The sequence below is a fragment of the Synechococcus sp. OH30 genome (assembly GCF_047462175.1).
Lineage (GTDB): Bacteria > Cyanobacteriota > Cyanobacteriia > Thermostichales > Thermostichaceae > Thermostichus.
In genome coordinates, this window is record NZ_JANSIP010000004.1 from 233,023 (window position 1) to 278,810 (window position 45,788).

50 protein-coding genes and 1 tRNA gene (1 of these 51 running past the window's edge) are annotated in these 45,788 nt (G+C 59.7%); 22 read left to right on the plus strand and 29 right to left on the minus strand.

The genetic code is table 11. From position 1 onward, the window contains the following. The 5 genes from NW830_RS06775 to NW830_RS06795 form a co-directional block, all read right to left on the minus strand. Positions 1-752: the start of a chloride channel protein gene (locus tag NW830_RS06775; RefSeq protein WP_414362160.1), read on the minus strand. 1,081 nt of this gene lie to the left of the window's left edge; the window shows 752 of its 1,833 coding nt (coding positions 1-752); its start codon is at positions 750-752; its stop codon lies off the left edge, out of view. Positions 753-759: 7 nt separating this feature from the next. After that, positions 760-1,542, minus strand: coding sequence for a type I methionyl aminopeptidase (gene map / locus NW830_RS06780; protein WP_414362292.1), 783 nt, complete (start codon positions 1,540-1,542; stop codon positions 760-762). A 160-nt stretch (positions 1,543-1,702) separates the two neighbouring features. Further along, the gene (locus NW830_RS06785) at positions 1,703-2,266 is read right to left on the minus strand and encodes a DUF2062 domain-containing protein (RefSeq protein ID WP_414362158.1); all 564 of its coding nucleotides are present in this window, start codon (positions 2,264-2,266) and stop codon (positions 1,703-1,705) included. Positions 2,267-2,378: 112 nt separating this feature from the next. Then, the gene (locus tag NW830_RS06790) at positions 2,379-2,516 is read right to left on the minus strand and encodes a hypothetical protein (RefSeq protein ID WP_414362157.1); all 138 of its coding nucleotides are present in this window, start codon (positions 2,514-2,516) and stop codon (positions 2,379-2,381) included. A gap of 6 nt (positions 2,517-2,522) precedes the next feature. Then, entirely contained in the window at positions 2,523-3,008 is a 486-nt protein-coding gene (locus NW830_RS06795; RefSeq protein ID WP_414362155.1) for a DUF4168 domain-containing protein, read from the minus strand. Between the two features lie 431 nt (positions 3,009-3,439). On the opposite strand from NW830_RS06795, the gene NW830_RS06800 reads away from it, so the two are divergent. From NW830_RS06800 to NW830_RS06810, 3 genes are all read left to right on the plus strand, one after another. Next, complete coding sequence (locus NW830_RS06800) at positions 3,440-3,781, plus strand: DUF3155 domain-containing protein (RefSeq protein ID WP_414362153.1); 342 nt, start codon at positions 3,440-3,442, stop codon at positions 3,779-3,781. Between the two features lie 331 nt (positions 3,782-4,112). Continuing rightward, entirely contained in the window at positions 4,113-5,240 is a 1,128-nt protein-coding gene (locus NW830_RS06805; RefSeq protein WP_414362151.1) for a sugar phosphate nucleotidyltransferase, read from the plus strand. Beyond that, positions 5,212-5,964 (plus strand): GvpL/GvpF family gas vesicle protein, encoded by a 753-nt coding sequence (locus NW830_RS06810; RefSeq protein WP_414362149.1) that lies wholly within the window; start codon positions 5,212-5,214, stop codon positions 5,962-5,964. Before NW830_RS06805 ends, NW830_RS06810 begins: the two co-directional genes overlap by 29 nt. Positions 5,965-6,049: 85 nt before the next feature. Here NW830_RS06810 and NW830_RS06815 read toward each other — a convergent pair whose 3' ends face one another. After that, on the minus strand, positions 6,050-6,802 hold the full coding sequence (locus tag NW830_RS06815; RefSeq protein WP_414362147.1) for a DUF561 domain-containing protein: 753 nt from the start codon (positions 6,800-6,802) through the stop codon (positions 6,050-6,052). Positions 6,803-7,151: 349 nt separating this feature from the next. On the opposite strand from NW830_RS06815, the gene speB reads away from it, so the two are divergent. From speB to proC, 4 genes are all read left to right on the plus strand, one after another. After that, a complete protein-coding gene (speB, locus tag NW830_RS06820) occupies positions 7,152-8,153 on the plus strand; it encodes an agmatinase (protein ID WP_414362145.1) in 1,002 nt (333 codons plus the stop codon). A gap of 159 nt (positions 8,154-8,312) precedes the next feature. Beyond that, positions 8,313-9,035, plus strand: coding sequence for a YggS family pyridoxal phosphate-dependent enzyme (locus NW830_RS06825; RefSeq protein WP_414362143.1), 723 nt, complete (start codon positions 8,313-8,315; stop codon positions 9,033-9,035). A 296-nt stretch (positions 9,036-9,331) separates the two neighbouring features. Beyond that, a complete protein-coding gene (locus tag NW830_RS06830) occupies positions 9,332-9,910 on the plus strand; it encodes a cell division protein SepF (protein WP_414362141.1) in 579 nt (192 codons plus the stop codon). A gap of 5 nt (positions 9,911-9,915) precedes the next feature. Beyond that, positions 9,916-10,719 carry a pyrroline-5-carboxylate reductase gene (proC, locus tag NW830_RS06835; protein WP_414362140.1) on the plus strand — a complete coding sequence of 268 codons (804 nt, stop codon included), beginning with the start codon at positions 9,916-9,918 and terminating at the stop codon, positions 10,717-10,719. Here the strand turns inward: proC and NW830_RS06840 are convergent. From NW830_RS06840 to NW830_RS06855, 4 genes are all read right to left on the minus strand, one after another. After that, entirely contained in the window at positions 10,705-11,922 is a 1,218-nt protein-coding gene (locus NW830_RS06840; RefSeq protein WP_414362139.1) for an NAD(P)/FAD-dependent oxidoreductase, read from the minus strand. The two genes, proC and NW830_RS06840, sit on opposite strands and share 15 nt — an antisense overlap. Before the next feature lie 47 nt (positions 11,923-11,969). Beyond that, positions 11,970-13,241, minus strand: a complete 1,272-nt coding sequence (locus NW830_RS06845) for an MDR family MFS transporter (RefSeq protein ID WP_414362138.1) — start codon at positions 13,239-13,241, stop codon at positions 11,970-11,972. Between the two features lie 65 nt (positions 13,242-13,306). Next, entirely contained in the window at positions 13,307-13,456 is a 150-nt protein-coding gene (locus NW830_RS06850; RefSeq protein WP_414362136.1) for a hypothetical protein, read from the minus strand. Positions 13,457-13,685: 229 nt separating this feature from the next. Next, positions 13,686-13,979 (minus strand): hypothetical protein, encoded by a 294-nt coding sequence (locus NW830_RS06855; protein ID WP_414362134.1) that lies wholly within the window; start codon positions 13,977-13,979, stop codon positions 13,686-13,688. A gap of 219 nt (positions 13,980-14,198) precedes the next feature. Here NW830_RS06855 and NW830_RS06860 point away from each other — a divergent pair, with 219 nt between their 5' ends. The 4 genes from NW830_RS06860 (at position 14,199) to NW830_RS06875 (ending at position 17,873) form a co-directional block, all read left to right on the plus strand. Further along, on the plus strand, positions 14,199-14,441 hold the full coding sequence (locus tag NW830_RS06860; RefSeq protein ID WP_414362132.1) for a Ycf34 family protein: 243 nt from the start codon (positions 14,199-14,201) through the stop codon (positions 14,439-14,441). 125 nt (positions 14,442-14,566) lie between these two features. Then, a complete protein-coding gene (gene hemF, locus NW830_RS06865; protein ID WP_414362290.1) occupies positions 14,567-15,580 on the plus strand; it encodes an oxygen-dependent coproporphyrinogen oxidase in 1,014 nt (337 codons plus the stop codon). Between the two features lie 35 nt (positions 15,581-15,615). Next, entirely contained in the window at positions 15,616-16,281 is a 666-nt protein-coding gene (locus NW830_RS06870) for an alpha/beta hydrolase (protein WP_414362130.1), read from the plus strand. 122 nt (positions 16,282-16,403) lie between these two features. After that, positions 16,404-17,873, plus strand: coding sequence for a hypothetical protein (locus tag NW830_RS06875; protein WP_414362128.1), 1,470 nt, complete (start codon positions 16,404-16,406; stop codon positions 17,871-17,873). On the opposite strand, the gene NW830_RS06880 is transcribed toward NW830_RS06875, so the two are convergent. The 4 genes from NW830_RS06880 to NW830_RS06895 form a co-directional block, all read right to left on the minus strand. Further along, entirely contained in the window at positions 17,870-18,766 is an 897-nt protein-coding gene (locus NW830_RS06880; protein WP_414362127.1) for a putative CRISPR-associated protein, read from the minus strand. The genes NW830_RS06875 and NW830_RS06880 overlap by 4 nt on opposite strands. Positions 18,767-18,890: 124 nt before the next feature. Then, positions 18,891-20,507: a glycosyltransferase family 39 protein gene (locus NW830_RS06885; protein WP_414362126.1), complete on the minus strand. Its 1,617-nt coding sequence runs from the start codon at positions 20,505-20,507 to the stop codon at positions 18,891-18,893. A 473-nt stretch (positions 20,508-20,980) separates the two neighbouring features. Continuing rightward, entirely contained in the window at positions 20,981-21,493 is a 513-nt protein-coding gene (locus NW830_RS06890; RefSeq protein WP_414362124.1) for a hypothetical protein, read from the minus strand. A gap of 245 nt (positions 21,494-21,738) precedes the next feature. Beyond that, positions 21,739-22,155: a hypothetical protein gene (locus NW830_RS06895; protein WP_414362123.1), complete on the minus strand. Its 417-nt coding sequence runs from the start codon at positions 22,153-22,155 to the stop codon at positions 21,739-21,741. A gap of 111 nt (positions 22,156-22,266) precedes the next feature. On the opposite strand from NW830_RS06895, the gene NW830_RS06900 reads away from it, so the two are divergent. Further along, positions 22,267-22,914, plus strand: a complete 648-nt coding sequence (locus NW830_RS06900) for an exopolysaccharide biosynthesis protein (protein WP_414362121.1) — start codon at positions 22,267-22,269, stop codon at positions 22,912-22,914. A 46-nt stretch (positions 22,915-22,960) separates the two neighbouring features. Here the strand turns inward: NW830_RS06900 and NW830_RS06905 are convergent, their stop codons facing one another. Together NW830_RS06905 and NW830_RS06910 are read right to left on the minus strand one after the other, a co-directional pair. Next, entirely contained in the window at positions 22,961-23,875 is a 915-nt protein-coding gene (locus NW830_RS06905; protein WP_414362120.1) for a S1 RNA-binding domain-containing protein, read from the minus strand. Between the two features lie 104 nt (positions 23,876-23,979). Further along, positions 23,980-24,420 carry an RrF2 family transcriptional regulator gene (locus NW830_RS06910; protein WP_414362288.1) on the minus strand — a complete coding sequence of 147 codons (441 nt, stop codon included), beginning with the start codon at positions 24,418-24,420 and terminating at the stop codon, positions 23,980-23,982. 132 nt (positions 24,421-24,552) lie between these two features. Between NW830_RS06910 and NW830_RS06915 the strand changes: the two genes are divergently transcribed. The 3 genes from NW830_RS06915 (at position 24,553) to ppc (ending at position 28,991) form a co-directional block, all read left to right on the plus strand. After that, positions 24,553-25,548, plus strand: coding sequence for an AAA family ATPase (locus NW830_RS06915; RefSeq protein WP_414362118.1), 996 nt, complete (start codon positions 24,553-24,555; stop codon positions 25,546-25,548). 136 nt (positions 25,549-25,684) lie between these two features. After that, complete coding sequence (locus NW830_RS06920; RefSeq protein WP_414362116.1) at positions 25,685-25,942, plus strand: DUF3146 family protein; 258 nt, start codon at positions 25,685-25,687, stop codon at positions 25,940-25,942. A gap of 112 nt (positions 25,943-26,054) precedes the next feature. Next, complete coding sequence (ppc, locus tag NW830_RS06925) at positions 26,055-28,991, plus strand: phosphoenolpyruvate carboxylase (RefSeq protein WP_414362114.1); 2,937 nt, start codon at positions 26,055-26,057, stop codon at positions 28,989-28,991. A 40-nt stretch (positions 28,992-29,031) separates the two neighbouring features. Here the strand turns inward: ppc and NW830_RS06930 are convergent, their stop codons facing one another. Then, complete coding sequence (locus NW830_RS06930) at positions 29,032-29,802, minus strand: Ycf66 family protein (protein ID WP_414362112.1); 771 nt, start codon at positions 29,800-29,802, stop codon at positions 29,032-29,034. Positions 29,803-29,975: 173 nt separating this feature from the next. Here NW830_RS06930 and NW830_RS06935 point away from each other — a divergent pair, with 173 nt between their 5' ends. Next, positions 29,976-30,395: a hypothetical protein gene (locus tag NW830_RS06935; protein WP_414362110.1), complete on the plus strand. Its 420-nt coding sequence runs from the start codon at positions 29,976-29,978 to the stop codon at positions 30,393-30,395. Here NW830_RS06935 and aroH read toward each other — a convergent pair. From aroH to NW830_RS06965, 6 genes are all read right to left on the minus strand, one after another. Beyond that, a complete protein-coding gene (aroH, locus tag NW830_RS06940) occupies positions 30,369-30,743 on the minus strand; it encodes a chorismate mutase (protein WP_414362287.1) in 375 nt (124 codons plus the stop codon). The genes NW830_RS06935 and aroH overlap by 27 nt on opposite strands. A gap of 71 nt (positions 30,744-30,814) precedes the next feature. Next, positions 30,815-31,483, minus strand: coding sequence for a V4R domain-containing protein (locus tag NW830_RS06945; RefSeq protein ID WP_414362109.1), 669 nt, complete (start codon positions 31,481-31,483; stop codon positions 30,815-30,817). Positions 31,484-31,498: 15 nt separating this feature from the next. Next, positions 31,499-31,981: a hypothetical protein gene (locus NW830_RS06950; protein WP_414362107.1), complete on the minus strand. Its 483-nt coding sequence runs from the start codon at positions 31,979-31,981 to the stop codon at positions 31,499-31,501. A gap of 45 nt (positions 31,982-32,026) precedes the next feature. After that, the gene (locus tag NW830_RS06955) at positions 32,027-32,278 is read right to left on the minus strand and encodes a hypothetical protein (RefSeq protein ID WP_414362105.1); all 252 of its coding nucleotides are present in this window, start codon (positions 32,276-32,278) and stop codon (positions 32,027-32,029) included. After that, positions 32,275-32,958 (minus strand): V4R domain-containing protein, encoded by a 684-nt coding sequence (locus NW830_RS06960; protein WP_414362103.1) that lies wholly within the window; start codon positions 32,956-32,958, stop codon positions 32,275-32,277. The genes NW830_RS06955 and NW830_RS06960 overlap by 4 nt, the downstream gene beginning before the upstream one ends. 158 nt (positions 32,959-33,116) lie before the next feature. Beyond that, the gene (locus NW830_RS06965; RefSeq protein WP_414404624.1) at positions 33,117-33,335 is read right to left on the minus strand and encodes an Hfq-related RNA-binding protein; all 219 of its coding nucleotides are present in this window, start codon (positions 33,333-33,335) and stop codon (positions 33,117-33,119) included. A gap of 373 nt (positions 33,336-33,708) precedes the next feature. Between NW830_RS06965 and gvpA the strand changes: the two genes are divergently transcribed. From gvpA to NW830_RS06990, 5 genes are all read left to right on the plus strand, one after another. Further along, positions 33,709-33,936 (plus strand): gas vesicle structural protein GvpA, encoded by a 228-nt coding sequence (gene gvpA, locus NW830_RS06970; RefSeq protein WP_414362100.1) that lies wholly within the window; start codon positions 33,709-33,711, stop codon positions 33,934-33,936. A gap of 194 nt (positions 33,937-34,130) precedes the next feature. Continuing rightward, complete coding sequence (gvpC, locus tag NW830_RS06975) at positions 34,131-35,150, plus strand: gas vesicle protein GvpC (RefSeq protein ID WP_414404625.1); 1,020 nt, start codon at positions 34,131-34,133, stop codon at positions 35,148-35,150. 88 nt (positions 35,151-35,238) lie between these two features. Beyond that, entirely contained in the window at positions 35,239-36,123 is an 885-nt protein-coding gene (gene gvpN, locus NW830_RS06980) for a gas vesicle protein GvpN (protein ID WP_414362096.1), read from the plus strand. Positions 36,124-36,173: 50 nt separating this feature from the next. Continuing rightward, the gene (locus tag NW830_RS06985) at positions 36,174-36,494 is read left to right on the plus strand and encodes a gas vesicle protein (protein WP_414362094.1); all 321 of its coding nucleotides are present in this window, start codon (positions 36,174-36,176) and stop codon (positions 36,492-36,494) included. Between the two features lie 45 nt (positions 36,495-36,539). After that, complete coding sequence (locus NW830_RS06990; protein ID WP_414362093.1) at positions 36,540-36,965, plus strand: LptA/OstA family protein; 426 nt, start codon at positions 36,540-36,542, stop codon at positions 36,963-36,965. Between the two features lie 6 nt (positions 36,966-36,971). Here NW830_RS06990 and NW830_RS06995 read toward each other — a convergent pair. From NW830_RS06995 to mutL, 6 genes are all read right to left on the minus strand, one after another. After that, positions 36,972-37,045 (minus strand) — tRNA-Arg (locus NW830_RS06995). 17 nt (positions 37,046-37,062) lie between these two features. Then, positions 37,063-37,704 (minus strand): ribonuclease HII, encoded by a 642-nt coding sequence (locus NW830_RS07000; protein WP_414362091.1) that lies wholly within the window; start codon positions 37,702-37,704, stop codon positions 37,063-37,065. Between the two features lie 19 nt (positions 37,705-37,723). Next, positions 37,724-39,697 carry an Rne/Rng family ribonuclease gene (locus NW830_RS07005; protein ID WP_414362089.1) on the minus strand — a complete coding sequence of 658 codons (1,974 nt, stop codon included), beginning with the start codon at positions 39,695-39,697 and terminating at the stop codon, positions 37,724-37,726. A gap of 523 nt (positions 39,698-40,220) precedes the next feature. Next, a complete protein-coding gene (locus tag NW830_RS07010; protein ID WP_414362087.1) occupies positions 40,221-42,860 on the minus strand; it encodes a TIGR03960 family B12-binding radical SAM protein in 2,640 nt (879 codons plus the stop codon). Between the two features lie 118 nt (positions 42,861-42,978). Next, a complete protein-coding gene (locus tag NW830_RS07015) occupies positions 42,979-43,827 on the minus strand; it encodes a vitamin K epoxide reductase family protein (protein WP_414362085.1) in 849 nt (282 codons plus the stop codon). Between the two features lie 31 nt (positions 43,828-43,858). Next, the gene (mutL, locus tag NW830_RS07020; protein ID WP_414362084.1) at positions 43,859-45,589 is read right to left on the minus strand and encodes a DNA mismatch repair endonuclease MutL; all 1,731 of its coding nucleotides are present in this window, start codon (positions 45,587-45,589) and stop codon (positions 43,859-43,861) included. Between the two features lie 13 nt (positions 45,590-45,602). On the opposite strand from mutL, the gene NW830_RS07025 reads away from it, so the two are divergent. Beyond that, positions 45,603-45,788, plus strand: a 186-nt coding sequence (locus NW830_RS07025) for a hypothetical protein (RefSeq protein ID WP_414362082.1), incomplete at its 3' end; no start/stop codon positions are given.

The window sequence follows — 45,788 nt, forward strand, 5'->3', positions numbered from 1 at the left end:
AAGTAGAGAGGCACCTCCAGGAGACTGTGGATCTCGTAGTCCGGCAGGACAAAAGCTGGCTGCGTAATGGTGGGCAAGAGAAAAGCCGGCTGCGCCCCCAACCCCACCTGGGCAATTAAGGCCGACACCACCGCCGCCAACACCACCACACTGACAGCAGAGGTAGTGAACGTGCGGGCCAAAGCCAGCTCCAGTGCCAAAAACACCCCGGCAATTGGCGCATTAAACCCCGCCGCCAGACCCGCCGCCGCCCCTGCCGCCATCAACAGTTGCACCCGCTCCCGCGAGAGGCGCAGGTTTTGCCCCAGCAAGCCTCCCAGCAGGGCGCCGCTTTCTACACTGGGGGCCTCTGGCCCCAGGGAGGCTCCCGCCCCCAAGGAGATGGCAGCGTACACTAGCTTGAGAGGGATCCAGCTGGGCTGAGGAAGGAACGGTCGGCTGAGGCTGACCAAGCTGGGGAGGCTAGAGTTGGGAAGGGGCAGAGCTACCCTCAGCACACCAATCAATAAACCTCCCAGTAGCGGTGCTAAAGCTGGCACCCAGGATCCCAGCTGCTCTAGGCCATGGTGTTGGGCCGTCTTGGCAAGGTGGTCAACTAGAAGATCTTGGAACAGATAGCGACACCAGCCAATTAAGTAACGAAACCCCACCACCCCTAGGCCCGTGCCCAGGCCCACTGCTGCTGCCAATAGCAGCACCAGATTCTCAGAGGAGAGGCGTAGGCGGGGATCCGCAACGCTCACACTCTTCATAGAAAGCTTAAGAGGAAGGCAACGTCAGGATCTCCACGCCGGTTTCCGTGACAGCAACAGTATGCTCAAACTGGGCGGAGAGCTTGCCATCTGCCGTTACAGCTGTCCACCCGTCTGCTAGCACCTTCACCTCCCAAGTGCCTTCGTTGATCATTGGCTCGATGGTAAACACCATGCCGGGACGAAGCTTTTCCCCCTTCCCTCGCTCGCCGTAGTGGGGAATCTGGGGAGCAGTGTGGAACTGCCGTCCTATCCCATGACCGACAAAGTCCCGCACCACACTGTAGCCCTGGGACTCAGCGTACTCTTGAATGGCAGCCCCAATATCCCCCACGCGGCCCCCTGGCCTTACGGCAGCAATGCCCCGCCGCAGGCATTCCTCGGCCACCTCCACTAGGCGCCGTGCTCGCTCGGAGGGCTTGCCAACAAAGAAGGTCTTGGAGGCATCGCCGTGGTAGCCATCCAAAACTGGAGTGACGTCGATATTAATAATGTCCCCTTCGCGCAGGATCTGCTTAGGGCTGGGAATGCCGTGACAAACGACGTGGTTGACACTGGTGCAGATGGATTTGGGGAAGCCGTGGTAGCCCAATGGGGCACTCCTGGCCCCGTGGGCCCGCGTCCAGCGCTCTGCTTCGTCGTTAAGCTCTTGCGTGGTAACTCCTGGCTGCACCATCGGCTCTAGGTGCTTAAGCAAATCCGCTGCCAGGCGACAGGCCCGCCGCATTTTCTCCAGCTCCCGTGGCGAAAGCAACACAATTGGCTGCGAAGCTTGGGCAAGCTGGCTCATGCCCGTCTGGAGGGCGGATCCCAACTGTTTCCCCCAGCGCCGAGAGTGGCGGCCCAGGTTGGTTAGTAGCGATCGCATCTCTTCCATCGTCAAACCCTTCCCTTCTCTGACAATCCCTAGGCTTGGGTAGGCAGGGATCCCCTAGCGGCCTTCTGCCCCCTCACAGACTCTGCCCCAAGCGGCTCATTCTCCGCCGCTGGCGAATCTGGCGCACTAGCCATAGGCCGAGAAAATAGCTGGCCAAGGCCCCCCAAAACCCAACAAATGCACAGCCAACAAAAAGCGTGCCCGCCACCTCCAAGCCCAACTGCATCCAGTTTTGGGCGGCCACGAGTTCCGCCGTGGCCAAGGCCGTCCTGGATCCCAGCAGCCATTCCCCGACCCGGTAGTTAAAAGCATAGACGGGCACGTAGGTGAGGGGGTTGCTCACCCAGGTTCCTGCCGCCGCCACCAGCTTGTTGCCCCGCAGGGGCACTGCTAGCAGCAGGGCAGCTAAGGTTTGAAAACCAAAGATGGGAAAACAACCGGCAAAAACTCCTGCCGCTAGACCCCGGGCAATTTCCTCAGGGGAAGATTGCAGGCGCACCAGGCGCAAATACCAATACCGCAGCCAACGCCCCCAGCCCAAATCTCGGCGGGCAGGAGGAGACTCCCGATAGGGCCCAGCGGATCTTGGCAAAGTTGTCAACTGAGAAGGCAGCCTCAGCCAAGAAAGAGGACTCATGGGCAGCACCTGAGAAAAGGCGTTAAGCCTTGTAAATCCAGTGTATCTTTCCCCCTTCCAAAGACAAAGGGCTCTTGGCCAGTTGAGGCGAAGGAGCTTCTTCGAGGGTCTGCTAGCTGAGCTTGTCCACCAAAGCCAGCAGGAAGTTGAGGCTCAAGTAGGAAACCAGCAGCAGCAAAAAGAAGAACAGGGCAATGTTCAACCCAGCCCGCAGGGATTCACCTTGGATTTTTTTAGGCGGAGGAAGCATGTCAGCTTAGGGTGTAGGGGTTGGGTTAGCTGGCTGAGGGGAAGCAGAGGATCCTTTTTCCTGGATGAGTTCTTGCAGGCGCAGCCGCACTCGCTGATTTAAGGTGGGATCCTCGTTGGCCAAAGTCATCAGCTCACGGTATTTAGCCACCGTTAGCCCTTGCTTCTCGACAATGCGGCTGGCCTCGGCTTCAGTACGCTGCATAATCTTCTCATACTCAGCCTCGTCTTGGGTTTCTCGCAACTGGGCGCTAGCTTTGCGAATTAGAGGATCCAGTTCCAACAAAATGCGCACCAGCTGCTCCACCTGGGCATCAGTGACCTGATCTGCAGTTAGAGAAGGAGAAGCCTGCGGGCTGGGGGTTGTCCCTCTAGCCGGGGTAGCCGCGGCAGTAGGACTGGGGAGCGGGGTGGAGCCTTTGGAGCCCTGGGCCCAAACCGGCAAGGCAACCAGGCCGAGTCCCAGACCCACTAGAAACGCCAATTTCCTCATGGCCAAAATTCCCTGTCGTCGACTGAAGAGAGACCGCAACCCTACTGGCACAGTCCTACCTGGAGACAGGGTAGCAAGAGGCCTGGCCTCTGTCCAAGGGTTTAGCCCAATCCAGGAGAGCAGGCCTAGTATCTTGTAGAAATAGAGAATTGGTTGTAGAATTTCGGCAGAGTTGGCCAAGGATTATTCCTTTTGGCAGGGCTAAGTTTGCCATATTGGTAGCCAACTGCTTACCTTCTGAAGTGGAGAGTGTCTATAGCAGAGCTTGGATACCTGCTCTGCTAAGGGCATTTCTTTATCAATTGAGGATAAGTGCTAGCTTTTTGTTTCTGTTAACGATGATAACGAGAGCCGCAGGATCTATTGATTTTCTTAAGCAAACCTGATATATTCTTTGCGACTGTTTCGTAATCTTTCCTAGGAGGTTTACATTGGTCAGGAAAAGAAAGCGTAAGAGCCGTCGCCGCTTGGAAGGGCGCAAGATTTTAGATCTTATTCCTCAATATAAGCTAGACAGCGGTGAAGAGAAGTCTGTTACTGCTGCTAGAAGATACATTCAGGAAAACTCTATTCAGCCGCCGGCACTCATACTGGTTCGACGCAATGAGCATACTGTCGACCGCTTCTTTTGGGCAGAGAAAGGGCTATTTGGTGCTCAATACGTTGAAGAAAACCACTTTCTTTTTCCGAGCTTACGGTCTCTCCTAGCCAAGGTTGCAGCCGAGAAACCAGAGAAGAAGCCTTCCAAAGCTCTGGCCACTGCCCCTCAGTAGCTTCTGCTCTCCCTTTTTCAGCTTCGGAAGCTGAGCTCCCCCTGTTGGGGGATTTGTTCTGTAGGGGAGAAAGCACAAGTTCCTTCCCGCTCCAGCTCTCCTCAAACAGCACTGCAGGGCAGCCAAGTCTTTTCCCGATTGGGCTAGCCGCAGAGTGTTACCCGAAGGAGAGGGGAGGATCTGGGCGGCTTCGGTGGGGCTGCCGGGCAGGTCTAAGCTGGAGCGTCGTCTCCTTGTGAGAATAGGAGCTAGAGGGCTAGTCTCCCCCTCATTTAGTAAAGTCAATCCTAGTAGGGTGAAAAACACAGAAGCCTAGAGGAGAGACAAAGGCATGAAGGCCATGATCCTGGCGGCCGGCAAGGGGACACGGGTACGGCCCATCACCTACATGATGCCGAAGCCAATGATCCCCATTTTGCACAAGCCTGTTATGGAGTTTTTGGTGGAGCTGCTGCGGGAACATGGCTTTGACCAGATCATGATCAACACCAGCCACCTTGCTCACCAGATTGAGGACTACTTCCGCGATGGCCAGCAGTGGGGAGTACACATTGGCTTTTCCTTCGAGGGCCATTTTGAGAACGGCCAGCCGGTGGCCGAGCCTCTAGGATCTGCTGGCGGTATGCGCAAGATCCAGGATTTCTCTGGCTTTTTCGATAGCACCTTCGTGGTGCTCTGCGGCGACGCTCTGGTTGACCTCAACCTAACCGAGGTGGTCAATTTCCACAAGTCTAAGGGGGCGCTGGCCACAGTAGTGCTGCGGGAGGTGGATCCCAGCCAGGTCTCTAGCTATGGGGTGGTGGTAACTGATGAAACAGGTCGGGTTACTGCTTTCCAAGAAAAGCCAAGGCAGGAAGAGGCGCTTAGCAACACCATCAACGCGGGCATCTACGTCTTTGAGCCAGAGGTGTTTGACTATATTCCCCCCGGCCGCCCCTACGACATCGGCAGCGATCTCTTCCCTACTTTGGTAAAAGTCGGCGCTCCCTTCTACGGCATCAAAGCTGACTTCCAGTGGGTGGACATTGGCCGTACCCACGATTACTGGCTGGCTGTGCAAAAGGTGCTGCGCGGGGAGATCAAGGGTGTTAAGGTACCCGGGATCCAAATTCGGCCCGGTGTCTGGACAGGGATCAACATTCGCGCCAACTGGGATCGCATCCACATTGAGCCGCCGGTATACATCGGGGCCAGTACCTACCTGGCAGACGGGGTGAAGCTCATCGGCCCCACGGCCATTGGCTACGGCTGTGTGTTAAACGAGGGGTGTACGCTGGAGGGCAGCCTTATCTTCAACTACACCCAGATTGCGGCAGGGGTGACGTTGCGCCACCAGATGGTGATGGGTCGCTACTGCATTTCCTCTGATGGCAAGGCCATCGACACGGAAGAATCCAACCTCACCTGGCTCATTGGAGATGCCCGCAGCTATGCCAACGGTAAGTCCCAACCCTACTAGTGCCCTCTACCTCTACGGGATTGTCGCTGCCCCCGGCCCGCGCCACCTAAAGGTGGTGGGATTGGACAAGCAGCCGGTGCGGGTTCACGTGCTGGGATCTCTAGCCTTCCTCTATTCCCAAGCCTGCCAGGAGCGCTACCTGGCTAGCCGGGCCAACTTGCTGGCCCACGAGGCCGTTTTGGAAAGCGTTATCAAGGAAGGTCACCGCGCCCTGCTGCCGCTGCAGTTTGGCCTGGTGGTGAGTAGTTGGGATCAGGTAGAACAGGATCTGGTTAAACCGCGCCTGAGCGATCTGTTGGCCCTGCTGCAGCGCCTGGAGGGCAAACGGGAAGTAGGGGTGAAGGTTTTCTGGGATCCCGAGCGGGAGCTGCAGTTGGAGCTAGAAGAAAACCCGGCCCTGAAAGCCCGCCGTGATGAGCTGGCTGGCACTCCGCTGGGACTGGAGGCCGTTGTGGAAATTGGGCGGGCTTTGGAGCAACTTTTGGAGCAGCGACGCCGGCGCATTGCCCAGACTTTTACAGCTGCCCTTGCTCCCCTGGCTAGCGACTGCGTTGAAGGAGAGCTGCTGACCGAGAACATGGCCTACAACAGCGCCTTTCTCATCAACTGGGAAGATGAGCCCGCCTTTGCCCAAAAAGTGGAAGAGCTGGATCACGCCTTTCAGGGGCGCCTGCGCATTCGCTACAACAACCTCACGGCCCCCTACAATTTTGTGAAGCTTTGATCCCCTGGCTAACTACCTAGCGGGTAGGCTTCCCCGTTGGAGAAATGGCGCCTAGCGCCCCTTGCCACCTTAGCCCGCAAGCCAGTTAGACCAGAGCAGGTAGGTGGGATCCGACCAAGGCTTCTCGTAGGGCCTGCACCTGGGCCACCATGGCCACCTCGTCCTGGAGGCGACTGACGGCCTTGCCCACCCCCACCGCCGAGGCACCGGCAGCAATGGCCAGGCGCACCGTTACCGTTGAGAGGCCGGAGGCGCAGATGACCGGCACCGAGACCACCCGGCTAATCTCGTAAGCAGCAGCCAGCGTGGGAGCAGCCTTCTCGATCAGGCCCAGCGAGCCGCCGTGGCGCGGTTCGGCACTGCTGCTGCCCTCGGTTTGGATAAAATCAGCCCCCAGCTCCTCCAGTTTCTCCGCCAGTTCCGCCTGCTGATCTAAGGGCAGCGTGTGGGGGACAGTAACCGATAGAAGGGTGCGTGGCAGGAGCGCGCGAGCTTGACGGGTGAGCTCCAAAACCTCTTCTGCAGAGAAGACGCGGCCTGAAGGGTAAAAGCTGTCGTAGTTGCCGATTTCGGCCATGTCAGCTCCTGCCTGCACTGCAGCAGCCAATTGCTGCGGATTCACTGCTGACACGCAGATGGGCAGCTCAACTTGGGCCCGCACCGCCTGCACCAACTCAGGACTGGCAGCAATATCTACCCAGGTAGCCCCCCCCTCTTGGGCGGCACGAGTAATTTTCAGCACGGACTCGCGGTCAAAGTTTTGTAGGCCGCTGATGATCTTGAGGGCACGGCGCTGGGCAAGAGCGTCAAAAAGAGCAGCTTGAGAAGCAGGGGTCATAGGAGCCTCAGGTCAGCTTGTCCAAAAAGACGGAACGGGGAAGAGAAAGTCAAGGGGCCTGGCTAAGGCAGTACCGTTGGTACTCCAGCCGACTAAGGTTGGGGGAGCCTTACGCAGTCCACAACCGGACCCGTAAAGACATTGTCAAGCTGTCCCTCCACAGTTTCTTGAGGCAAAGCCCCAAGGAAATTAGGCTGGAACCTCTTTGCCGTTTGGTGCAGCCCTCGCGTAAGACCTGCGCAGATGCTTGCCGCCCGTCGGGTTTTTCACCGGAATTAGGCAGCTCGTGGCATCCAAGAAGCTGGCTTGCGAGCCGCACCTATAATTATCTAGCAGGCTGCAGCGTTGGTTGGCAACTAAAGTTGCTTACGGGCTTTTCCGCGCCGCCCTGGAGTACGCCCTTTCAACACCCTTTACAATAGGGATCCCTGCCTGCTCTTTTGCTATGTATCGCTCTCCCCTGCCTTTTTTGGGCCTGCCTGAGTCGGATCCCGAGGTGGCCCAGGCTATTCTCTTGCCCGTCCCTTACGAGGCTACCACCTCCTACGGCAAAGGTACGGCCAAAGGCCCCCAAGCCCTGCTAGAGGCTTCGGCCTATGTGGAGATCTACGACGAGGTGAGGGACTGCCAGCCGGCCCTCCGCCCCAACTGCTGCGAAGCCATCTCCCGCTACTGGACGGCGCCGCCGGTGGAGTTCGAGGGGCTAGACAGCCACGAGCTGGCCATGGCCAAAATTCAGCGCTGCGCCGCCCAGTGGGTCAGGCCAGGGCGGTTTTTGCTCTCTATTGGCGGCGAGCACTCCATCACTGGCCCCTTGATTGCCGCCCACTTGGTGCATTACCCAGAGCTGCACGTGCTGCAGATTGATGCCCACTGTGACCTCAGAGATAGCTATGAGGGATCCCGCTACTCCCACGCCTCGGCCATGGCGCGGGTAGTTGAGCAAGTGGGCAGCCGCCTTACCCAGGTGGGGATCCGCTCCCTCTGTGCCGAAGACCGCCAGGCCATTCGCAAGCACCGCCTGCACACCTTCTTTGCCCACAGCCTGCACGGCAGGCCAGCCCAGGAGTGGATCCCCGAGGTAATCGCCACGTTGGGCCCCCAAGTGTACCTAACGGTGGATGTGGACGGCCTAGATCCCGCAGTCGTGCCGGCCACGGGCACCCCTGAGCCTGGGGGGCTGGGCTGGTGGGAAACAGTGGAGCTCATCCGGGCTCTGGGGCAGCAGCGGCAGATTGTTGGCGCCGATGTGGTGGAGCTGGCAGTTACCGGCGAGCAGGAAACCGATCGCCGCAGCGCTTTTACCGTTGCCAAGCTGGCCTATCAAATCTTGGCTGCGGCCTTGGGTTAAGCTCTAGAAGAGCCTCTGTTACGCCTCTTTCCGCTACCGGAGGGCTGCCTCCTGGCCCCTAGGCTCTAGACCTCCACTCCAGAAGCGTCTAGACCTAGACAAGATGAGGACTGGCCTCTCGGTCGAGATCTTCTGCTAGCTTCCTAGGTGGCTCCAGCCATGGCTCTGCCTTCTTCCAGCGTGCTTGAACCGGCACTGCCCCCTGTTGACGAAGAGCTTATCCACCGCCGCATTCAGGCCATCCGTGCCCAGATCCCCAGCCATGTGGAGATCATGGCGGTGAGCAAGGGCTACAGCGTCAACCACATCCGCGCCGCCTATCGAGCTGGCATCCGCCACTTCGGCGAAAGTCGAGTGCAAGAGGCAGCTGGCAAACAGGCGCAGCTGCAGGACTTGACCGACATTGTCTGGCACCTGATTGGACACCTCCAGACCAATAAAGTAAAGCCGGCCCTCAAGCAATTTGCCTGGATTGACAGCGTCGATAGCCTGCGCCTGGCCAAGCTGATAGACCAGAAAGCGGGGGAGCTTCAGCTTACCCCCAAGCTCTGCCTGCAAGTAAAATTGGCCCCTGATCCCAACAAATTCGGCTGGCTTATCCCCGACCTGCTCCAGAGCCTGCCTCAACTCAACCAACTGCTGCAAGTGGAAATTGTGGGCCTGATGACGATCCTACCCCTGGGCCTTAGCGCAGAAGCTGCCTTGGAGCTGTTTCGCAAGCTGGCTGAGCTGGCTGAGTCCATTCGGCAAAGCGGCTACGAGCGCCTGCAATTACATACTCTCTCAATGGGTATGTCCGACGACTACCTGCTAGCAGTGGCAGCAGGCTCTAACTTCATTCGGCTGGGGCGCGCTTTGTTTGCCGGTGCTGAGCGGCGATAGATATATTGTGAAGCCCTGGGGTTGTGATTAAATTTGTGTGAACCCCACAGGGCACTTTGGAGGGAGAAAGCTGGGTTGCTTGGGGTAGTCCCTCAGGTTGGCAGCTTCCTGCGCCAACGCCCTCTTAACTTGGGTCTCTGCTTAGGCTCTAAGGCTTAAGTGCCGCGCTCTCCGTAGACTTAGGGTAGGTAGTGAGGATGCAAGGGATGAATGTCAGTGGAATCTGGAGCAGGGTAAGGGATTTTGTAGGCTTAAATGATCCTGCGGATAACCTGGAGGAGTACTCTGAATCTGAGATGGATGGGCAGGACGACTATCAACTTCTCTACGAAAGACGCCGTTCTCCAGGAGCTACTTCTTCTCCTAGCGAGGAAGAAGCAGAGCCCTCCTTGCGGGGACGGCGGCAGCGCTCAGTAGAAGCTGGAGAAGGGCCTCTCCATCGGGAAGAGCCGCGTGGTCATCGGCGCAGTCAGCCCCATCGGGAGCGCTCAGGAGGGGGTATGGGAAGCAACGTCATTGGATTGCCTGGCATTAGCCAGCCTACCAACGAGGTGGTGGTGCTGGAGCCACGCAGCTTTGATGAGATGGCCCAGGTTATCCAATACCTGCGTGAGCGCAAGACGGTAATCATGAACCTAAGCCTGATGGATCCCGCCGAAGCCCAGCGTTCTGTGGACTTTGTTGCTGGCGGCACCTATGCCATTGACGGCCATCAGGAGCGGATTGGGGAGAATATTTTTTTATTCACCCCCAGCACGGTAACCATCTCTACCCCTAGTAGCCAAGTTATGCAGCCGCTGCAGCGCCCTTTGCAAAACCCCACCCCCATCTGGCCTAGCAGCTATGAACACCTGCAAGCGGTAGGCCAGCACTAGTTACCATGAAGCAACCGCTGTTATGTGTCATTGGGGGCGGAGCCATGGGATCTGCCCTGCTGCGCCGTTGGGTGGCAGCAGGAGTTTATCCCCCAGAGCAGCTGGCGTTGCGAGAGCCCGACCCAGCCAGGGCCAAGAGTCTACAGCAGGAGCTGGGCATTCGGCTGTTGGCAGATCCCTCTGAGGCGGGGGAGTCTGAGATTTTATTTTTGGCCGTCAAGCCTCAGGTCTTCCCCCAGGTGGTGGCAGAGATAGGCCAGCCGGCGGCCACAGAGTTGGTCGTTTCTATTATGGCCGGGATCCCATTGCAGCAGTTGCAGCAGGCTTTTCCCCAGCAGAGGGTGGTGCGCACCATGCCCAACACGCCAGCGCTGGTGGGAGCAGGGATCACCGCTATTTGCTACGGGCCAGGGGTAACGCCTGGCCAGGTAGAGCAGGTGGAGAAGCTGTTTCGCGCCGTGGGCGAGGTGGTGACGGTGGCCGAAAGCCAAATGGATGCGGTGACCGCTCTCTCGGGGTCGGGGCCGGGGTATTTAGCGGTGATCCTGGAAGCGTTAATTGACGGGGGGGTGGGGGTGGGGCTGCCGCGCCCCCTTGCCACCCAACTGGCCATGCAGACCCTAGCGGGCACTGCTGCCCTTTTACAGCAAGAGAAGCTCCACCCCGCCCTCCTCAAGGATCAAGTGACCAGCCCGGGGGGAACGACCATCGCCGGGATCCAGGCCCTGGAAGAGGGGGGGGTGCGGGGGGCCTTGATGCGGGCAGTGCGGGCAGCCTACGAGCGCTCCCGCCAGCTACAGAGCTCCTAGGGCCTGCCAGAGCGGGCGGGTGATCCAGTTCCACCCCACTTTGAGCTGGTGCTCCAGGGTAGGTAGGCGCACTAGGTAGACGGCTCGCCGCGCCAAGTAGCCCAGGGGCCCGGTTAGAGTGAGTCCGCCGAGACCAGAGAGCACCGCTGCATCCGTCCCCAAGCTAAGCATTTCCCCCAGAGAGAAGTAGCGGAACGGCAGCAGGGGCCGCTCCTGGGTGAGCAAGGCCCACAGGTTCCAAGCGCAATAGCCAGCCTGTTGAAAAGCTGCTTGGGCGGTGGCGGGCACCGGCTGGCCTTCGGCATCCACCACCGCCGCTACGTCTCCCAGGGCAAACACTTCTGGAAAGGTGGGAGTTTGCAGGGTGGGCAAAACCTGCAACCGCCCCCGCTCACTTTTGGGCAGATCCAGGTCGGCAATCACTGCTGCCGGTCGGGTTCCGACGGTCCACAGCACCGCATCCACGAGAGCGGTGGCCATCTCTTGGGCTTCCCGTCGCTGCAGCCGCAGGCGGAAGGGAGGGGCGCTGTTTTCTTCCACGGCCTCGATCCCAAGCACCTTGGTCTGCAGCTCCACTCGCACCTGCCGCCTAGCCAGCGCCGCCTGGGCTGCCTCCCGGGTGGAGGGGGTAAACCCTGGCAAAATCTGGGATCCCAGCTCGACAAGGCAGATCTGCCCTCGGGATCCCAGCCGGTCTGCCAATTTGCAGGCTAGCTCCACACCGCTTGCTCCCGCCCCAACAATGGCCAGAGTTATCGGCTGAGCCGCCTCCCGCGCCTCTAGAGTTTTCAGGTGGGCCCGCAGCCGTTGGGCGTCGGCCAGGGTGCGGAAGGGAAAGGCAAACTCCGCTGCTCCCGGCACGCCTTCTAGAGGGGTCTCCCCTCCCAGTGCCAGCACCAAGGCGTCGTACTCCAGGCTTTGCCCCTCTCTCAGCAGGACGCGGCGGGCTTTCAGGTCAATGGATTGCACAGAGCCCTGGCAAAACTGCACCGACTCTGGCGGCAGCAGATCCTGAAAGCGGGGGGCTACCTCCCAGTCTTCCAGCTCGCCCGTGAGCAGCTCGTAGAGCAACGGAGCAAAGACAAAGCGCTCCTGCCGATCCACCAGAGTAATCTGCGGCGGCTCCGGCCAAGGTCGGCGGATGAGCTCCAGGGCTGTGTACAACCCGCCAAAGCCACCCCCAAGAATGCCAATACGACTCATGCTGCAAGGGTTGAAGGTAACATCAGCTTAACAAACCATCCCGCCTCCTACCTTAGGGCTCTGCCTTGGGCAGGGGGAGGGGCGGTTGCTGCATTAACCCTGCAGGGTAGGAGGCCATCCAAGAGGCCGAGGATCCCCCAAACCAGGCCGACGGTAGACACCCAGAGAAGCCACAGCCCTCCTGCCCAGGGGGGCGGCAGATCCAGAGCCATCCCCCCGATTAGCGGCCCGAGGGCAAAGCCGGCTGCCCAACAGAGGGAGTTGACCGACAAATACACCCCTCGCAGATGAGCTGGAGCCAGATCCGCCACCAACGCCGACGCCGAGGGGTTGTAGCTCACCAAGGCCAACGAGAGCACCGCCAAGGCCAAAGCCGCCATCCCCCTAGCTGGCATCGCTCCCCACTGGGCTGCCAAGCTGCTAAGCCAAACCAACCCAAACCCCAGCCCCCATAGTAGAGCGGATCCCTGGAGGGCGCGGACCCGCGTCCAGCGATTGAGCCAACGAGCTGCCGGCAGCTGCAGCAGGGCAATGAGGGCGCCGTGCAGGGCAAACAACGGGCCAATCTGTACCTCAGGGATCCCAGCCCCCTTGCGCAAGTAAAGGGGCAAGCTGCTGCTGAGCTGGGCAATGTAGGTGGTGAAGAAAAGGTTGGCCAGGGCAAACACCACTAGGGAGCGATCCCTCAGGGCGGCTTTCCAGCCGGCCCACAGGGGCTCTGCCGCCGACTGAGTGACCCGAGTTTCCTGAACGCAACACCAGAGCAGGGCTAGAAAAATCAAGTAGGTGAGGCCGTCGATCACAAACAAGAGGCGGTAGTTCTTCGTCAGGGCTACCAAGGCACTGGCCATGGCCACGCCGAGGCTGAGGCCCAAGTTATCCCCCAGGCGGTTGAGGGCATAGGCTTCGTTGCGCTGCTCGCGCGTGGTTAGGTCGGCTACAATTGCCTCCACTGGTGGCCAGTACAAACCTTGACCCATCCCTGCTACCAGACTGGCTAGGGCAAAACTGTAGAAACCCTGGGAGAGGGCAAACCCAAACGAGCCAGTAGCAGAAATGGCCAGCGAGAGGATCAAAGTGGAGCGGCGGCCCCAAGCGCCGTCAGCCATTGAGCCGCCAAGGATGCGGCCAAGCACCCCACTTAAAGCCATGAGGCCTAGCCCCAGCCCCACTTGAGTGGCCCTTAGCCCCACCTGGTCAACGAAAAAGAGGGGGGCGTAGAAGAGGGCAAAGCCGGTTCCGGTTTGGGAAAGCAACCGACCGACGAAGATTAGCCAGACCTGAAAGCTGAGCTGTGGCCACCAGGAAGGGATCCGCATAGGAGATACAACGGGAGACAAGTTACCTAGCCTACGGGATCCCGCTTGTTGGCGCCAGATCCAGCTCAGCAGGCAGAACACTCGGCGGGAGCCAGCGGCTCCTCCTCCAGGGATCCGGCGGAAACCGCAATTAACTCCCCTACATTGAGGTATTCGCTCAACAGCCGCGCCAACCGGTACACTCGGTAGTCGATCTGGATCGAGTGATTTTCCATCACCTCACATCACCCCTGCACGTCAACGGTCTTGCAGCCATTCTTGAGCCAGCCGTAGACCGCCTGTCGCCTTCCTCAGCTAGGAAGTGCCAACGGCAAAGGGATCAAGCTGCGAGGCTGCTGGATCCAACTATAACAAAATTTGACAAAGCTTTAAACAACCCTTAAGGAGAAAGCGCTGCTGTCCCCGCCCCCAGCTCCTCCCCGGGGCCGCCAGGTTAGACCGCTGCTAGCTGATGGCCACCGGCGACTTGGCTGCCGCAGTGCGCCCTTCCTCTTCTTCCGGTGGAACAGCCACAAACTCGATGTGGTTGAGCAGCGTCGTCACGAAGGCAAAGAGCAGAAAAGGCAGGGAGATGACCAAGATCAGCGCGATGGTGAGAAAGGCGTAGAGGGGGCTGTTCATCAAAGAGAGGGCAGCGCCCAGGCCGGCAAAGACCACGATTAGCCAAACGATGATCTGGCCGTAGATATCCCCAAAGGAGAGGGTGCAGGTAAAGCGGTAGCGGGTGGGGGTGTTCATGGCAATTCCTCGGGATAGCCTGCTTGGCTTGATCCTGACCAGAAACCAAGCCTTAGCCTCATGGGTGGATGAGTATCCTGAGATTTTAGACGAGAGAAGGGGAAATGCCTCTCTTTCCTAAGAAATGTCTCAGGAATTGGTTGAACAGGCCGGATCCCCCGTCTTTCCGCAGACAGGATGCTATTGTCGAGATCGCAGACGCTTTCGGGTAGGCAGCAGATGTGTATTTGTATCCACTGCTACTATGTAGATCGCTGCACCACCTATCACGCCGTGGAAGCGCAGCACCAACAGCCCCACCTCACCCTGACGCCGGATTTTGAGCCGCAAGGACCCCAGATCAACGTCAACATCCGCAACGGCGGCACCGAGATGGAGTGGGATGTGGTGGCCTGCCAGAGTTTTCGCGAGGAGCGGAACAAGTGGGCAAGGCTCCGCCCCCACGCGGTCGTTCCCACTTAAAACTAGAGTAATCTAGAGATGGCCTAGAGCGCCGAGAAGAGCTCTCCGCGCCTGCAAGGCTTGAGACGAGGGTCTGCCCTTAGGGGGGAGTTGTTTCGTCCATTTCGAGAGATGGGAAGACGATGATGCTGACCACAAGCCCGACAGCACCGCCGCGGGATGCTCGTCAACGAGTAAGCCAGTTTATGCGACAACTCCAGGATGAGATCTGTGCTCGACTGGAGGCCCTGGACGGCAAAGCCAAGTTTCGCGAGGACAGTTGGGAGCGTCCTGGCGGTGGCGGCGGTCGCTCGCGGGTTATCCAGCAGGGAGGCGTGTTTGAGCAAGGAGGGGTTAATTTTTCCGAGGTGTTCGGATCGCAGCTGCCCCCCTCGATCCTCAAGCAGCGTCCAGAGACAGCAGGTCATTCCTTCTACGCCACCGGCACTTCCATGGTGTTGCACCCCCGCAACCCTTATGTGCCAACAGTTCACCTCAACTACCGCTATTTCGAGGCGGGACCGGTGTGGTGGTTTGGCGGCGGCATGGATCTCACCCCCTACTACTTGTTTGAGGAGGATGCAACCCATTTTCACCGCACCATCAAGGCGGCCTGCGACCGGCTGGATCCGGCCTACTACCCCGCTTTTAAAATCTGGTGCGACCGCTACTTCTTCTTGCCCCATCGGGGTGAAGCCCGCGGCGTTGGTGGCATTTTCTTTGATTATCAAGACGACCGGCCGGGGCTCCTCTACCGTCCTGAGGGGGAGGCAGAAGCGGATCCCGAACAGCTTGCCTCTGAGCCGCCGCCACTCCAGGTGCGGGTGGGATCCCGCAGTTGGGAACATCTTTTTGAGCTGGTGCGAGGGTGTGCCGAGGCGTTCTTGCCGGCCTATGTGCCGATTGTAGAGCGGCGGCAGGGGATGGAATGGGGGGAGCGGGAGCGACAGTTCCAGCTCTACCGGCGCGGGCGCTATGTGGAGTTTAACCTAGTCTACGACCGGGGCACGCTCTTTGGGCTGCAGACCCAGGGCCGCACCGAGTCGATCCTAATGTCGTTGCCGCCGTTGGTGCGCTGGGAATACGGCTACGAGCCCCCGCCCAATAGCTGGGAAGCCAAGCTCTACGAAGTGCTGCGCCAGCCCCGGGAGTGGGTCTAGGCCCGCAATAGGCGTCCCTCTTCCAGAGGAGTGCAGTGTCTTCCTCTCTGCCCCTTGCCTACCGCTTTCAACCCCCCCGCCAAGCTGGGCCTGGAAAGGCGCCGGTGCTGGTGATGCTGCACGGGATCGGCAGCCACGAGGGGGATCTCCTCCAGTTGGCCCCTTACTTGGATCCCCGCCTAGCGGTAATTAGCCTAAGGGCGCCGCTTCCCTGGGGGGCGGGCGGCTTTGCCTGGTTTGAAATGGCCTGGACGCCGGAAGGGCTGGTGGGGGATCCGGAGCAAGCCCGCCGCAGCCGGGAGCTTTTAAGCCACTTTCTGGATCAGGGGATCCCGAGTCTGGGTTTGGATCCGGCGCAGGTGTACTTGCTGGGGTTTAGCCAGGGGGCAATTATGAGCTTGTATCTGGCTCTCACCCAGCCTGAAAAGCTGGCCGGGGTGGTGGCAATTAGCGGTCGCCTTTCGCCAGAGATCCTAGCTGAGGCGGTAGAGCCCGCCCGGCTGCAGCACCTCAGTATCCTGGTGGTTCACGGCACCGCCGATGCCGTCTTGCCGGTGGCTTTTGGCCGCCAGATCCGCGACTACTTTACCTCTTTGCCCCTAAGCTTGACCTATCGCGAGTACGCAATGGGTCACGAGGTTTCCCCAGAAAGTTTGCGGGATATCCAAGGGTGGTTGCAAAGTCAGTTGGACAAAAAATGAACCCTGGGCAAGGGAAAGGGCTGGCGAAGCTCCCTCGCAGTAGGGCAAGATCCCGCTAGCCTCCTGGCGCCCAAAGGCAAACTGTACAATAGCGGCAAAGTTCTTGCCCCCTGAGCGTCTCAGTGAACGGCGGCCAGCCTCTCTACGACATTCTCATCCTCTCCAACGGTCCCGGCGAGCTGCTTACCTGGGTGCGGCCAGTCGTCCTAGAATTGCGCCAGCAACTGCCCCAGGCCCGTCTTTCTCTGGTGCTCTCTCCTTGTCCGCATGCCTCTGGACAAGAGATGAAGATAGCGGAGGAATTTATCCAGGTCGATCGGGTGCAGGATCCGGATTTTTTTCTGGCTTTTCTGCTCACGGGTCAGACCGAAGAAGCCTGGGATTGGGCCAAGCGGGGGGTGGTGCTGTTTCTAGGAGGGGATCAGTTTTTTGCCGTCTGGATTGCCCGTCGTCTGCGCTACCGCCTGGTGGTGTATGCGGAGCAGCGACCCCGCTGGCGACCCTGGGTAGACGCTTTTGCTGTGCGCACAGAGGAGATCAAACGCCGCTACGACGGGGGACGCCTCCTACGCCACTGCTGGGCTGCCAAAATGCACGTGGTCGGGGATCTGATGGCCGATGGCGTGGCCAGTGCTGTCTACTTGCCGGGCGTGCCCCTTGCCGGCTGGCTCAGCAGCCGATCCCTTCCCGCCCAGCCTTCTACCCCTCAGGCCATGTCCGGGTTTTCCTCTCTGACGCAAATGGGCCACCTCTCCTCCGATCCCCTCGAGGAGCAAACGGCGCCAGCAAAGGTGGAGAACTGCTCCGCCGACGAAGCTTTGCTGCCGCGCGGCTGGCAACGTCTTAGCGAGAGCAACCGCACCCACTACCAGGTGGGGCTGCTCCCCGGCTCCAAGCCGGCCAAGCTCTCCCTGGGGGTGCCGCTGGTGCTGGCGGTGGCGGATGAGTTGCGCCAGTTGCTGCCCAACGTCCGCTTCGTCATCCCAGTGGCTCCCGGCCAGACGCCACAATCACTGGCGGCCTATGCCCATCCCAAGCTCAACCCCGATATGGCCGTGATTTACGGCACCTCGGCCACTCTGGAGCAAACCAATCTGGGATCCCACTTCGTCACCCCCTTTGGCACCACGGTACACCTGTGGACCAGCTTCCCCGCCTATTCGGTGCTGGCCAATTGCGACCTGTGTCTAACTACAGTCGGCGCCAACACTGCCGAGCTGGCTTACTTGGGGGTGCCAATGGTGGTGGCGATCCCCACCAACAAGCTGGAGGCGATGCGTGCCTGGGGTGGGATCCCTGGCCTGTTGGCTCGCCTGCCCGGTCTGGGCCCCTGGCTGGCCCGCCTTATCAACAGAATTGCCCTGCGGTGGCTGGGTTACCTGGCTTGGCCAAACCTCTGGGCAGGACGTGAGGTGGTGCCGGAGCTGCGAGGACACTTGCGCCCGGCCCAGGTAGCCGAACAGATGCGGGCCCTGTTGACTGATCCCGAGCGGCGTCAACAGATGCAGGCGGAATTGCGGCGTCTGGGGGGCAAGCCGGGTGCGGCTCAGGCCATTGTGCAACTCGTGGCCCAGCAGTTGAGCAAAAGCTAGAGGAGGCGACCAATGCGCTCCCGCAGCTCGGCAGCGGCCTGCTCTAGGTGTTCGGGAGTATAGCCGGTGGTCTCTACCCTAACGGCAAGGTGGGTGTCCTGGCTTTCGTGGAGATGGATCCACAAAATGTGGCGGCCATCTGCGGTTTTGCGGTTGGCGGCCTTGACGCCGTTTTTGGGGGCAGCGTAGGCGCTTGGGTCGTAGCGAACCAGATCTACCCAGGGCAGGTCGCGCAGGAGTTTTTCCACCTTGACCCAACTGCGAGGACGGTGATGGCTGCTGTCGCTGCGCAATTGGATGACCTGGGAGCGATCCCGGCCGGAATCCGGCAAGCTCGCCCGCGGGATCCGCGGCTGAACTTGCGGCTGCAAGTAAGGCAAATACACCAAAGATTTGTATTGCTCGTGGATGTAGCAAACCGGGATCCCCAATTGGCTGCCCACCACGGCCATGACCATGGCCTGGGCTTTAAACCCCCCGGTGGCGGCAAAGGTGACGATCCCCTTGGCGCTCTCAGCCAACTGTTGCAACAGCTTGGCCATCCGCTCCAGCGAGGATCCCTCTAGCTCGTAGTTGATGCCGGGGAGGGGCAGCAGGGAAACCTGTTGCTGGCCCAGCGCTTTTTCAAAAAAGAGCTGCAAAATCTGGGCACACTCCAGTCCTTCAGGGGTTTCGGAGTACAGCAAAATCAAGACATCCTGCGGAGTGGGATCCAGCCGGTAGTAGGTGTTGGTTTCGGCGCTGATTAGTTCCAAGTCTGTTTTTTTCATCCAGGCCAAGGCCCGTTCTGGATCGCCGATGGTTTTTTGGCCGACCCAAGGGCGCTGCGGCTGCAGGTCTTTGTCTGGGTTGGTAAGCAGAGAGGTGCCCACCGTCATGATGATGGTCTGCATGAGTTCCTCGCCAACTTTTGAATGAAGCAATAGACTATTAGGCTAGCCAAGCCCAGAAGCTCGGCCCATCTGCCCTTGGCAGTTCCTGGGGGGGTGCGTTAGTGGGCAGAAAAAGCCGTAGCCCTCAGCGCCGGCGGGAGTAGGGACGGGGATAGGGTTGGCGCATCCGCCGAGCCAGGTACACCTGAAAGGTTTGGGCCACTGCCCCCGCCCGCTGCAGGGGAATCTCTGCCACTGGCTCAATTTGTTCAAAGTAGGTGCCGTAGGCGGCCGGGATCCCTGCTCTTGGCTGAAACAGTTTGGAGGTAATCAGCAGGCCATCCTGCCCCAGCCAATCTTCAGGTTGTGACCAAAAGGCAAAGCCGCGCAGATCCTCATCCAGGCAAGTGATGGGCTTCTCCGTCAGCGGTGCCAAGGCCATGCCAATCTGGCCGCCCAAAAAGTAAGCGTTAGTGAAAATGAAATCCGCCTCCGCCAGAGCCTGGGCCAAGCGGGGATCCGCCTGAAATGGCCGCCGCAACTGTTCGATGTCAATCAACTGAGCCGAGGGATCCTGTTCCACCGGCCACAGGCCCAGACCGCCAGGCGCTTGCAGCAGCCCGTAGCGCACATGGGCCAGCCCCACCCCCACCAACAGGCCCACCGCCACCGCCGTTCCTGCCAAGAGCCGCTTCGCTCCTGGCCACCTTTCCCAGCGGGATCCCAAAAGCAAGCTCAGCACCCAGAACCCCGGCATCGGCCAGGTGGGCAAAATGGGCCGATAGCCCCCCATCAAGGTAAAAGCCAGCACCAGCGGCAGCCCACAGGCCAGGATTAGAAGATGCTTCAGCTCTCGATCCGTGAGGCGTCTTCCCTGAAAAAGCGCCAACCCCACCCGCCCACCCTCAGCCAAGCTCAGCCCCAGCAAAGGGATCCCCAAGGTTGGGAAAAGATAAAAAATTTCCGCCAGCACCGTCAGAAGCAGCTCTTGCAGTTGGTACCCTGCCTCCGGCACCGCTCGCCCCCCTTGGAAGCGAAAGGAGATCCAACCTTGCTGGGCGTTCCAGATCAGCACCGGGCTGAAGGCCGCCAAGAACCCCAGCACTGCCAAGAGCGCCCATCCCGACCTGAGGGCGCAGCGGTGGGCTGGGCTGAGCAGACAAAAGAGCACCAGGCCAAACCCCACCGCCAGGCCGTGGTATTTGCCCAGGCAGGCCAGCCCCACCAATAGCCCCATCAGGGCTAGCCTGGGCCCCGCTCGGTAGCGAGCTGCCCCATAGGCCCCCAATTTCCCCTCCGCCAAGGGAGCTGGAAAAAACTCCTGGGCAGCCACCCACAGGGTTGCTGCCGTAAAAAGCATCAGCGGGCTATCCGGCAGGGTCAGCACCCCAAACCCAATCCAGAAAATGGGCGCGATGCTGATGGTTGCTAGAGCAATCAGCCCCGCCTGCAGCGAAAAAAGCCGCGCCGCCGTGAGGTAAAGCAATAGGGAAGAGCCGCTGTAAACCAGCAGGGATCCCAATCGAATTGAAAAAGCCGACACCTGCCCCGTCAGAAGAGGCCCCAGGCCTGTGGTCCAGGCCACCAGCGGTGGATGGTCAAAATAGCTCCAGTCCAGATGGCGAGTGTAGAGGTAGTAGTAGGCTTCGTCAAAGCCCGGCGGCAACAGAGCAGCCACCCAGCAGCGCAGAAGCAGGCCCAACCCCAAAATCCACAGAGCAGCCCGCGGCAGCACAGGGGATCCCTTTGAGCGCGTGGACAAAGGCTATTGTCTCAGCTTTGGCAAACCTTGCCCTCCTCCCCCTCTCCCAAGAAAGCGAAGTAGGGGCTTAGCTTGAAAGGTCTCCGCTGAGCCTAAGGCGTTGCCTCCGGCAGCTTTACCGGACACCCCAAAAGATGGCCCAATTGTTCCGCTTCCACCATTGCCTTACTACCATCAGAACCAAAACTCAGGCGCAACAAAGTCTCTCCCGAGTGCAACTCCACCTCTACTGAAAAAAGGTACTGCCCTCGGAACTTGTTGACTTCCTAACCACAACCTGCTGTACATCTCTGAAGGAATAAGTTTTCTCTTCCCTTATCCCAAAGGGAGTGAGGTACTCCTCCAGGATCTGGTCTAGGAAGCAGTCAAAGGTCAGTCGACGCCTCGTTAGCTCAGCCACTATTATCCCTGTAAATACTGCTAGTATAACAAGAGAATACGTAATCGAAACAAGCAAATCTCCTAAGTCAAAACTATCGCTGGCCACCGAGATTCTGACTCTCTGCACTCATCAGGAATGATTGCATCTTTTCTGCCAGTTGCTGAGCCTCGGCCTCACTGTAAGCTTCCCAAGCTATTATTGCTCCTTGAGGAGTTGTGAGAGTGACGTAGTGATAAGTCATCTCATATCCGTCGGAATCTGTTTGAGTTTCAGTTATGGTTCTAGCTCCATCTGTTTTGGCAAAAGCAGCAGTGGCTGGAAGACTACTTCGCAGTCGAATGTATCCTGAGCAAGCCGATAGCAAGTGGAAGATAAAAGGCAAAAACGACAATAAAAACAATAAGAAACAACGGAACTCTAGGCGATAAATGAACGCGCTTGCTGGGAGTTTATAGGACCCGGCTTCATAAGACTTGGCTCCGTCGAACTCCTTGTGCTTGCCCTCATTATTGCTTGCTGGTGTGACACTTGTCTGTTTTCCAGAACACAGAGCTTTGCTCGCTTTGAGAACAAGGTTTGGACTTTTGAGAAGAGGATCGGCCACTCTAGAATTTACGCTAGCTAGCCTGGGCAATAGGCGTAGCTGGCTCTCCACCCCAATTAGCTAGCCCAGTTGTAAAACGGGCTGGTCGTCGGCAGGGGAAATCTGGGCTATGGGGCGCAAAGCAGTGGCGCTGTTTGTGGGTAAGTTGTTCCCAGGGCTCGGCAGCATCCAGCGAGCAAATGGCCCCTTAGACAGGGCAAAGTTCCCCTCCCTTTTCCCGTTTAGGCTTGGCTTGGTTTCCCTTTTCAGCTTCTGGGGGACAGCTGCTTTGGACAGGCAGCAAGGATGTGGGACTTGCTCAGATCCGGCATGAGGGTCAAGGCTCGTCGGGCATCAATTTGCCCTTCGCAAACTGCCTCTAGCACCTGTTCAGCCAGCAGGGAAAGAGGCATGTCGGCAGTTTCCTCCGGATCGGTTTTCTCGGAGATTTGGCGAACTCCCTGGGGCGGAGGAGGTAAGGTCGGCTCTGGCTGGGGAGGCAAGGTAGCGGAGGTGCCCACTTCCAGTTGGGCTTCAGCAAAGGTTGGGCTACTCCTCCCCAGCAGTAGAGATCCCAGCACCAGCCCAGCCACCCCCTGCGCTAGCAAACGCTTTGGTCCTTGGGCAAGGCCACGGCTGCCCACCGCCTTCTCCAACCGCTTACCAGGGGCCTGGCCGCTCATTTCCCCTCTCCCAAATCACCCCCTTCCTCAAGAGTCAAGATATCCAACAAACCCAGAATTTGCAGTAGGCTGGCGTTGGTCAACTTTTCCTACCCCAACTCTGTGCCCCCTATGGCGCGTTTATCCCAAGAGCTGGCCCGCCTGGCCGGCCTTGCCGACAGCCCGGAGCAGTCTGAGCTCCAAGTAGAGGGATCCCTAGAAGCAGCCATCTGCATTGAAGAGATTCTAAAACTGGCGGGTGAGCGCAGCTTTGGCTTGTTTTTGGCGGTGCTGTCCTTTCCCTCGGCTTTGCCTCTGCCGGCTCCTGGCTATTCCACTCCCTTTGGCGCGGTTATTCTGCTGCTAGCTCTCCAAATGCTGGCAGGGCGAGCCACTCCCTGGCTGCCGCCGTGGGTGCTGCGGACCTCCATTGAACGGAAGCAATTGCAAAAGTGGGTGCAGGCTGGGATCCCATGGTTGCAGCGCATTGAGCAAGTGGCCCGCCCCCGTTGGAAACAAGTCTGCACCAGTCGCCTCGGCCAGGTCTGGCTAGGCACCTGGATTGGCCTGATGGGCATTGCCATGATCATTCCCGTGCCCGGCACCAACACCCTGCCTGCGATGGGGGTCTTCGTCACCGCCTTCGGCCTCCTGGAAGAAGATGGAATCCTCTGCAGCCTGGGATCCCTGCTCTGCGTCGCTGCAGGGCTACTGACCACTTCCATTTTGCTCAGCCTGGGGTTGGGGGGGAAAACCCTTTTGGATTGGTTAAGGAGATAGCCAGCCCCTCCCACCCTGGAGGAGCCAGCTAACTTGCCTGGCAAGCCTAGATGACCTTGCCATCGGGGGTAATCCTTCCCTTCAGCTTGCGGGCCCGCTCTTCAGCCTCTTCGATAAGGGTAGACAGTTGCTCCAACGCCTCGCCAGGGTATCTTTCCAGCACCCGCAGGGAGAGCGCTATCCGCCCTTTGGCCTCATCCACGTCGATGACTACTGCTTTGATGGGCTGCCCTGGCTGAAACAAGTCGGAGAGAGAGGCAACAAAGCTTTGGCTGACCTGCTTGATGGGCAACAGCCCGCTGCCCCCCTCCTCCAGTTCCACGAAAACGCCAAAGGGTTTCAGGGCGCTGACCTTGCCCCGCACCACCTGGCCAGTGGTGTAGATCCCCAAGCTCTCTGCTTGTCGCGCTACTCGCTCGGAGAGCACCAGCTTCTTGGCAGCAGGGTTGACTTCCAGCAAGCTGGCGGTGAGCAATTGACCCACCAGCTCTTCCAGAGATCCGCGTTGGAGAAGATGGGAGCGGGGGATAAAGCCGCGCAGGCCCTGCACATCTACCACCACCCCACCTTTGTTGATGCCGATCACCGGCGCCGTGACCACCTCACCTCTAGCCTGCTTTTCCGCCAGTTCCTCCCAAAGCCGCCTCAGCCGCAGCCGCCGTGCCGAGAGGAGGATCTGCCCTGCGGCGTCTTCTTTCAGGATAAGAAACTCGGCCTCGCTTTTGAGGGGAAACAGCTGGCTCAGGTCTTCCTCCGAGCCGATCCCCGCTTCTTTGAGGGGCAAAAAGGCTGGCGACTTGGCGCCAATATCCACCCAAATGCCGTCGCTCTGGTACTGGAAGATACGACCTCGCACCACCTGGCCCGGTCGGAAGTCAAGGCTTTGTGCCGCTAGAGCCTGGGCAAAGTCTTCTACAGAAAAGGTCTCGGCAGCTGGGGAGCGGGGGGAGCGCAAGGTCATGGGCAGAGTAGGGATTCAATGAGAAGCATCGCGCTCCAGAATAACCCAAAATGGAGTCAAAATCCCGGCCCTTCCTGTCCGCGTTGGCCTTTACTGGCTGTAGCTTAGATGTAGTACATCAGCCTGGCCTGTTGCCGTTGGGCCTGCCGGTCACAAAGATCCTGCAGGGTGGTTTTTTGGAGAATGCCCACTGCTGCTGCTTGGGCCTCTTGCCAAGCTTGCAGGAGCACCTGACGCTCGGGGGTGAGATCGCCGCCGGACCAGTCGCGGGGACGGGTAAGCTCTTCTCCCTCAATGGCCTGAATGATGTCCAACAGGGAGATCTGCCAAGGTGGCCGCGCTAGAAAGTACCCTCCTTTGGCCCCCCGCTGGCTGCGCACCAGCCCCTGGCGGCGCAGGGTGGCTAGCAATTGCTCCAAGTAGCGGTCGGGAATGGACTGATGGGCTGCAATTTCCTTGATCTGCAACACCCGCCCATCGCTGTAGTGCTGGGCCAATTCCAACAGCGCCAGGAGCGCGTACTCGCTTTTACAGGACAGTTCCAAAATACCCATCCTTAGCTGCAGGGATCAGGTCTATGATACTCCGGTTTTCCGCCGGAGTTTTGTGGGATCCTGCTCTGGGCGGGGGGCAGGATCGGGCTTATATGGTGGAATAGGCCCCTTGGAGGAGGGTTTATGGCAGGTGGGGGTACCCTGGCGGCGGGAGGGAGGATCCCGGCGGAGCGATGGCAAACTTTGCAGCAGCAGATTGGCAAGTTCATTGCCAATGTCGAATCGGTGTTCCAGGGCAAGTCCCAGGTGGTGCAGACAGTGGTGACGGCCCTGGTGGCAGAAGGCCATGTCCTGCTGGAGGATGTGCCGGGGGTGGGCAAGACGACATTGGCGCGGGCCATTGCCCGTAGCTTGGGGGCCAAGTTTCAGCGGATTCAATTTACCAGCGACCTCTTGCCGGCTGACATTCTCGGCCTTACCCTTTTCAACAAAGAAAAAGGGGAGTTTGAATTTCGCCCCGGCCCTATTTTTGCCCATGTCATCCTAGCTGACGAGATCAACCGCACCTCACCCCGCACCCAGAGCGCCCTGCTGGAGGCGATGGCGGAAAAGCAGGTTTCGCTGGACGAGTGCACCTACCCGCTGCCCCGTCCCTTCATGGTGCTGGCTACCCAGAACCCCTTGGAGTACCACGGCACCTATCCCTTGCCAGAAAGTCAGTTGGATCGGTTCTTGGTGCGGCTGTCAATTGGCTACCCCAGCCCTGAAGTTGAGCGGGCTCTGCTATTGCATCGGCAACAGGCGGATCCCGTAGAAACTCTCCAGCCAGTGCTTTCCCTAGCCGAGTTGCGGGAGATTCAGGCGGCAGTGGATCAGGTGTATCTGGAGGAATCCCTGGCCGACTATCTTCTCCAGGTAGTCCAGGCTACACGCACCTCCAAGTTGCTGCGGGCTGGGGTCTCCACCCGCGGGGCATTGGCTTTGGCAAGGGCAGCGCGAGCAAGGGCCTTGGTAAAGGGACGTGGCTTTTGCCTTCCAGAAGACCTGCAAGCGTTGTTTGTGCCGGTTCTGGCCCATCGCATTTCCCTAGCTGGAGCGGGGGAGATGGCAAGTAACAGACGGCAGGAAGCCGAAGCCATCATCCGCGACATCGTGGCCACGGTCGAGCCCCCGCTTTGAGAGAGACCCTGCTGAGCCATTCTGGGAGCCAGCTCAGCTTTGGCGGGATCTCCACCCGAGGGGGTACAGGGCCAGGATCCCTGAGGGGATGGCTCCAGGCAGTAGAGAATAGGGGAGAGGTTCTCCCTACTCCAGGATGAGCCACCTACCTCAGACCACTGCCCATGTCCAGATTACCCGCCGCTCCTGGCAGGAGGGTGCCCTTGAAGGGGAAGTCAGCGCTAACGGTTGGGTTTGGTACTTTTGCTGGCACTTTCGAGGTGGGAACCTGAGAGTGGAGCCCTCAGTGGGGCGAGCCTTGATTTGCGATCCCTTGCGCCGTTTTTTGGAGAAATCGGATTACCTCCTCGAGCCTGGCAGCAACTACTCATTTGTTATCCGTAGCCGCCTCTAGGGATCCCTGGCCCTGCTGCCAAGAAAGCGCCCCTTTAAGGGTGAGGCGGGCTACCTCTGCGCTTCCAGCAACAGGCTCTAATATTGGGATGGTTGTTCTAGGAGCCGCCTCCATGACCTCTTCCTCCCACCTGACGACTGCAGAGCAGGCAGTGAGTTCTGCTAACGGCCTGAAGGAGGCCCCTCTCCTGGCGGAAGGGGATCCCTTGGGCCCGGCTCTCCCTAGGGACGAGGTGCTCAATTTGCGGAACACCTTGTTGAACCGGCGCCTGCAACTGGTCGAAGAACTTTGGGAAGCGGTAATCCTGCAGGAGTGCGGACAGCCTTTGGTGGATCTGCTGCGGCGGCTGCGCTCCATGTGTTCTCCTGAAGGGCAGGCTCTAGAATACCCCATCCCGGAAGTCTTCCAAATTGTTGAGCACCTCAGCCTTGAAGAGGCCATTCAAGCAGCGCGCGCCTTTGCCTTGTTTTTTCAGTTAATCAACATTGTTGAACAAAACTACGAGCGGGCAGAAGACTCCGATATGCGCATGGTGGACAGCCAACAGCGCACCGTGCGGGAAAACGAAAAATTTGAACGGCTCTTCCCTTACCTGCGGGCGCAGGGGGTACCGCCTGGCCTGCTGCGCCGCCTGCTGGAGCGGCTGCACATCCGCCTGGTGTTTACCGCCCACCCCACCGAGATTGTCCGCCACACCATCCGCGAAAAACAACGGACCTTCTCCCGCCTGCTTAGCCAACTGGACTGGGCAGAGCAATTCGACCCTCTGCAGGCTCAGATGTTGAGAGAACAACTGGCAGAGGAGGTTTTGCTGTGGTGGCGCACCGACGAATTGCACCAGACCAAGCCGACGGTGCTTAACGAAGTCGACTACACTCTGCACTACTTTGAGGAGGTGCTGTTTCAGGCCATCCCTCTGCTGCACGAGCGCCTCCGGCGCAGCCTGAAAACGTCCTTTCCCACTGTCGAGCCGCCGCCGGCAGGATTTTGCAACTTTGGCTCCTGGGTGGGCGGGGATCGCGACGGGAACCCCTCCGTCACTGCCGATGTTACCTGGCAAACGGCCCGCTACCAACGCAACCTGATTTTGGGCAAGTACATCGAGGCGGTGAAGGCGCTCACCAAAACCCTGAGCGTCTCTTTGCACTGGGGGGATGTGGACAGCCAGTTGCTGGATGCCCTTGAGCAGGATCGCCGCCTTATGCCGGAGGTTTACGAGTCCTTTTCGCTGCAGTATCGTCAGGAGCCCTACCGGCTCAAGCTTAGCTACATCCAGCGGCGGCTGGAGCTGACGCGGGAGCGCAACCGCCATTTGGCCGACTCTGCTTGCCTGCCTGTCCCGCCCCCTCTGGACAACGCCTACGCCAACGCCGAGGAGTTCTTGGCCGATTTGCAACTCATCCAAAGAAGTTTGAAAAACAGCGGCCTTTCCTGTCGCCAGTTGGACTACCTCATCCAACAGGTTCAGGTCTTTGGCTTCCATTTGGCCCACCTGGATATCCGCCAAGACAGCAGCTACCATGAGGCCGCTCTCACCGAGATCTTCGAATACTTGCGGATCTTGCCGCGGCCCTACAGCGAGATGACAGAGGCGGAAAAAACGGCTTTCCTCCTGCAGGAGCTGCAAACCCGCCGCCCCCTCATCCCTCTAGAAGCCCCCTTTTCTGAGAAGGCGGCGGAGCTGATTGCCACCTTTCGCACCCTGCGCCGGCTGCAGCAGGAGTTTGGCACGGCCATGTGCCAAACCTATGTAATTAGCATGAGCCGCCAGCTGAGCGATCTGCTGGAGGTGCTGCTACTAGCCAAGGAGGTGGGCCTTTATGATCCCATCAGCGGGCGGGGATCCCTGGCGGTGGTGCCGCTGTTTGAGACCGTTGAAGACCTCAAGCAGGCCCCAGAGGTCCTGCGGCAGTTGTTGGAAATTCCTTTCTATCGCCAGTACTTGGCCCAGCAGGAAAACTTACAGGAAGTGATGCTGGGCTACTCGGATAGCAACAAGGATGCTGGCTTTCTAAGCAGCAACTGGGAGATCTACAAAGCCCAGCAGCGGTTGCAAGCAGTGGCCGAGTCCTACGGGGTGAAGTTGCAGATCTTCCACGGCCGGGGTGGCTCAGTGGGGCGCGGAGGAGGGCCAGCCTACGAGGCAATTTTGGCCCAGCCTGGGCGCAGCGTGGGGGGCCGCATCAAGATTACTGAGCAGGGAGAGGTGCTGGCCTCGAAGTATTCCCTCCAGGATCTAGCCCTTTTTAACCTAGAAACCGTTACCAGCGCCGTCATTCAGGCCAGCCTGCTGCGCACCTACCCCAATGACCTGCACGAGTGGTCGCGCCTAATGGAGTCGCTAGCAGAGCGCTCGCGGCAGGTGTACCGTAACCTGGTCTACGAGCAGGAAGGCTTTGTCGAGTTTTTCCACGAGGTCACTCCTATCGAAGAGATTAGCCAACTGCAGATTAGCTCTCGCCCCGCTCGCCGCAGCGGCAACTCGAAAGATATCAGATCCCTGCGGGCCATTCCGTGGGTGTTTAGCTGGACCCAAAGCCGTTTTCTCCTGCCAGCCTGGTATGGAGTGGGCACTGCCCTCCAGGAATACGCAGCCCAAGGTGAGCACCACCTCACCCACCTGCAACACCTCTACCGCGAGTGGCCCTTCTTCCGCATGGTGATCTCCAAGGTGGAGATGACTCTGGCTAAGGCAGATTTGCAGATTGCCCGCCACTACGTGCAGGAAATGAGCTCCCCTGAGCGTTTGCCGCGGGCGATGGAGCTGTTTGAGCTCATTGCCCAGGAAATGTACCGCACCCGCGAGATGGTTCTAAAAATTACCGGCCACAGGGAGCTACTGGAAAATGATCCCTACCTAAGGCGCTCCATCCAGTTGCGCAACCGTTCAATTGTGCCCTTGGGTTTTCTGCAAATCTCCCTACTCAAGCGCCTGCGCGGCAAGCAAAACTCCCCTCTTTACCCCAGCCAGCACAGCCGCGCCGAGCTGCTGCGGGGGGCTCTCCTTACCATCAACGGCATCGCTGCTGGCATGCGCAACACAGGCTAGCGGAGAAGGGATCCCTTCTCTCTAGGAACTGCTGGGGCAGCTAGAACAAGTCGTCCTCGTATTCGTCCGGCTCTGCCTCTTGCACTTCCACCGATTCCACCTCAACGATGCGGCGGGAGGAAGGGCGGGGCTTTTCTTCGATGTAGTCCTCCTCTGGGGTTTGGGGTAGACGGGGAGGACGACGTTGGGCAGCTGAGTCAGGGCTTTGGTCCTCCTCACGGGTTGGACGACGAGGGCGACGGGAGTCAGCTGCCTGCTGCGAGGCGGTCTCCCCCTCTTCATAGCCGTACTCGTCCTCCTGTTCCACCTCTGGGCGACGGCGCGGGCGCACCTGGGTATTGCTGGTCAACTGAGGCCGCGGGCGGCGGGTTGGTTCCTCGCTGCGTTCGGGAATGGAACGGCTGGAGGAGGAGGTATCGCGGATGCGGGATCCACTGGCCCCGCTAGCAACGGCACGTCCTTGGACGTAGCCATCCGGCGGATAGGTGCGGCTAAAGCCTTGGCGTCGCACAACCGGCCGCACTCCCGCTATCTGGCGCACCTTCTCATTTAAGAGAATGCGCAGGCGGAAGGTCTGGATGGCAAACCAGCCAGCCATCACCGCCAACAGCACCTGGGCAAAAAACAGCAGGGGGATTAGGCGCTGACCCTCCAAGAGCAGGGAGATGGAGTAGATCAGGCCCATCGTAGCAAAGATTACATCCGACTCTTCCGCCGCCTCAGGCTTGACAAAGCGGACGGCAAAGATGGCTCCACTGGCAATTGCCACCAGGGCTGCCATCAAAAAGTAGGGGCTTTGGGTGAGAAACATGCCAGGGATCCCCAAACGATAAGAGGGGGAAAGCTGCAAGCTTTACCCATTTCAGAGCCGATCCTAACACCAATCCTTCTGCTGGCACGGGGCTGTGGACTCAGGTTTGGGCTGAGGATCCTTGGGCAGGGAGGGGTTGGTGTTAGAATCAAGGGCAGCTTCCAGTAGGCTCCATGCTGTACCTGGCACGGGTAGACAGAAAAGGTCTTTTTGGCCAAGCAGAGCTGCAGCTCTTGGCCCAGCAGGGGGAGAAAGGGGTTTGGACACCCCTGCGCCCAGCGGAGCGGATTACCCTCAAGGAAGCGGCCTCTTACAACGTTGGGGTGTTGTTGCTGGTCGAGCTGGCAGAAAACCGGCAGGTGCAGCGGGTGGAAGAGGCGGCAGTGAAACTGGTGGAGATGTTGCACAGCCTCTCCCAAGCCTACAGCCTGGTTGATTGGACAGAGATTGAAAACTGGCGCCTTTCCCTGACTCGGCAAAGCCAAGAGCTCAGTCGTCGCGAAGCTGAGGTGGCTGCTCGCCAGGAGCAGCTGCAACAGTGGGAAGCTCAACTGCGGCAGCAGCAATCAGACAGGGCTGAGATCCGGCCGTAGCTCGCGGGCACCCCTCAAATAGACGTGGTGCATCTCCGCCTGAGTCAGGGGGGTGTTCAGTTGGATTAAAACGCGGATGCAGCGTGGCAAAGCCCCATTGACATCCATCTGTTGCACATCCAACAGAGGTACTGACTCCCAGCCAGGGCGGCGGCGAGCAAATTGGGCAGGAAAGGCGGCATCTAGGTCAGGGGTAACCGAGAAAATAACACTCACTACCTCCGCCAGATCAATGGCGTTGCGATGTTCTAGAGCATCCAGAAGCTCGTTTACCGCCGCACCAATGGCCTCGGCCGTGTTGGCCGGCACGGTGATGGCTCCTCGAATTGCTCTCACCCGCCACCCCAATGGCTGTGCCCTCGTGCCTTTGAGCTCGTCTTGCTTCCAGAAGATTATACAAACTTCTCGTTCCAATCTTGCTACGGGGTAGACTGCAACACCTTCTCTAAGATCTGCTCGTGGCTAAAGCCAGCATCTACCCAGGCTTCGGCTTCCTTGAGGCGAGTGGCAGCTGTCAAGATAAACAAGTTGCTTTTTGCCCCCAAAGCTTCACTGCTGGTTTGCACGCAGGCCAAATCTTGGCCAGTTAACTGGCTAAACCAGGTGGCCAGCAGCCCTGCCTCCAGAAAGCCCATCGGGCGCTTGAAGTGGGGGGGTGTGGCAGCGGCGAAGGGAGAGTTGCGGATTGACACCACCAGCACCCCCTGATCTTTGTAACTCCAGTCGATGTCAATCAGCCCCCAGCCGTGGGTTTTCCACGCCTGTTTGAGGCTCTGGAGAAAAAGGCCCATCTCCAGCTCAGCTAGGGGCTTTTGGTAGTAGTCGGAGAGCTCCTGGGCAAAGCGGCGGAAAAACTCTTTGCCCCACATACGGCCACAGTTGCGCAGCACCAGACGGGCTGCTTGTCCTGTCTCGTACTCCAGGCCGGTATAGATGGCTCGCAAGAGGGTCTCTGGAAGGGCTAGGAGACGGTCGCCGTGGCGACTTTCTAGCAAACCCGACTCCAAGTCGCTTTGCAGGTAGAGGCTGGGCGCGTAGTAGTTGGCCAAAACGGGGGTGTAGGGGTCGAAACCGGCGGAGCTAGCCATAGGGGATTCCTGGGTCTATGAAAGAATGGAAGGGCTCCTTAAAGACAGCAAAGCTGCCTGCACCTGGGTAATCCAGGGACGGATAAACTCCAGTTCGCCAGGTTGTAAGTGCTCTTTGAGCTCCTGCTGGAAAAGCCGATGGGCCACTTCATAAACGTTCTGCAGTCCGTACAGGCGTACTTCCTCTTCCACCCAATCGATTAGCCGCTCCCTAAGGAGGCTTTCGTCCTGCAGCAGCATGGCCAGGGCGCTGTGCCGCAACAAGAGCAACAGGTGCCGTCGGCACAGATCCACTAGCTGGGGGGCAATGGTGGGCATCTCCTTTTGCAGAGCCTCCAAAGTGCGGCTTACCATCTGCGCCTCCCCCTCCCGCACGGCCCGGTACACCTGCAGCCTTTTGGGCCAGCTGAGGACATAGGCCTTGAGTTGCTCCAGTTGCTCCGGTGTGAGGTAGCGGGCCTCTGCCTCAATTAGCATCTGCTCCAAGGGGCTGACCATCTCACTTCTCCCAAGTGTTGGGGGGGACTGGGTGGGGGCCAGAGTTCAAAACAAGCTGAACAAGTCGGCCAAGGTAATCTGCTCCTCTTCGGCGGCAGGCTCCGGCCCTGCCGCCAGGGATCCCATAGAGCGGGCCACCAAAGCCCTCGGATCCCCCGCCCAGGGGATGGAGCCAAAGTACTCCTGCACCTGCCAAAAGGGCATTGGCAACGAGGGGCTTTGCCGCGGGCGGTTATCCCAGTTCAAGCGGGCAAAAAAGCTCTGCACCGACTCTTCCAGAAAAACCTCCGCCGTCATGCCTTGGTCACTCCCTGACCGGAGCGCAATTTCTGGGCAATTTCGCTGGCGGTGGCTCCTTCGTTGAGCCAAAAGGCAGCTGCGTCGATGCGATCTTTGCTGCCCAGCAAAAACTTACAGTAGCTTTCCCCCATGGAGTAGCACTGGATCTCGATGCAGCTAAGTTGCCGTTCCACCATGGTGCTGAAAAATCCGGCAAACAATCCCGCATAGAGGTGGCAAACGGGTTTGCCCACATCCCCAAGGGTGCGGGCCACAGCCGAGTCAAACAGGTTGATGAAAATAAACCCTTGGCGCCGGCTTTCGGTCTCGACTTCCCAGCGCCCCCACCCTTGCGAGGCCAAGGGCCACCACCAGGTTTCCAAAAGGAACATCAGGTGGCTCTGTCTGGGCTTGCGCCGATACTCCTCCTCGAACCAGCGGGAGAAGTGGAGGGCATCGTTGCGCCCCCACTCGCGGCCAATGGTGTACATCAACGCAGCCGACGCATCCCCCACTTCTTCTTCTAGGCCCTGTTGCAAACCCAGGATGAAGTCCTCACTTACCAAGACATTGCGGCTACCCGTCCAGTCCACCAGGGATCCCTGGGCAAGGTCGAAGCGAAAAAAGTCTTCGCGGCTGTAGTGATTGTGCCGTTGGGCAGCAGGCTGCAGGCTCAGCTCGATGAGACCCGTTGTCATGGCAGTGGGGAGAGGGCGGCAATTTTTTACACTTCTTGCTGAATCATAGCCTTTTTGCCGGGGGCTTTGGCCAGAGCCATCGAGGGGTGCACCAGCCCAACAAAAAGTCCCTGCCGCCGGGACGCCACTGAGGACCAAGGGACTGCGGCGACTTGGGTTTAGGAGTGGGGCCTGACCTTGACGAAGGCAATGGCCGATCGCCACAGCAGCGATTCTTGTCCCTCCGCGTCTGCCAAACAGAGGCAGTCCGGATCCTGCCAGCGCAACTGGCCGACGAAGACATCTCCGGTATTGAGCTTAACCTCCAGGATTTCCCGATCCCGGATCACCTCCTGCAGGCGGCGCACGCTTGGGAGCCCAGTGTTGAACTCAGTCACGGTAGCTCTCTTGGCCAGCGAAAGGACAGCAAGCGCACTGCTCTCAGTATAGGGGATCCCTGCTGGCCCGCACCTTGGCTGGACAATCTCCATAGCCGGGATCCCCCCCTGACCCATTTTTTCTTTCGGCGGGTACTATGTAGGGGGGATGGCGCTTGGGAAAGACGGTAAGTCTTGTTGACCTGCCGTATTTTTTAAGCGAATCCACGGGTGGTCTCCCCGACAAAAGCCAGCACAATGGAGCTGGAGTGATACAAGGTGCGGGTGTTACCCCAGGGAGGGACGATCCAAGATTGGGATCCCTTCGAGGCTGGAATTTTGCCGCCGATTTGTCTTCAACCATCCAACCATCATCAGTGTAGGAGAGATTGTCATGGCAGTTGAGAAAGTGAACTCTTCTTCGAGCCTAGCCGAAGTGATCGACCGCATTTTGGACAAGGGGATCGTGGTCGATGCCTGGGTGCGGGTTTCTCTGGTGGGGATCGAGCTGTTGGCCATTGAGGCACGCGTCGTCGTGGCTTCGGTGGAGACCTACCTGAAGTACGCCGAGGCGGTGGGCCTGACGACTACTGCTGCTGCTCCCGCTGTCCAAACCTCCTGAGGCCACTTCTCAGTTCCCACCAGGCCTCAGCCTTTGAGAGAAGCCTGGGTTTGTTACCAAAGCAGTCGGTAAGCGAGGCAGGGGTTCAAGAGAATCTCTGCCTCCTCCCCCCTCCAAGCAATTGTCTTGCCGTTGGAGGGGAAGGGAAACCGGCTACTGGTCAATACAGCAAAAACCGGCAGGGAGAGGGTGCTATGAGTTTGCAGGAGCAGTGGGCCGAAGCCCGCAGCCAGCGGGTGGCTCAAACTCAGAGTTTGTTAAGAAAGTCTCGGCAGCAGCGCCTAGAGCAGCACCGCGCGCTGATGGCCGAGCTGAGGCAACGTTGCCAGGAACGACAAGAAGCAATACGGCAGCAGAGGGAACAAACTCGTAGCCAACTGCGCAACCTGGAGCAGAGCCGGGCGGTGCAGCGGGCCTTGGACGAGCATTCTCGCCTGGAGGCTGTGGCCCAGCGGGCCAAAGCAGTGGCGGAGCTTCTCTCTCGCATGGCCCAAGAACGAGCCGCCCAATCGCAGGCCCAACAGCAGGAGCTGCGGACTTTTCGGGCCAACTTGGCTGCGACGGTGGAGAGCCTGCTGAGCACCTATGCCCAGGCGCGGCAGGCCATGGCCAACCAAACCCGACAAGTGCGGCAGGCGTTCTGTGCCGAATTGCGGCAGCGGGTACAAGCTTTGCAGCAACTGGCGCGGCAGGAGCTGGCTCAGATTGCTCAAGAACAGCGGGCAGAGGCCCAGGCTTTGCGGCAGGCTTTGGCGGCTTTCCGCAGGGCGTTGCACGAGCAGGTGTGGGGGAATGGGATCCCAGGGGATCGGCCCATTGTCCCAGATCTTAAGGAATCTGAAGAGGGTGATAAGCCGCCTGAGAGCTTGGTCAAAGCTGCAGCAACGGTTTCGACTGAGGTTACCCAACCAGAGCTTGGAGTTCCAGTCTTAGACAACACAGCCCCTCCTCCCCCTTCTGGAGCACCCCCTGAACCCTCCCCAGCTCCGCCTGCTTCGGCGCAGGAGGAAAGCTCGGATCGCATCATGGCCTACGTCCGCAAGTATGTAGAGGCTTTGCAAGCGCAGGATCCTAACCTAACCTTGCTGCAGGTGATCGGGGATCGGGAGCGGGTGCGGGATCTGCTGGCCCGCGGTGCGGTGGATCTGGGGGTGGATCCCGCGGAAATCTTGGCCACCTTGCGGCGTATGGTGTCAGCAACGGTTGTGGTCTGAGCCCAGCGCAATCCCTAGGAGCGCAAGAAAACCGTTGCGGCTATAGTCAAGGCAAGAGCGTCACGGCAATTGAGAGTTGGGTATTGCTATGGCCACGGTTCTGCAGGCGCGTCCCCGCCACTTTGTGAGCACCCCCTACATTGAGCGGATTACCCGCCGTGCTTTGCGCTATCTGCAATCCGGTTTTGCGGTGCATCTGCGGGGGCCTTCGGGCACAGGCAAAACTACCCTAGCGATGCATTTGGCTAGCCTCCTAGGCCGCCCCATCATGCTGATCTATGGCGACGACCGCTTTGATTCCTCCGACCTCATCGGGGGCCGCACCGGCTTTACCCATCGGCGGGTGGTGGATAACTTCATCCATTCAGTGGTGAAGATAGAGGAAGATGTGCGGCAGCGCTGGGTAGATGCCCGCCTCACCTTGGCTTGCCGGGAGGGGTTTACCCTCATCTACGACGAGTTCAACCGCTCCCGTCCTGAGGCCAACAACGCCCTCCTGAGCGCTTTGGAAGAGAGGCTGCTGGTGTTGCCGCCAGATAGCAACCGCTCCGAATATCTGCGGGTGCATCCCCAGTTCCGGGCCATCTTCACCTCTAATCCCGAGGAATATACAGGGGTTCACAGGGCTCAGGATGCATTGCTGGATCGGATGATTACCATTGATATTGGGGAGCCGGACATCGAGACGGAAAAGGAGATCCTCATTTCCCGCATCGGCCTATCTGCTTCTGACGCGCTCAAGATTGTCCACCTTGTCCGTGCTTTCCGCCGCAAGTTGGATCTGACCCGCCAACCCAGCCTGCGCAGTTGTCTGATGATCGGGCGCATCGTCAAGGAGCACGAGCTGGCGGTGAGCAAAGAAAACGCTGATTTTCGTGCCCTGTGTGCCGATGTGCTGTTGCCTAGGGCTGGCAATCGCTATGAAGAGGGATCCCAGGTGCTCAACCAGCTCCTGGACCAACTGCCCGGCTAAGGGGCAGGCCCGCCTAAACACCTCTGTAGGCTTTGAAGGGGGATTGCTCTGTGCCCATTACCTCTCAACCTCTGGCCACTGCCACCCACGGCTCCTCATTGGCCGATGTCTTGGAACGGGTACTGGATAAGGGCATTGTTATCGCCGGGGATATCACGGTTTCCGTGGGCAATGTGGAGTTGCTCACTGTGCGCATTCGGCTGCTGATTTCCTCCGTAGACAAAGCCAAGGAGATTGGGATCAACTGGTGGGAAGCGGATCCCTACCTCCACAGCCAAGCCCGCGAGCTGCTGGAAACCAACCGCCAGTTGCTGCAGCGGGTCAGCGAGTTGGAAAAGCAACTGGCCCAAGGGGGGAAAGAAACGGAGTAATCCCAGGCTAGACTGGCTGCTGGGGTGGTTTAACCGGGGGAGGGGATGGCAGCAGGGATCAGCCTCGACCGCAAGGGCTGGGGCCGCCTAAGGGAGTTGGATTGGGCGGCAGGCCTAGTGCTGGCGCTGGCGATCTCCAGCCCAGCCTGGGGGCAAAACCCGCGTGCCATCAGCATTAGCGCCGATGTTCAGGAGGCCAACGCCAACACGGGGGTGTTTGTAGCCACTGGCAATGTTACCCTCAGCTTTCCTGCCGAGCGCCTCACTGCCCGTGCCCAAAAGGCAGTCTACTATAGCAAAGAGCAGCGGATTGAGCTGGAGGGCCGGGTCACCATCCGCCAAGGAGAAAATCAACTCCAGGCAGAGAAGGTCATCTACCACCTTGGAAAAGGGATCCTCCAGGCCGTCCCGTTGCCCGGCCAGCAGGTAGAATCCATCTACGTGTTGCCGGAGCCTACTGCTAGTCCCTAGTTCTAGCGCCCACGAAAGGATTCGAACCTCCGACCCCTGGGACCGGAACCCAGTGCTCTAGTCCGCTGAGCTACGTGGGCAGTCGATAGCTCCTATCCTACCCTCCCCTTTTGCCTGCTTGCAAGTCCTGCAGAGGGGCAAAGCTGCGGCGGTGCTGAGGGCTTGGCCCCAACTGCTGCAGCGCCAGCCGGTGCTCCCGGGTGCCATAGCCGACGTTGGTGCGCCAGCCATAGCCGGGGTACTGGGAGTCCCAGCTCTGCATCAGAGCATCCCGCCAGACCTTGGCCACGATGGAGGCAGCAGCGATGGAGAGGCTGAGCTGATCCCCTTTCACTAGCGCTGTTTGCCGGGATCCCAGCTCGGCCAACGGCAGCCCATCCAGCAAGACGTGCTCCACTTCCCCCACCTGCGCCAGAGCTCGTTGCATGGCCAGCAGCGTAGCCCGGCGAATGTTGAGCCGGTCAATCTCGGCGGCAGAGGCACTGCCGATGCCCACAGCCAGGGCCACCCGGTAAATCCGCTCCGCCCAGTAAGCACGCTGCCGGGGGCTAAGTTGCTTGCAGTCCCTCACCCCTGCCAGCACCTCCGGATCCAGTTGGGGAGGCAGAATGACCGCCGCGGCAACCACAGGCCCGGCCAGGGCTCCCCGCCCCACTTCATCCACCCCCGCCACTCGCCGCAGCCCTCGTTGCCACAGGGATCCCTCCCACCTCAAGCTAGGCTTGGTTGCCTTGTCCATAAGTCACCAACCAGCTTGGCTAACTGCTGCGAGAGCGCCGTCGTCTGGAGGCTGCTGGCGATTGGTGAGAGGGGTCAATGAGTACTTCTGGCGGCGCCCCTGTTGCTGCTGGCTCTGCCGTAGGCAGCCGTTCGGCCTGGGTAGCTTCCGGCAGAGGAGCAGGCTCTTGGGATGGCGGGGCCAACGCTTCCGCTAAAGGTGAAGGTGCACCGTTGGTGGGAGTTGGGCTAGGGGATCCCTCCACCGCTGCAGGGCCTGGCAAAACTACCCTAATCACCGTGTCTCGGCCCGTAGGCGGTGGCTGATCCAGAAGCAACAGGGGCGACAGCCCCAGCTCCGAATAGACCCGCTGCTGGAGAGGAGTCATTTCCACACTGAGGGTTTGCCGAGCTGGCCCACTTTCTGGAGACTCTGTCCCACTGGCATGGCCAGCCTCCTCCCCGCGGCTAGGGCGATGGAATTCTTTGCGCTTTTGCTCTGCTCCTTCTACCTCCCCCTCTTCGCGGGGCCGTTTGCGCACCAGCTCAACCCTGGGTTCCTCCGCCTCCAGTTGCTCTCCTGGACCCAGCCGGGAGCGGTCCAGGGAAGTACGACTATCCGCTGGCAACGCTCCATTGCTGCCCACCTGGAGGCGTGCCCGCTGGGGATCGACGCTCTGGGGGAGAATTGGGCCAGCACCCTCCTCTTCGCCCTCCTCGACCTCGCTAGGCAGCGTTACCGGTCGTCCAGTTTCGACAGTTAACAGCCGCCCTGGCTCGGATCCCGGCAGTCGGGCCAGGATCCCTAGCCCCTCACAGGTGGGGCAGGGGTGGCCAAAGATCTCGTAGAGGCTCTGCCCCTGCCGCTTACGGGTGAGTTCCACTAGCCCCAATTCCGACAGCTGAACCACCTGAGGGCGGGCCTTGTCATTGGCAAGGGCCTTGTTGAAGTGTTCCAGAACCAGCAGCTGATCCCGGCGGGAGTCCATGTCGATGAAATCCACCACGATCACCCCGGCAATGTTGCGCAGCCGCAGCTGACGGGCAATCTCGGTGGCAGCCTCGCAGTTGGTCCACAGCACCGTCTCGCGGGAGGTAGCCGACTGGGTGAAAGAGCCGGAGTTGACATCGATCACGGTCAGGGCCTCTGTGGGCTCAATGACGATGTAGCCTCCAGAAGGGAGATCCACCCGCGGCCGCAGGGCCTGGCGAATAACCGCATTGACCCGGAAGTACTCCAGGATGGGGGTAGGCTCGCGGTGAACCTCAACCACAACTCCCGGCGGCATTTTTCCTTTGTTCCAGCCTTGCAGATAGCTGCGCACCCGTTTTGCACCGGCCGCAGAGTCAGTAACGATGCGGTTGACATCGTCTGAATAAACGTCCCGCAGCACCCGTTGGATAAAATCTTCGTCCCGCCTGAGCAGGCCCGGCCCCCGTGCTGCCTGATACTGCTGCTGGATCTCTTCCCAGAGCTTTTTCAACTGCTCCAGGTCATCAATCATGGCCTCTTCGGATACTCCTTCGGCCTCCGTGCGTACCAACAGGCCCATCTGGGGAGGCTTAATCAAGATGGCCAGCGATTTCAGGCGATTGCGTTCTTCTCGGTCCTCAATGCGGCGGGACAGATACACCCCCTTCCCGTAAGGCCGCAACACCAAGTAACGCCCTGGAAGAGCTAGGTCGCCTGTAAGACGCGGCCCTTTGTTACCAGTGGGCTCTTTCATCACCTGCACCAGCACTTTTTGCTGCGGCAGGACCAGTTCGGAAATGGGAGCCTGGTTGCGTTTAAGACGCAGCGGGCCTAGGTCGCTGACGTGAATAAACCCGTTGCGTTCCCCAGAGCCGAGGTTGACAAAGGCGGCATCGATACTAGGTAGGACGTTCTCGATAATTCCAACGTAAATATCCCCTACCTGGTGGGTGCCACTGGCGATGATTAGCTCTTGGACTTGGTCTTCGGCAAAGACAGCGGCAATACGGTGCTGCTCAGCAATGACAATCTGCCTAGGCATTAATTTCCCTCCCCCCCCTAAGGCCTGCAGTTTTGGATTGAACCCTCGTCTTGGAGAGGGGGTGTTCTAGGATCCGCTCAAGTCTTCGAGGACAAAATTGACTCATCATCCAGCTGTCCATTACCCTAAGCTCTTGGCCAATGACGGACTTCCTGGTTTTGCACTCCAAAGACCTCAGCTTGTGCAGGATTGGCAGTAGGGGGAAAGGTACCCTAGCAGGAACCCGACAAGGGACACCCCTTGCCTGCAACTTGTCTGCAAGAAAGAGGCCCCTTCCCGAGGAAAAAGAAAAGCTGACCTAGCTCGAAGAGGCACACCTCTCTGGACGCCTGGACCCTGCTGCAGTTGTTCTGGGTACGGAGCTCAAGGGGTCTGCGTTTTGGGATCTAACCTAACTTTTGCCTGCTGCTCCTTTGGTCAGGGGTTGAGGCCTGGCAAGGGTTGCAGCAGTATTATAAGGCCTGCAGCATCCCTTAGCCTAGCCAGCCCTGCTGACCAAGAGGCCGCTACTTGCAGCCAACCCTTAGTTGGGCTCGGAGGTGCCGTTCTCCCACAGCAGTCGCAGCCGCTTGGCCGTCTGCAGGGTCCAGCGGGGCAAGCCCAGAGCCTCGGCCATCTGCAGCAGTTGAGGAGGCCGGAGGTAGGCACCGTCATTGCGGCAACTGCCGCGGTAGAAGAGGTGGGCGCTGCCATCAGGGGCCAAGCCCTGGAACTCTAGGTAGTAAAGCAGGGGACGGGCGTTGAAAAGAGATGCTTTGCCCGACTTGGAAGATTTCTCAATCCAAATTTCCCGAGCATCCAGGATCTGGCTGACCCAGGCGGGCCAATTGGCATTGGGCAACTCGCAGCTCACGCTTAGTTGATATTCGGCGGCATAGACAGCCTCAGTGGCCGAGGGATCCCGCAGGCCAATCTCCTGAATGGCCTGGATGGAGATTTCTGGTGGCAGTTGTTCGACAAGCAGGGCACGCAGCTCCTCAGCGGTGAAGGGCCCCTCTGGCCGCTGCAACAGCTCCAGGTCTAGGATCTCGCCGTAGCCTTCCTGGCCAACGGGCAGGGCGTTGGCGTTAGCCAGGCGAGGCATGGGGTGGTAGCCGCCACTAAAAGCCAAGGGCAATCCTGCGCGCCGACAGGCTTGCTCCCACAGGCGCATGAGATCCAAGTGGCCTAGCCAGCGCAGGTCCCCCGTTTTGGCGTAGGTGATGCGGAAGCGCTGGGCAGGCGGCTCTGGCTCAAGAGGATCTGGGGTGGGGGTGGGCCGGCTTTGCAGCGGCGGAACGGGGGGAGGCGGGATGACGATGTTGTGGCCAAAGCTGGGGCCGCAGACGCCGCAGGCAGAGCACTTCTCAAAGGAGCAGTCTTCTACAGTCATTGCTTCCAGGGCGCGGCGGTAGTCTTTCTGCAGCCATTTTTTGTCGATGCCGGTGTCGATGTGATCCCAGGGTAAGGGATCCTCCAAGCCCAGCTCGCGGATGGGGAGATAGGCGCAGAGGGCAACCGGATCGGCGCTGGGATCCACGGCTTCGCCGCAGTAGGCCTTGACCCAGGCAGCGTAGGCCGTGTCGATGTTTTCCCACCAGGCATCTAGGCCAGCGCCGGCCCGCCAGGCCCGCTCAATCATTTGTCCCAGGGAGCGATCCCCTTTGCCAATAAAGTCCTCCAGGATGCTAAAGCGGATGTCGGTGAAGTGGGCCTTGACCCCCCGCAGCCGCCGCAGTTCCTTCTGGAGCAGGGCCTGCTTGCGCTGCACGTCGGCATAGTCCACCCGGTGCCACTGGAAGGGCGTGTGGGGTTTGGGAACAAAGTTGGAAAGGGTAAGGGTAAACTCCACCCGCTTGCGGCCCAGGGCAGCACACTCCCGCTGCAGCATCTCGACAGTGCGGGCAATGCCAATGACATCGGCGTCGGTCTCGCCGGGCAGGCCAATCATGAAGTAGAGCTTAATTTTGTCCCAGCCCTCCTGGACGGCGGTGCGAATGCCGCGAATGAGGTCGGCGTCGCTCAGACCCTTGTTGATGATGTCCCGCAGCCGTTGCGTGCCGGCTTCTGGAGCAAAGGTTAGGCCGGAGCGGCGGGATCCTTTCATGATGGCGGCAATTTGCTCATCAAAGCGATCCACCCGCTGGCTGGGCAGCGAGAGCGCAACCTGCTGGCCAAGGAGACGGTTGTGCAGCTCCACTCCCACCGCCGGCAGGGAAAGGTAGTCGGAGCAACTGAGAGAAGAAAGGGAAAACTCACTGTAGCCGGTTTTGCGCAGCCCCTGCACCACCGCTTCCACTACTGCTTCCGGCTCCACATCGCGGGCTGGACGGGTGAGCATGCCGGGTTGGCAGAAGCGACAGCCACGGGTACAGCCCCGCCGCACTTCCATCACCAGGCGGTCGTGCACCGTTGCCACCAGCGGCACTAGGCCAATGGAGTACTGCGGTTGGGGCAGCGCTACGCGGCGGCGAACACGCTCCGGCACACCGGCCACAATGGGCCGCGGTGGGATCCCCTCGTAAAACTGGGGTACATACACCCCCGGCACTTGGGCTAGCTCCAAAAGCACTTCCCGGCGGGGCTTGTGCAGGGATCCAGCCAGCACCTGGCCAATTTCGGGCAGCACCTCTTCCCCATCCCCAAAGACAAAGAAGTCAAAAAAGTCGGCAAAGGGCTCTGGGTTAGAGGTGGCGGTCGGCCCACCGGCAAAGATCAGGGGACACTCCTGCGGGGTGAAGGCTTGCCGTTCCCACCACTTGAGCGGGATCTCAGCCAGATCCAGCATCTCCAGGATGTTGGTGCCCCCCAGCTCGTAGGCTAGGCTGAAGCCGACAATATGGAAAGCGCGCAAGGGGCGACGCGATTCTACAGCAAACAGCGGGATCCGCAACTGCCGCATCCGGGCCGCCAAATCCGGGCCTGGCAAGTAGGCGCGGTCGCACAACTGGTCTGGCTGGGCGTTGAGGATGTTGTAGAGGATAATGTGGCCCAGGTTGGAGGCCCCCACCTCGTACAGCTCTGGGTAACTCAGCACCCAACGCACCCGCGCCGAGTCCCAGGGGCGGTGGACAGCACCAAATTCTTTCCCCAAGTAGCGGGCTGGCCGCTGAATTTCCGGCGTGAGCAGGCAATCCAGATCAATGGGGCCTAGGTTGGCTTCCGTGGCAGCTGCAGCAAGCATGGGGCTCCTAACCAGCAGCAAACACAGTTTCTAATCTGACTCTAGCCGAACTTGCCCAGCAGTCCAAAGCCGGGGTGGATGGGTCCAGGAGCCGCTGGCAGGCAGGTTGGGGTCAATCCTACTCTTTCTCCGCCTCGAAGGAGTACCCGGAAGCTACTGCCAAAGCTTCCAGGGAGCGCAGTCCTACGTAACGGCGGCCATTGATAATCCAGGTTGGATAGCTGGTGATCCCTGCCTTTGTACACTCCTCAAGCTGGGGCGTGCCGGGCCCGTTGGGCGAGCACTCCACATAGGGTACCTGGGCAAAGGCTGACCCAAACAGGGCCTTCTGCTCTTGACAGTGGGGGCACCAGTAGGCCCCATACATGGTGGCGCCAATCTTACGCAGGTGGGCCGCCAAGCCTGCCGCTAGAGGGCTGGGCGGAGGGGCCTGGTTAGCGTACACCCCAAGGGTGGCTACCAAGGTGAACAGGCCCACGAGAATGTAACCAACAGCCAGCTTGACCCCGTCCAGCCAGCGGTGGCCGAACACGGTAACGAGCCAAAGCCCCGCCACCAACCCGATTGCTGCAGTGCAGTAGAGGCAGAATTGCCGCAGCACTGCCACCATGAGGTAAAGCATGTACATCTCAAAGACACTCATGGCGGAAACCAAGCCAAACAGAGCTGGCCACCGCCACCGCTTCACCCCTGGGAGTGTATCTGGCAGCACAGCCAGCGCCAAGACGGCGAGAAACCCCAGCAGTCCAAGAGCTGCTGTTGGGATCCCCAAGAACTCTGCCCACCGACTGGAGAGCACCAGGTTGCACCCCCCATCCCCTCTGCAGAAGGCAGCCGGCTGCTCCGTTAGCTTGGTGTAGGTAAGGTAGGCTGTCAACAGAACTCCTAAGCCGGACAAGAGGGCCAAAATTGGGCGAGCATGGCGCTGCAGCCAGGTTTCCTGCGGGGCCTTAAGATAGGAAGCCATAGAACCGTTACAGCAGCTTGACACCCCTGAATTATAGGGGAGCAGAGTTGACCTCGTCCGTGGGATCCTGTATCGGCAGGCCAGCTAAGCGGCGCACTTGGGCGGCAAACCTATCCCCTAGCCGTAGGGATCCCAGCTTGGGATCAGAGAGAGGGCGGTCGCAGATCCCCCAGCGGCGGCGAAAGTAGCGGGCCAAGTCGGTTTCGGCCAAAGCCAGATAAACCGGGCGGCCATGGGGACAGGTGTGGGGGTTAGCAGTGCGCTGCCAGGCGTCCAGCAACTGCTGCATCTGCTCCAGGGTCAGGGGGGTCCCATTGCGCAAAGCGCCACGGCAGGCCAGCGTCACCTGAGCTGCCTCCAGGTCGGCACAATGGCTAAGTTCTAGAAGGGATCCCTGCACCTCGGCGGGATCTTCGGAGCAGAGAGCCAGCGGTAGGCGGCGCACCAGATACGCAGCGGGGCCAAAGGGTTCCGGCTCCAGCCCCAACTGCTCCAACTGCTCCACACCTTGGGAAGACAACCCCTGCAGCATCACGGGTGTCTCAAGCTTCACTAGCTGCCAGTGCTGTTGGATCTCCTCGTAGCGCACTCGCTCGTGGGCCAGGTGTTGCTCCACCAGCCACAGCCCTTGGGGGTGCTCCGCTAGGATGTAGGTCTGGTGCAGCTGAGCCAACGCCTTCAGAGGCGGTAGGGAGGAACCCGCGGCAGAGAAAGCTGGGCTCTGGAGGGAGGGAGAAACCCTGTAGAGGGACTTGGCCTCGCTGGCGCGGAGGAGATGGAGGGAGCGGCGACTGGCCTGGACAGATCCCGCCCGCAGGAGATCCTGGAGGTACTGGCGCAATTGCTCCTCTCGCTTTTGCGGCTCCTGCAGATAAAGTTCGCTCTTAGCCGGATGGCGGTTCCAGTCCACCTGTTCAGGTGGCAGGCGCAGATGCACCACCACTACGGGATGGCGATGGCGGGGCAAGGTGTGCTGAAAGACGGACTGGATGAGCCGTTGCCACGCCGGCATCTGCACAAAGCGCCCGTTGACCGCCACCCGGATCCAATCGGGGCGAGGGCGATGCAGGCGATCTGGCAAGCCTAGCACTACTTCCCAGTCACTGTCCCCCTCTTGAATGCGCCGGTAGCGCAGATCGGAAGGCTCCACTTGCGGCAACATTTGCAGGAGCAGATCCAGCAGAGATGGACCCGGCCAGAGACTGAGCAGCAATTGCCCTTCTTGGCACACCTGCCAACTCACCTCTGGATGCGCCAGGGCCGCGTTCTGGATCAAAGTTAGGAGCGAGCGCGTCTGGGGCAGGGGACAGCGGCGTAGGGGCCAGTTAGCAAACAAATCCGCCACCGTCACCACTGTCCCTAGAGCAGTGGCCGCTGGCTGCTTGGAGGTCAGCTCCCCCCGCTGGTCGTAGGTGGCGAGCCAGCCGTGAGCATCGGCAGCATGGCGAGTCTGAATGGTCAGGGATCCCAGGCGGGCTAGACTGTGCAGCGCTTCGCCGCGAAACCCCAGGCTACGCCCCTCTAACTTGCTCGTGGTGTAGCGACGGGCCACCTGCTCCAACTCCGAACCTGGGATCCCTTGGCCGTTATCGGCTACCCGCACCTGCCAGCGGCTAGGCCAAAGATCTACCTGAATGCGGCTGGCCTGGGCATCGAGGGCGTTTTCTATCAATTCCCTGAGAGCTGCCTCCAGCGAGTCAATCACCTCTCCCGCTGCCATTTGGGCAACTCGCTCCGGACTGAGGGGCCGAATCCTGAGCATGGGAAAAGCTCCCTTGAGGAGTCCTCTTTCAGTATGTCCCGCCAAGGAACTCCTCCACTCCCTCGGGGCAAAAGGAAAACCCCTGGCCGGGGCCAGGGGTGTAGAGGTCAACTGGGCTGGGCAGGTCTTAGCCACGAACAGCCGGCGCCACTTCCACCGCCGCCAAATCCAGCGGGAAGTTGTGCGCATTCCGCTCGTG

Coding starts and splice junctions, on each gene's coding strand:
- map (WP_414362292.1), bottom strand. CDS start 1,542: ATGAGCCAGCTTGCCCAAGCTTCGCAGCCAATTGTGTTGCTTTCGCCA.
- NW830_RS06785 (WP_414362158.1), bottom strand. CDS start 2,266: ATGAGTCCTCTTTCTTGGCTGAGGCTGCCTTCTCAGTTGACAACTTTG.
- NW830_RS06790 (WP_414362157.1), bottom strand. CDS start 2,516: ATGCTTCCTCCGCCTAAAAAAATCCAAGGTGAATCCCTGCGGGCTGGG.
- NW830_RS06795 (WP_414362155.1), bottom strand. CDS start 3,008: ATGAGGAAATTGGCGTTTCTAGTGGGTCTGGGACTCGGCCTGGTTGCC.
- NW830_RS06805 (WP_414362151.1), top strand. CDS start 4,113: ATGAAGGCCATGATCCTGGCGGCCGGCAAGGGGACACGGGTACGGCCC.
- NW830_RS06810 (WP_414362149.1), top strand. CDS start 5,212: ATGCCAACGGTAAGTCCCAACCCTACTAGTGCCCTCTACCTCTACGGG.
- NW830_RS06815 (WP_414362147.1), bottom strand. CDS start 6,802: ATGACCCCTGCTTCTCAAGCTGCTCTTTTTGACGCTCTTGCCCAGCGC.
- NW830_RS06825 (WP_414362143.1), top strand. CDS start 8,313: ATGGCTCTGCCTTCTTCCAGCGTGCTTGAACCGGCACTGCCCCCTGTT.
- NW830_RS06830 (WP_414362141.1), top strand. CDS start 9,332: ATGGATGGGCAGGACGACTATCAACTTCTCTACGAAAGACGCCGTTCT.
- proC (WP_414362140.1), top strand. CDS start 9,916: ATGAAGCAACCGCTGTTATGTGTCATTGGGGGCGGAGCCATGGGATCT.
- NW830_RS06840 (WP_414362139.1), bottom strand. CDS start 11,922: ATGAGTCGTATTGGCATTCTTGGGGGTGGCTTTGGCGGGTTGTACACA.
- NW830_RS06845 (WP_414362138.1), bottom strand. CDS start 13,241: ATGCGGATCCCTTCCTGGTGGCCACAGCTCAGCTTTCAGGTCTGGCTA.
- NW830_RS06850 (WP_414362136.1), bottom strand. CDS start 13,456: ATGGAAAATCACTCGATCCAGATCGACTACCGAGTGTACCGGTTGGCG.
- NW830_RS06855 (WP_414362134.1), bottom strand. CDS start 13,979: ATGAACACCCCCACCCGCTACCGCTTTACCTGCACCCTCTCCTTTGGG.
- NW830_RS06860 (WP_414362132.1), top strand. CDS start 14,199: ATGTGTATTTGTATCCACTGCTACTATGTAGATCGCTGCACCACCTAT.
- hemF (WP_414362290.1), top strand. CDS start 14,567: ATGCTGACCACAAGCCCGACAGCACCGCCGCGGGATGCTCGTCAACGA.
- NW830_RS06880 (WP_414362127.1), bottom strand. CDS start 18,766: ATGCAGACCATCATCATGACGGTGGGCACCTCTCTGCTTACCAACCCA.
- NW830_RS06895 (WP_414362123.1), bottom strand. CDS start 22,155: ATGAGCGGCCAGGCCCCTGGTAAGCGGTTGGAGAAGGCGGTGGGCAGC.
- NW830_RS06900 (WP_414362121.1), top strand. CDS start 22,267: ATGGCGCGTTTATCCCAAGAGCTGGCCCGCCTGGCCGGCCTTGCCGAC.
- NW830_RS06905 (WP_414362120.1), bottom strand. CDS start 23,875: ATGACCTTGCGCTCCCCCCGCTCCCCAGCTGCCGAGACCTTTTCTGTA.
- NW830_RS06915 (WP_414362118.1), top strand. CDS start 24,553: ATGGCAGGTGGGGGTACCCTGGCGGCGGGAGGGAGGATCCCGGCGGAG.
- NW830_RS06920 (WP_414362116.1), top strand. CDS start 25,685: ATGAGCCACCTACCTCAGACCACTGCCCATGTCCAGATTACCCGCCGC.
- ppc (WP_414362114.1), top strand. CDS start 26,055: ATGACCTCTTCCTCCCACCTGACGACTGCAGAGCAGGCAGTGAGTTCT.
- NW830_RS06930 (WP_414362112.1), bottom strand. CDS start 29,802: ATGTTTCTCACCCAAAGCCCCTACTTTTTGATGGCAGCCCTGGTGGCA.
- NW830_RS06935 (WP_414362110.1), top strand. CDS start 29,976: ATGCTGTACCTGGCACGGGTAGACAGAAAAGGTCTTTTTGGCCAAGCA.
- NW830_RS06945 (WP_414362109.1), bottom strand. CDS start 31,483: ATGGCTAGCTCCGCCGGTTTCGACCCCTACACCCCCGTTTTGGCCAAC.
- NW830_RS06950 (WP_414362107.1), bottom strand. CDS start 31,981: ATGGTCAGCCCCTTGGAGCAGATGCTAATTGAGGCAGAGGCCCGCTAC.
- NW830_RS06955 (WP_414362105.1), bottom strand. CDS start 32,278: ATGACGGCGGAGGTTTTTCTGGAAGAGTCGGTGCAGAGCTTTTTTGCC.
- NW830_RS06960 (WP_414362103.1), bottom strand. CDS start 32,958: ATGACAACGGGTCTCATCGAGCTGAGCCTGCAGCCTGCTGCCCAACGG.
- gvpA (WP_414362100.1), top strand. CDS start 33,709: ATGGCAGTTGAGAAAGTGAACTCTTCTTCGAGCCTAGCCGAAGTGATC.
- gvpC (WP_414404625.1), top strand. CDS start 34,131: ATGAGTTTGCAGGAGCAGTGGGCCGAAGCCCGCAGCCAGCGGGTGGCT.
- gvpN (WP_414362096.1), top strand. CDS start 35,239: ATGGCCACGGTTCTGCAGGCGCGTCCCCGCCACTTTGTGAGCACCCCC.
- NW830_RS06990 (WP_414362093.1), top strand. CDS start 36,540: ATGGCAGCAGGGATCAGCCTCGACCGCAAGGGCTGGGGCCGCCTAAGG.
- NW830_RS07000 (WP_414362091.1), bottom strand. CDS start 37,704: ATGGACAAGGCAACCAAGCCTAGCTTGAGGTGGGAGGGATCCCTGTGG.
- NW830_RS07005 (WP_414362089.1), bottom strand. CDS start 39,697: ATGCCTAGGCAGATTGTCATTGCTGAGCAGCACCGTATTGCCGCTGTC.
- NW830_RS07010 (WP_414362087.1), bottom strand. CDS start 42,860: ATGCTTGCTGCAGCTGCCACGGAAGCCAACCTAGGCCCCATTGATCTG.
- NW830_RS07015 (WP_414362085.1), bottom strand. CDS start 43,827: ATGGCTTCCTATCTTAAGGCCCCGCAGGAAACCTGGCTGCAGCGCCAT.
- mutL (WP_414362084.1), bottom strand. CDS start 45,589: ATGCTCAGGATTCGGCCCCTCAGTCCGGAGCGAGTTGCCCAAATGGCA.